Source organism: Massilia sp. Soil_C_3, from assembly GCF_057657035.1.
Genome location: NZ_JBDGJG010000003.1, coordinates 337,960 through 394,683, shown reverse-complemented (window position 1 = coordinate 394,683; position 56,724 = coordinate 337,960). Strand labels below are relative to the sequence as shown.

The window sequence follows — 56,724 nt, the reverse complement described above, 5'->3', positions numbered from 1 at the left end:
GCCTATCGCCTGGCGCTGGACGGCACCGCCCTGCTCTGGCGCGGCGACTTCCAGAATGCACGCCAGCTGCTGCAGGCGCTGGTGCGCCGCATCGAGCACAAGGGCGAACGCGGCCGCCGCGCCAAGCCCAAGGCGCCGGCCACGCCGACGGAAGCATTCCACCGCCACCGCCTGACCCAGCTCCAGCGCGCCCGCACGCTGGCCATGGTCCTGATCCCGTTCGAGGCCGACCATGGCATCCTGCTCCGGCGCGCGCCGGATGCGCGCCTGGCCTGCCTGGAAGCGTATGGTCCGGCCGCCGAACCCTACGTGGCCTCCCTGCGCGAGCTGCTGGGCGTGATCGGCGCCCATGAGTGGCGCCGCAAGGGCGTCATGATCCCTGCGCTCGACGACCGCATCCACCCCTGGTATGGCGTGTTTTCGCCGGTGCGCGGGGAATACGTCGAGCTGGTGGCGCAGGCGCCGCTGCCCGCGGGAGCCAGACTCGCCTTCGACATCGGCGCCGGCACCGGCGTGCTGTCCGCCGTGCTGGCGCGGCGCGGCATGCAGGTGGTCGCGACCGATATGGATGCGCGGGCGCTCGGCTGCGCGCGCGAGAACGTCGCGCGGCTCGGCCTGGCCGCGCAGGTCGAGGTGGTGCAGGCCGACCTGTTCCCCGAAGGTCGCGCGCCGCTGGTGGTCTGCAATCCGCCCTGGCTGCCAGGCAAACCGAGTTCGGCGATCGAATACGCGATCTACGATCCGGACAGCCGCATGCTGCGCGGCTTCCTCGGCGGACTGAAGGACCATCTGGAGTCCGGCGGCGAAGGCTGGCTGATTATGTCGGATTTCGCCGAACACCTGGGCTTGCGCAGCCGCGAGCAGCTGCTGGGCTGGATCGCGGATTCGGGGCTGGAAGTCGTGGCGCGCCACGATACGCGTCCAGTGCATCCACGCGCCAGCGATGCGGACGATCCGCTGCATGCGGCGCGTTCGAAGGAAGTGACGTCGCTGTGGCGCTTGCGCGCCGCTGACTGAGGCATTCTTATCAAAGCAGTCCTATAGCGGCAACTTGCGCACCTCGGCCTCGCCGGGAGCCAGCAAGTTGCCGTCCGCGCCCACCGGCGCCATGCGCCGCAGAGGCTTGCCGGTCTTCTTCTCGACCAGGTCCGAATGCGCTTCACCCGGCGCGAACAGTTCCAACTCTCCCCACTGCCTCAGCGCCACCACGACCGGGAATAGCCGCTGGCCGCGCTCGGTCAGCACGTATTCCTGGTAGGCGCCGCCCTTTGCGCTCGGCTGGGCAGCCAGGATGTCGGCTTCCATCAGCCGCCGCAAACGATCGGCAAGAATATTACGTGCGACACCCAGGTTGCGCTGGAAGTCAGTGAAGCGGCGCATCCCGTCGAAGGCGTCACGCACGATCAGGAGCGACCAGCGGTCGCCGATCAGGTCGACCGACCTGGCGACCGGGCAAGGCTCGGCATTGATGGCTTCTTTTTTCGTCATAGTGGTTGCATTTTAAAACCACATTGGCTACGCTTCAACTGGTTTTAATTTGCAACCAGTTGGAGAGTCATGCATGGCGCCGTGTTCACGCATTCCCACCCCGCTATTTGCCACCGCCGCCGGCATGAGCGTCGCCAATGTCTATTACGCCCAGCCGCTGCTGGACGCCGTCGCGCGCGACTTCGCGATTCCCGAGGCGGCCATCGGTGGCATCGTCACCGCCACTCAGTTGGGCTGCGGCCTGGCGCTGCTATTCGTCGTGCCGCTGGGCGACCTGCTCGAGCGCCGGCGCCTGATGCTGGCGCAAGCCCTGCTGCTGGCCGCGATCCTGGCCGCGGTCGCGACCGTGAACTCGGCGCCGCTGCTGTTGACGGCCATGCTGCTGACGGGCCTGCTCGGCACCGCCATGACCCAGGGCCTGATCGCCTACGCGGCCAGCAGCGTCGGCGAGCATGAGCGCGGCCGCGTGGTCGGCGCCACCCAGGGCGGCGTCTTCGTCGGCCTGCTGCTGGCGCGCGTGGTGGCGGGCGGCATCGGCGACGTGGCGGGCTGGCGCGCCGTATATATATGCTCGGCCGGCGCGATGCTGCTGCTCGCGGCGCTGCTGTGGCGCCGGTTGCCGAGACTGGAGCGCAGCGGGACCGACATGTCCTATCCCGCCCTGATCGCCTCGATGCTGGGCTTGCTGCGGCGGCACCGCGTGTTGCAGGTGCGCGGCGTGCTCGCCCTCCTGATGTTCGCAGCCTTCAATGTGTTCTGGAGTGCGCTGGTGCTGCCGCTGAGCGCAGCGCCCTATGCTTTCTCGCACACCGCCATCGGCGCTTTCGGCCTGGTCGGCGCGGCCGGTGCGCTGGCCGCCACCCATGCGGGCCTTCTGGCGGATCGGGGTCTCGAACGGCAGGTCACGCTGGGCGCGCTGCTCTTGCTGCTGCTGGCCTGGCTGCCACTGGCGCTGATGCCGGTCTCGCTGTGGGCGCTGGTCATCGGCATCGTGCTGCTCGACCTTGGCGGGCAGGCGATCCACGTCACCAACCAGGGCATGATCTTTCGTACTGGCAGCGAAGCGCATAGCCGGCTGGTCGGGGCCTATATGTTGTTCTATGCGGTGGGCAGTGGGCTGGGTGCGATGGCGTCGACCCTGGCCTACGCCTGCGCGGGCTGGACGGGAGTCTGCCTGCTGGGCAGTGGCATCAGCCTTGCCGCCTTGTTGTTCTGGATCGCGACCCAAAAGCTGGGTGCTGGTCGCGATTGTGGCGGCTAAGATTAACTTAGGCCCCCACCTTCGTGGGGGCGACTGTCGCCTTCGGTGGTCGAAATGCACTTAGGCCCCCACCTTCGTGGGGGCGACTGTCGCCTTTGGTGGTCGACATGCACTTAGGCCCCCACCTTCGTGGGGGCGACTGTCGCCTTCGGCGGTCGAAATGCACTTAGGCCCCCACCTTCGTGGGGGCGACTGTCGCCTTTGGCGGTCGAAATGCACTTAGGCCCCCACCTTCGTGGGGGCGACTGTCGCCTTTGGCGACAGTCGATTGCAAATATACGCTGAAGGCGCTATACTATCGTTCTCAGACGCGGGGTGGAGCAGTCTGGCAGCTCGTCGGGCTCATAACCCGAAGGTCACAGGTTCAAATCCTGTCCCCGCAACCAAATTCAATACAAAGCCCGACTCAACGAGCCGGGCTTTTGTTTTCTGCGGCAGAAAATGCAGAGGGCAGAGGATGAGAGACAAGAAAGACAACGCAACGTTCGACCTGCCCGGCTTCGAGCCGGCCGCGCCGCTCGTTTCGCTGCCTGGCTCCAGTCCCGAGCACCAATCGGTGCCCAAGCGCACCGGCCCTCGTCCGCGCCGCATCGCGCTCAAGCAAGAGCAGCTTCGCCTGCTCGACGAAACCGACACCACCGGCCTGCCCGTCTGGAAGCGCGACGACAAACTCGACCTGACCGGCCTGCCGGTCTGGGCGCCCGATTCCGAATAGCCCGGCCCTGCCGGCTGGAGGCTTAGCCATGCAATCCGACTCGTTCACCTCGCTGTCCCTCGAACCGCGTTTCCTCGCCAACCTGGCCACGCTCGGCTACCACCACATGACGCAAGTGCAGGCCGAGACCCTGCCGTCGGTGCTGGCCGGACGCGACCTGATCGCCCAGGCGAAGACCGGCAGCGGCAAGACCGCGGCCTTCGGCATCGGCATCCTGAACAAGCTCAATCCGGCCTGGTTCGCGGTGCAGGGCCTGGTGCTGTGCCCGACGCGCGAGCTGGCCGATCAGGTCGCGGGCGAATTGCGGCGCCTGGCGCGCGGCGTCGGCAACGTCAAGATCCTGACCCTGACCGGCGGCGTGTCGATGCGTCCGCAGATCGCTTCGCTCGAGCATGGCGCCCACATCGTGGTCGGCACCCCGGGCCGCATCCGCGACCACCTGGGCCGCGCCACGCTCGACCTGTCGAAGGTCCAGACCCTGGTGCTCGACGAAGCCGACCGCATGACCGACATGGGTTTCTATGACGAGATCGCGGGCATCGTGTCGGCCACGCCGGTGCATCGCCAGACCCTGCTGTTCTCGGCGACCTACCCGGACGACATCCGCTTCGCCACCGCCGGCTTCCTGCGCGACCCGCTCGAAGTGAAGGTCGAGGGCAAGCACAGCCTGGAGGCGATCGACCAGCGCTTCTACGAGATCGGCTTCGAAGGCCGCGAGGAAGCAGTCGGCCGCCTGCTCAAGGCGCATCGCCCGGTGTCGGCCCTCGCCTTCTGCAATACCAAGGCGCGCTGCCGCGAACTGGCCGACAGCCTGCAGGCGCAGGGCTTCTCGGCGCTGGCGCTGTACGGCGAACTGGAACAGCAGGAACGCGACGAGATCCTGGTGCTGTTCAGTAACCGCAGCTGCTCGGTGCTGGTGGCCACCGACGTCGCCGCGCGCGGCCTCGACATCGCCGACCTCGACACCGTGATCAACGTCGACGTCTCGCGCGATCCCGAAGTCCACGTGCACCGCGTCGGCCGCACCGGCCGCGCCGGCGCGAGCGGCATGGCGCACACGCTGGTGGCGCCGAACGAAAAGAAATGGGTGCGCCTGGTCGAGGAGTACCAGAACCAGGAAGCGATCTGGGAAACCCTCGACGCGCTGGGCGAACACCAGGAACCGGCCGCGCAGGCGCCGATGGTGACCCTGTGCGTGGCCGCCGGCAAGAAGGCCAAGCTGCGTCCGGGCGACCTGCTGGGCGCGCTGACCGGCGACGCCGGCCTGACCCGCGAGCAGGTCGGCAAGATCAATATCGGCGAGTTCAACAGCTATATCGCGCTGGAGCGCACCGTGGCGGAGGCCGCGGTGGCGCGCCTGGGTCAAGGCGATGCGCCGGGACCGGGCTTCGGCGCCATCAAGGGCCGCTGGTTCAAGATGCGCTTCGTGGAAGTCTGAGCCATTACGTCGCCCACGTGACAGGCACCGCGCACGGTTGAGCGGGACAGCGCCATCCTCGGCGCAATTCTGGCATTATTTGCAATAAATAAATAATCACCGGGCGCTCCTCCAGCGTCCGGCACGATGCCATGATGAGTTCCGACACCGCAACACAGCAGCTCGACGGCCGTACCGTCCGTGAAATCGTCGAGCACAACCACGAGATGGTCAGCGAAGCCTGGTGCCGCCGCATCGTGCGCCAGGTGCTGCAATCGCTCGAAGTGCAGTACGGCATGCGCATGCCGCACCGCCTGATCACGCCCGACACCCTGCTCATCCTCGATTCCGGCGATCCGATGCTGCTGCCCAGCTCGGACGAAGAACCGGATCCCGCCACGCTGCCCGAGATCGAGGCGCGCGACGTGCATGACCTGGCCGCCGTGGTGCACTATGCGGTGACGCTCGACCTCGTTCCCGCCACGCCGCTGCGCGGCCGCCCGCTCGGCGACTACAGCGAGTCCTTCATCGAAGCCATCGACCGTTGCCTGGCGCCCGATCCGGCACTGCGTCCACATACCATCGAACAGATGCGCGAGCTGCTGGGCATCGTGGTGCTCGCGCCACCATCCGCGGCATTGCTGCCGCCGGAGGAAGACGATGCCGCGCCCGTTCAAGCGGCAGCGCCCGCCGATATGCCACCGGCGCCGGGAGCCGCGTCCGCAGCGCCTGTGGCGCCGGTCCACGTGCCCCGGACCCGCTCCGCGCCCGACACTGCCGCGACGCCTGCCGCCACCGAACGCCCGCGGCGCTGGCTGTTGATCGGCATCGCCGCCCTGGTCGTGGCGGCGGCGCTGGCCGCCCTGTTCGCACTGCTGCGCCAGGCCGACTCCAGCGATGCGCTGGCCCTGTCCGTGCCGCCTGCGCTCGAAGACCCATATAACGCATCCGAGACGCCGCTGGTGGCGCTGCCCCAGGAACCCGCGGCCCGGCTGGAAGGCCCGGTGATCGACGAGAGCGCATCCGGCGCACCGGTCGCGCCGCCGCCCGCGCCGGATGCCGCGGTGCCGCCCACCGCGGTCCAGCTGGCGCCCAGGGGCACGCCGCCCGAGGCAGCCATCGCTGGCACCACCTATACCCTGGCAATCAAGCCCTGGGGCACGATCGTCGTCGACGGCGTCGAGCGCGGCGCCAGCCCACCGCTCAGGCGCATCACGCTGCCGCCGGGCGAGCACACGATCCGCATCGTCAACCCGAGCTTCCCGGAACACACCATCACCGTGAACTCGGTCGAAGGCCAGGCGGGCACGATCGAACTTGATTTCACCGAGGAGGCAGCACAGTGAGCATTGCAACCATGAGCCGGACGGCTACGCTGGCCGCACTGGCGCTGGCCCTTTCAGGCTGCACCCAGTTCGGCCCCATGTTCGGCGGCCAGGAGAAAGCCCGGCCGCATCCGCGCGCCGACGGCGCAAAGCCGCGCGTCCAACGCGCGCAACAGCCGAACCGCCCCGCCGCGCCGGCGCCCAACCGCGACGACGTCGCGCTGCGCGAAGGCATTGCGCTGTACGACAAGGGCGACTACGACGGCGCAATCCGGCGCCTGAACGGCAGCGACATGAACGGCGCCGGCCAGCGCGAGCGGCTGACCGCCCTCAAGTACACCGCCTTCAGCTATTGCGTGACGGGCCGCCAGGCGCTGTGCCGCCAGACTTTCGACCGCGCCTTCAAGCTCGATCCATCCTTCGATCTCGGCCCGGGCGAACATGGGCACCCGCAGTGGGGACCGGTGTTCGCGCAGGCGAAGCAGACGGTCAAACGCTAAACCCTAGACCCTGCTGCCGTTAAATTAAGCTTTCTGAGCTAGCCGTCAGACACGTCGTCCCCACGAAGGTGGGGACCCAATCTTGCAAGCGTTTCGACGACGTTTGCAGAACTTGGGTCCCCACCTTCGTGGGGACGACGCTTTATGCTAACTCAAGAAAACTTTTGCCTTAGCTTGACGGCATTAGCCTCAGACCCTGATGTGCGCCGCATAGGTCGGCGCCCTGCGCCGCCGGCCGGCCTGTTCGTAGGCATAGGCCATGGCGATCAGCGCCGGCTCGCTCCAGGCCTTGCCGACGAAGGACAGGCCGATCGGCAGCCCGTGCAGCAGGCCGGCCGGCACCGTGATGTGCGGATAGCCGGCTACCGCGGCTGGCGACGAAAAGCTGCTGCCGTAATGGTCGCCGTTGATGTAGTCGGTGAGCCAGGCCGGCCCGCCGGTGGGCGCCACCAGGGCGTCGAGCTTGCGGTCGCGCAGCACCTGCTCCAGTCCCTTGTCGCGCGCATAGCGCCGGTTGTTGGCCAGCGCCTTCACGTAGTCGCGCGCCTCCAGGCCGCCCTTGGACTGGGCCGCGATCAAGTGTTCCTGGCCGAAGTGCGGCATCTCCCGCTTGGCGTTGCGCACGTTGAAGTCGATGATGTCGGCCATGGTCTTGACCGGCGCATGCGGCGCATAGGCCGCCAGCCAGGCCTCGAGATCGGGCCGGAATTCGTGCAGCAGCACCGTCAGTTCGGTCTCGCCGTACTTGTCGCTATTGGGGATCGTGACGTCTTCCAGGATCGCGCCCTGCTCTCTCAGCAAGCTCAGCTCCATCTCGATCAGCGCGTTCACCCCTTCATTGGCGCCGAAGAAGTCGCGCGCCACGCCCAGGCGCTTGCCGCGCAGGCCGTCCTTGCGCAGGAAGCTCGCATAATTGATGCGCGGCGCCTTGGCGCTCGCGCTGTCTTGCGGATCGGGACCGGCCAGCGCCCCGAGCAAGAAGGCGGCGTCGGCCACGCTGCGCGTCATCGGGCCGGCCGTGTCCTGCGAGTGCGCGATCGGGATGATGCCGGCGCGGCTGACCAGGCCCAGGGTCGGCTTGATGCCGACGATGCCGCAACTGGCGCTGGGCGAGACGATCGAGCCATCGGTCTCGGTGCCCACCGCCAGCGTGGCCAGGCTGGCCGCCATGGCCGCCGCCGAGCCGGAGCTCGAACCGCTGGTGTTGCGGTCGAGCGCATACGGGTTGCGGGTCTGGCCGCCGCGCGCACTCCAGCCGCTGGTCGAGCGCACCGAGCGCATATTCGCCCATTCAGACAGATTGGTCTTGCCGAGGATGACGGCGCCGGCATTGCGCAGCCGCGCGACCAGGTGAGCGTCGCGGGCGGCGCGCACGCCGTCCAGCGCCAGCGAGCCGGCGGTGGTGCTCATCTTGTCGCCGGTGGCAATATTATCCTTCAATAGCACCGGGATGCCGTGCAGCGGGCCGCGCAGCTTGCCGGCCTTGCGTTCGCGGTCGCGCTCGCGGGCGATCTCGAGGGCGTCGGGGTTCAGCTCGATCACCGAACGCAGGTGCGGACCGGCGCGGTCGACAGCCTCGATGCGGGCCAGGTAGCGCGTGGCGAGCCCGTGCGCCGTCAGCTTGCCGGCGCGCATGGCCTGCTGCTGGAGCTGCACGCCGGCGTCGAGCATCGGGTCGGGCTTGAACTTCGCGGCGGCCTTCGTTGCGGGCGCGGCCAGCGCCAGGCCAGATGTTCCCACGGCCGCGCCGGCCGCCAAACCCAGTCGTACAAAATCCCTGCGCTCCATGCCCCGCCACTCCATACATTACAAAGCAATAGCATAGCAGCACGACGGCCTCGACCCCAGCACTTCTGTGATACGCAGAGCCACTTACAGATCACATCATCATATATTGGACAAACCCAGCCCCAGCCTTCACCCTGATGCCATCATTGTTTTTCACGCATTTTTCAAATTCTGCAGGAGCATCGCATGCCGACCTACCGTTCGCACACCACCACCCAGGGCCGCAATATGGCCGGAGCCCGCGCGCTGTGGCGCGCCACCGGCATGAAGGACGGCGACTTCGACAAGCCGATCATCGCCGTCGTCAATTCCTTCACCCAGTTCGTGCCCGGCCACGTGCACCTGAAAGACCTGGGCCAGCTGGTCGCGCGCGAGATCGAGGCGTCCGGCGGCGTGGCCAAGGAATTCAACACGATCGCGGTCGACGACGGCATCGCCATGGGCCACGGCGGCATGCTGTATTCGCTGCCCTCGCGCGACCTGATCGCCGACTCGGTCGAGTACATGGTCAATGCCCACTGCGCCGACGCCATGGTGTGCATCTCGAACTGCGACAAGATCACGCCCGGCATGCTGATGGCCGCGATGCGCCTGAACATCCCCACCGTGTTCGTCTCGGGAGGCCCGATGGAGGCTGGCAAGGTGGTCAAGGTGGTCAACAACGAGCGCAAGGTGATCAAGCTCGACCTGATCGACGCCATGATCAAGGCCGGCGACGCCAGCGTGTCGGACGCCGACGTGGCCGAAGTGGAACGCTCGGCCTGTCCGACCTGCGGCTCGTGTTCCGGCATGTTCACCGCCAACTCGATGAATTGCCTCACCGAGGCGCTCGGCCTTTCGTTGCCGGGCAACGGCACCATCGTCGCCACCCACGCCGACCGCAAGGAACTGTTCCTGCGCGCCGGACGCCTGATCGTCGACGCGGCCAAGCGCCACTACGAAGGCGACGATTACTCGGTACTGCCACGCTCGATCGCCACCAAGGCCGCGTTCGAGAACGCGATGGCCCTCGACGTCTCGATGGGCGGCTCGACCAATACCGTGCTGCATCTGCTGGCCGCCGCCCACGAGGCCGAAGTCGAGTTCACGATGGCCGACATCGACCGCATCTCGCGCCAGGTGCCCTGCCTGTGCAAAGTGGCGCCGATGACCGACAAATTCCACATCGAGGACGTGCACCGCGCCGGCGGCATCCCCGCCATCCTGGGCGAGCTGGCGCGCGCCGGCCTGCTCGACACCTCGCTGCCGACCGTGCACAGTCCCAGCATCGGCGCCGCGCTCGAGAAATACGACATCAAGGTGAGCGACGATGCCGATGTGCACCGCTGGTTCCGCGCAGCGCCGGGCGGCGTGCCGACCCAGGTGGCGTTCTCGCAATCCGAACGCTACGAACAGAACGACCTGGACCGGACGGGCGGCTGCATCCGCGACCGCGCGCACGCCTACTCGCAGGACGGCGGCCTGGCGGTTTTGTACGGGAACATCGCCGAGAAGGGCTGCATCGTCAAGACCGCCGGCGTGGACGAGAGCATCCTCAAGTTTTCGGGCAAGGCGCGCGTGTTCGAGAGCCAGGATGCGGCGGTGGAGGCGATCCTTGGCGACACCGTGCATGCGGGCGACGTCGTCATCATCCGCTACGAAGGCCCGAAAGGCGGACCGGGCATGCAAGAGATGCTGTACCCGACCTCGTACATCAAGTCGAAGGGCTTGGGCAAGGCCTGCGCGCTGTTCACCGACGGGCGCTTCTCGGGCGGTTCGTCGGGGCTGGTGATCGGCCACGCCTCGCCAGAGGCAGCCGAAGGCGGCGCCATCGGGCTGGTGGAAGAAGGCGATATGATCGACATCGATATCCCGGCGCGCACGATCAACCTGCGCGTGACGGCCGAGGAACTGGCGCACCGGCGGGCGGCGATGGAAGCACGCGGCCACGATGCCTGGCAACCGGTCGGGCGCGAGCGTTACGTATCGCAGGCGCTGCAGGCATATGCGGCGCTGACCACCTCGGCCGATCGCGGGGCGGTGCGGGATTTGTCGCAACTGCGACGCTGAGCACGAGGATGCGGATGCCGTGTCCGCATTCGTTTGCCCAAATACGTCATTCCCGCGGAGGCGGGAATCCAAGGCTGCGGCGCAGCCACTTCGGTTAGCGACTGTGGCCCGCTAAACTTGGGTCCCCGCCTGCGCGGGGAGTCATTCCTGCCAGTGGCAGGAATGACGTGCGCCCTAACGGGCGCAAAAAAAACGCTGCCGAGGCAGCGTTTTCCTTTGAACAGCCAGTGCTTAGTTACGCACGACTTTCTTGTATTCGTTGGTACGGGTGTCGATCTCGATCACGTCGTCCTGGCTCACGAACAGCGGCACCATGATGGTGTGCTGGTGGGCTTCGATGGCGTTTTCCAGCTTGGCTTCTTTCAGGACGTTGCCCGAAGTGTTGCCCTTGACTGCTGGCTCCGAGTAAATGATCTGGCGAGCGATGATGGTCGGCAGTTCGACCGAGATTGCCTTGCCGTCATAGAACACGGCTTCGCATTCCATACCGTCTTTCAGGTAGTGCAGCGCGTCGCCCAGGTTCTCTTCTTCGATCTCGAACTGTTCGTAATCGGCGTCCATGAACACGTACAGCGGGTCGGCGAAGTACGAGTAGGTGACCGGCTTCTTGTCCAGCACGACCACGTCGAACTTGTCGTCGCCGCGGAACACGTTTTCCAGCGGAGCGTTGGTCAGAAGATTCTTCATCTTCCACTTGTAGGTGAAGCCGGTGCGGCTCGAGCCGTTGACGTCGGAACGCAGCACGATGAATGGCTTTTCATCAACCATGATGATGTTGCCAACACGAATTTCTTTTGCGGGTTTCATAGGTATTTTACGTAAAAAGATAGTTGCATTAAATCATCGCGGGCTGGTGACTAAGAGCCTCGGAACCTGCGTTTGATCGTCGGAATCCGTTAGAAACTAACCGGGCATTATACTCGGTTTTCCTGCGCCTGCCCCAGCTCGCGCACGAAATCGAGCAGCTTCGTCGCCAAATCGCCATGGGCGGTGACCTGCTCGCCCCAGGCTTCGGCCTGCTCCGCGATACGCGGCAGCTCGGCTTCCAGCGCCGTCCAGGCTGCCGTCCAGTCACTGACTTCGCGCGCCCCGTTCCAGCCGAGCATGACGGCATCCAGCGCCGGCAATGCCTGCGCATAGGCCTGCAAGAAGGCGCGCAGCTTCTTGTGGTGCAGCTGCTCGTCCTGCGGATAGATATGCCAGACGAAGGGGCGCCCCGCCCATTGTGCGCGCACCCAGGAATCCTCGCCGCGCACGAAGTTCAGGTCGCAGGACCACAGCAGCAGGTCGTAGTCTTCCTGCGGCACGAAAGGCAGCACCTTTAGCGTCAGGGCTCCGCGGGTGGCGCCGGCGCCGGCCACCGCCGCGCCGCCGAGGAAGGCTTCGACCTGGGCGCGCGCTACACCCTCGGGCACCAGGCACAGGGTCGGCTGCGCCGCCTCGCGCCAGGTTCCGAACAGCGCATCCACTGGCGCCTCGGGGTAACAGAACAGCGACACCTTGCGCCGTGCCGCCTCTTCCGCCCCCACCCCAAAACGGGCGAGGAATGCGGCAGCCTGGGCCGGATCCTGCTGGAAGGCGCGGCGGCGCGCGTCGAGGCTGGCTTCGCGCAGCAGCCCTCCCGTGCGCTCGTTAAAGCCGGGAAAGTAGAAATGCTTGGTCAGCTTCAGCCGTGGATGCATCGACGGCAGCCGGTGGCAGCCCTCGACCCACTCCTCGGCGGTCAAGCCTTCGTAGTTGATCCATACCGGGCGCGGCGTGCGCGCCGCCATCGCCTCGATCCAGGAAGGCGGCAGCTCGCAGCCGAAGAACTCGATGACGACGTCGGGAATGTCCTCCACGCCATACACGTCGTCCTGGCCGCGCCAGTGGCGTACCGCGACGCCCTGCACCGCCTGCGCCGCGGCGCCCGGATCGACTTGCGGACAGATGCGGCGAAAGCTCGCCAGATCGTCCACCCACAGCGTGACCGCGACCCCATGCTCGTGGCGCAACTGGCGCGCCAGGCGCCAGCAGATGCCGATGTCGCCGTAGTTGTCGACGACCTTGCAAAAGATGGCCAGCGACGGCGCGAAAGCGTTCTGGAACATGGGTAAACAGTGGCCCGTGAGGCGGCGGTGGCAGGGGTCGCCATTCTAACGCCATCCGACAAAATATCCCTGAGCACAGTGCAATCCGCGAAGAAATTTGGGCGATTCTGGCGTGCGTCTGCGTTATCGCAATGACCAAAACGGAAGTGAGCATCGACCACCAGGAGCCAAAAACTTCGCCATCGACGCCCGGTCGAACAGCCTACCTGCAGGGAAGGCGGCCTCGATGGCAGCCCTTCCTGCCCTTCGCTTCGCGCCATCGGTCTTGCGAAGGCGCGAACAATGTGAACACGGCCGATCGCGGCAGGCGCCAACCCGCATCCTGCCTGCCGCGATACGGCCGACTACCTGGAGGAGTTACCATGAACGAGTATCAACAAGCAGGCTATCCACAGCAATTCGGACCACAACAGTTTGCACCGCAATCGCTGGGCAGCATGTTTGGCGCGCCATTGGGTGGCCTGATCGGCCGCGGCATCGGCGGCCTGTTCAACAATGCGGGCCTCGGCGGCCGCATCGGCGAAACGGCCGGCGGTCTCCTGGGTCGTTTTTCACCGTTGTCGGCCGATCCATCGGGCGGCCTCGGCCAGCAACAACTGGACCCGCAACAGCTGCAAGAGCTGCAGCAACTACAGCAACTACAGCAGCTCCAGCAGCTCCAGCAGATTCAGCAGATGCAACAGCAACAGCAACCGCAGCAGCAAGGCCAGTTGACCCCGCAAGGCGGCTTCTTCGGCAACCTGATCAGCACAATCGGCAAGCCGGCCGGCTCCCTCATCGGCAACCTGACCGGCAACCGCACCCTGGGCAATATCATCAGCGAAGGCTCCAGCTACGGGCGTTATGTGCCGTTCGGCGCTGACGCCCAAGCCCAGCAACAAGGCCAGCAAGCATCGTCGCCGCTGGTCCAGCTGCAGCAGCTGCAAGTGCTGCAACAGCAGCTGCAACAAACGCTGCAGCAAGTCCAGCAACAGCAAGCGGTGCTGCAGCAGCAAGTCGCCCAGCAAGGCGGCCAGCAAGGTGGGCAGATCGCGCCGCAAGGCTGGCTCAGCAATGCCATCACCCAATACGCTCGCCCGGTCGGCGGCTTCATCGGCGAGCAGCTCGGTAACCAGGGCCTGGGCGCCGCGATCGGCAACGTCGCCAGCCAGCTGGGCCGCTACGTGCCGCTCGGTGTTGATCCCTACAGCCAGCAGCAGTTCGGCCAGCAGCAACTGGGACAGCAATTCGGCGGCCAGCAACTGCCGTATGGTGGCCAGCAACTGCCTTATGGCGGCCAGCAAACCGTGCACTGAACAGCTGCGGACCACTTGATGCGCAACGCTTGACGCTTATTGCCTAACGACATTGCGCCGGCCTGCCACGGGTATCTACCTGTGGCAGGCCGGCATTCAGGAGCCCCCGCCATGCCGGCATCCCTGCCTCCCACGCTCGGCCGCTACATCGTGCGCGCCGCCAACGATGACAACGCACTTTCCAAGTTTCTCACGACCCTGGGCACTGAACCAGGCGTGCAATTGGTCGACATTATCGGGCCTTCTTCCGGGCCGCCGCACACGGCCGTCGTCGAGACCGACGCGCCGACCGCCGAGCGGCTGCGGCAACAGACTCTTCACCAGTTAACGATCGAACCGGACCAGCCGCTCTCTCTCTGACGGAGCGGTCCCGGGCAAAGGACATCCCATGCCAAAACATACGAAAGGCTCCGCCGGCGAAGCCCAGGAGACGCCCAACCCGACTCCTGACGGCGCAGGAGCCGAGCGCACCGCGGCTGCAACCGCGGCAGGCGCCACCGATGGCGCCACGGCCATCGCGCGCGGCCGTCTGGTCGCCGAGCGCAAGAAAAAATACCTGGTCGCGCCACGCGCGGCCCTCACCGGCGCCTTCGGCACCAGCAGCTGGGTCGCACCACTTGGCCTGGCGGCCGTCCAGCAGGCACTGCACACCCTGCCCGACATCGACGTGGTCGACACCATCGCCACCCGCGGCGGCATGGCGCCGGCCGGCTTCGGCCCCGCCGCCATGGGCGAACTGGCCGACGGCGTGATCGTGGCGCGCATGACCGACCAGAAGGCGGGCGAGCTGCTGCAGCGCGGCCAGGGCCAGCTGCTGGTCGAGCGCGACCAGCACCTGGAACTGCTCGACCCCATGCTGCGCCGCCCCGACCTCGTCAGCTCTCTGACGCCCTACCGGGGACCGCAGGCCGAGCTGCTGCTCGCCGTGGTCGGCAAGGACGGCGCGCCACTGCCCGATGTCGAGGTCTCGCTGTTCGGCGGTGCGCTGCCGAGCTCCGCGGTTACCGGCCCCGACGGAGTCGCCCATCTGCGCCTTTACGGAGAAGACGCGCACGCGATCAGCGGCCTGTACGTCAAGCCGCGCACCGATTACTGGAGCCACTACCAGCGCGACCCCGACCTGAGCCTGGACGAACCGAACGTCGTCATGCTGTGCCCGCTGGCCGATTGGCCCGCCCTGCAAGGCATGCCGCAGCAGAGCGCCATGGGCTGGGGCGCCCGCGCGATGCGCCTCGACCAGGTGCCCCAGCAATTCCGCGGCCGCGGCGTCAAGATTGCCGTCATCGATTCCGGCGCCGCCACCACGCACGGCAACCTCAAGCAGATCCATGCCGGCTTCGACGTCGTCAACAAACAGGTCGACCGCTCCACCTGGAACGTCGATACGCTCGGGCACGGCTCGCACTGCGCCGGGGTGATCGCCGCCGCCGATCCGGCCTGGGGCATACGCGGCTTCGCGCCCGAGGCCGAGATCCACGTCTGCAAACTATTCCCCGGCGGCCAGGTCAGCCAGTTGATCGATGCGCTCGAATACTGCATCGAACAGGGGATCGACGTCGTCAACATGAGCCTGGGCGGCGGATCGCCGTCCGAAGCGCTGGAGCGGCAGATCGTGCGCGCCAAGCAGGCCGGCGTCGCCTGCATCGCCGCGGCCGGCAACTCGTCCTCGGCCGTCCAGTACCCGGCTTCGTCGCCGCATGTATTGGCGGTGGCGGCGATCGGCAAGATCGGCGAGTTCCCGCCCGACAGCTACCATGCCGAAACCATCGGCCCGGACAGCGATATGCAGGGTTACTTCACGGCCAAGTTCAGCTGCTTCGGGCCGCAGGTCGACGTCTGCGCGCCGGGCGTGGCCGTGGTGTCGTCCGTTCCTCCCAATAACTTCGCGGCCTGGGACGGCACCTCGATGGCGGCGCCCCACATCACCGGCCTTGCCGCCCTGGTGCTGGCGCACCGTCCCGAGTTCCAGTCGATGTCGCTGCCACGTTCGCCAGAACGGGTCGAGCGCCTGTTCCAGGTCTTGCGGATGAGTGCGCGCCCCGTCACGCTGAGCGATCCGAACCGGATCGGCTACGGCTTGCCGGACGCCCTGGTGGCGCTGGGCCTGCCCGTGGCGCAGCCCGGCATGGCGTGGCAAGCTGCGGCCGCCAGTTTCGGCATTCCTGCCGGGATGTTCGCGATGCCGCCAGGCGACGGCGTCCGCCTGGGCATGGGACTGCCAGGCGGCGGCGGCATTGGCCAGGGTGGAACGATGCAATACCCGTTCGCGGGTTTGCGTCCATCGGGATGGTGATGCCGCTCAGAAGATGACGGCAACCGGGAAAGCGGACCTGCATGGACTGCGTCGCAGTGCCACACAAATGCAGCGCCCAAAGAAAAACCGGAGCCCCGCTTTCGCGGCCGGCTCCGGCTATCTGTATGGCGTCCCCACGGGGATTCGAACCCCGGTACTCACCGTGAAAGGGTGATGTCCTAGGCCTCTAGACGATGGGGACCTAAAACTGTATTGCGACTACTCTACTACTACTTTGCCCATATGGGCACACTTCTGCCGGCACAATAGAAAAACCGGAGCACCTCTCCGCAGATTTGCGTTGGTCTACTCCGGTTTTAAGCTGGCGTCCCCACGGGGATTCGAACCCCGGTACTCACCGTGAAAGGGTGATGTCCTAGGCCTCTAGACGATGGGGACCTAAAACTGCACAAAACTTAAACTACCGACTACCTTACCATGCGCCGCCGCTGGCGCGGCGCATTGCCATATTCTTGGCGTCCCCACGGGGATTCGAACCCCGGTACTCACCGTGAAAGGGTGATGTCCTAGGCCTCTAGACGATAGGGACCCTAGTAAATCCAATACTGCTTGCTGCTGTTTTCCATCGTGGTGGAGGTAAGCGGGATCGAACCGCTGACCTCTTGCATGCCATGCAAGCGCTCTCCCAGCTGAGCTATACCCCCTACGAGAAAACAACATTTTACTACACTGCTACTGCTTCGACTAGTGCCGCTTGCGCCGCCTTCGTCCGGTCATTCTTGCCAGTTACCTGGCGTCCCCACGGGGATTCGAACCCCGGTACTCACCGTGAAAGGGTGATGTCCTAGGCCTCTAGACGATGGGGACCGGGAACAACCGCTTACTGCTTTTACTGCTCTACTACCTTACTGCCACTTCAGAGTTGGTGGAGGTAAGCGGGATCGAACCGCTGACCTCTTGCATGCCATGCAAGCGCTCTCCCAGCTGAGCTATACCCCCGCAGTGCTGAAGTGCGAGCATTATATAGGACGACCTTGCATTTCGCAAAGTCCGTTTTTAGCGTTTGTGTACAGCGCCATTCAACGTTCTTTCTTGCGTAGGGTCGGCGGGTCTTCCCGCCGACGCGGCGATCGTTATCGGCTACGCTATCGCGCCGGATGATCTGGCTGCCAACCATCCGTTATCGGCTCCGCTATCGCGCCGGATGATCTGGCTGGCAACCATCACCGCGTCGGCGGCGAAGCGCGGGGCCGCCGAGGCCGACCCTACACCTTCTTGCAGCCCTTGTTACAGGCCCTTCTGCACGCGCGCCAGCACGACGTCGCGCCCGAACAGCTCCAGCACCGCATCAATTGCCGGCGTCTGCAGCTGGCCCGTCAACAGCAGGCGCAGCGGCATGGCCAGCTGCGGCATCTTGAGGCTGTGGGCGGCCAGCACTTCCTTCAGCATGGCCGCCAGCGCCGCCTTGTTCCACTCCACCGTGGCGCAGCGTTCGGCGAAGGTGGCCAGCGCGGCGCGTACCGCGTCGGTCAGGTGCAGGGACAGCAATTCCGGATCCGGTTGCGGATCGCGGTAGAACAGCATCGCCGCATCGGCCAGCTCGTTGATCGTGTTGACGCGCTCCTTCATCAGGCCCAGCACGGTCGGCAGCGCCGGGGCGCCATCGAAGCGCGCGCCGTCGCGTTCCAGCTTCGGCAGCGCCAGCTGCGCCAGGCGCTCGTTGTCGGTCTGCTTGATATAGTGGTTGTTCAGCCAGCCCAGCTTTTCGGGATTGAACTGGGCCGCCGATGCGGTCAGGTGTTCCAGGTTGAACCACTCGGTGAACTGCTGCATCGAGAAGATCTCGTCGTCGCCGTGGCTCCAGCCCAGGCGCGCCAGGTAGTTCAGCATCGCTTCCGGCAAATAACCCTGCTCCGGGTATTCCATCACACTCACCGCGCCGTGGCGCTTGGACAGCTTCTGGCCGTCGGCGCCCAGGATCATCGGCAGGTGGCCATACTGCGGCAGCTCGGCGCCGAGCGCGCGCAGGATGTTGATCTGGCGCGGGGTGTTGTTCACGTGATCGTCGCCGCGCAGCACGTGGGTGATCTTCATGTCCCAGTCGTCGACCGCGACGCAGAAGTTATAGGTCGGGGTGCCGTCCGGACGCGCGATGACCAGGTCGTCCAGCTCCTTGTTGCCGATCGTGATCGGGCCCTTGACCACATCGGTCCAGGTCACTTCGCCATCGAGTGGATTCTTGAAGCGCACCACCGGCTTGACGCCTTCCGGCACCGCCGGCAGGGTCTTGCCCTGCTCTGGACGCCAGGTGCCGTCGTAGCGCGGCTTTTCGCCGGCCGCGCGCATGCGCTCGCGCATCGCCTCGACTTCGTCCGGCGAGCAGTAGCACAGATAGGCGGTGCCGGCGTCCAGCATGCCCTTGACCACCTCGCGATAGCGGTCCATGCGCTGCATCTGGTAGAACGGGCCTTCGTCGTGGTCCAGGCCCAGCCACTTCATGCCGTCCAGGATCGCCTGCACCGCTTCCGGCGTCGAACGTTCGAGGTCGGTGTCTTCGATGCGCAGGATGAAGGTGCCGCCGAAATGGCGGGCATAGGCCCAGGAATACAGCGCGGTGCGCGCGCCGCCCAGGTGGAGGTAGCCGGTCGGGCTGGGAGCGAATCGGGTGCGAACGGTCATGGCAGAAAGCAATCAGGTAAAAGAGCGTATTCTACCCCGTCGCCCTGCGCCAGGCTGCATCGGTCAACCGCCCGCCGCCGGGTTCTGTGCCACCCTTTCCTGCGCCACCATTTCCTGCACAGCCCCGGCCGCCCCGCGCGCATCGAGATAGGCGGCCAGCTGGGCTACCGTCTGGTATTCATACAAAATCTCGGCATTGATCGCCATCCCGGTCTGGCGCTCGAGGGCCAAAGCCACCGGCATCGCCGACAGCGAATCCAGCCCCACCTCGGCGAAAGGCTGGTCGTCGCCCAGCGTCTCGACGCCGCCATCCAGGCCATACGACAGGCAGCGCCGCACCAGCGCGCGGGTATCGCCCGGCTCCGCCTCCGTCTCTCCCTTCGCCTGAGCCTGCGGCAGTGCCGGCGCCGGTTCCGCCGTGGGCGCCCACTCCGGCGCCAGCAAGGGGTCGCGCACGCGGTCCTCATCGGCAGCCTCCTGCTCCGGCGTGCCGATCGCCTCGGCATAGGCGGCGATGCGCGCCGCCAGGGTCGCGGGCGCCGCCGGCGCGCCGCCCTGCTTCAGTTGCGCCAGCAGCGCCGACCAGCGGCGCCGCGCCCAGGGGGCGGCCGGACCGTCGCCGCAGGCGGCCACCAGCAGGGTCCAGGCGCACAGTTCGCCGGCCGCGTAGCCTGGGCAGGCCGCACCGGCCCCCTGCAGCGCCGCGCGCGCCTGCTGCGCCACGTCGGGCGCGTCCAGCACGTCGGCGGCGAACGCCAGGCAAGCGCCGTCCAGCGCGCCGGCGCCCAGGTGCACGTACAGCGCCTCGGTCGGCCCTTCCAGGATGCGCATCACGCGCGCGTCGCGCATCAAGAGCGGCGCCAGGTTCGGTTCCAGGTAGCCGCGCCCGCCCAGCAACTGCATCAACATGTCGGCCGCCTCCCACAGCAGCTCGGAGGCCACGCATTTGCAGGCCATGCAGGCTTCCTGCGGCAGGGCGCGCGGCGCGCCGTGAGCGCCGCCTTGCCGGTCATGGGCGCTATGGGTGCCGCCTCGTTCGTCATACGCGCCGAGCGCACGTACCAGCGCCTCGAGCGCGCCGATCGCACAGGTCAGGTCGTCCAGGCGCGCCAGCGTCACCGGATGCTCGAGCAGGCGCCCTCCCGCCACCTCGCGCCGGCCGGCGTAGCGCAGCATCAGCTGGGCGCAGCGCTTCATGCCGCCCACGCACAGCGCGCCGATCCCGAGCCGGGCGAAGGCCATCGCGTCGCGCGCGACCTCCATCCCGGCGCCCGGCTGGCCCAGCACGTGGGTGTCGGGCACGAACACGTCGTCGAAGCGTAGCGCGTTCTGGACCATGGCGCGCATGCCCATGGTCAGCGCCTCGGCTTCCTGGGAGAGGCCTGGCGCGTCGTCCGGCAGCAGCAGCGCCACCGTCCCCAGCCCCATCCCCTCTTCGTCCAGCGCACGCGCCACCACCGTGATCCAGCCGGCCCAGTTGGCCAGGCCGATCAGGTGCTTGTCGCCGTTCAGGCGCCAGCCGCCGGCGCAGCGCTGGGCGCGGGTGCGCATCGCCAGCGGATTGGCGCCCGCCGCCGGCTCGGTCAGCGCGAACGCGGCCAGCTGGCGCCCGCCGGCCAGGTGCGGGGCCACGGCAGCGCGCAGGCGCTCGGGCGCGAAGCGCAGCACCGGCCGCAAGCCCAGGCCGTTGTGCACCCCGACCGCCGTCGCCAGGGTCAGGTCGATCGCGGCCAGCTGCTCCATCAGGCGCAGCAGGTCGCCGGTCGCCAGCGCCTTGCCGCCGAGGGCGACCGGCGCCTGCATGCCCAGAAAGCCATGATTGCCCAGGTCGAGCAGGACGTGCGGCGGCATCGTGCGGCGCTCGTCCATCAGGCGCGAGTCGAGCCGGCGCGGCGCCCAGCGCCGCAGCCAGTCGCGCATCTCGCCCGCCGTGCGTCGGCTTTGCTCGGCCGCGTCCAGGTCGCGCGCGTCGCTGCTGCGGCGGCGCGGATGCAGTTCACGGGCCGCATACACCACGTCCAGTTCCTCGCGCGCGGCCAGCGCGCGGCACAGCGCGCGCTGTACCTTGCCGCTGCTGGTGCGCGGAAAGGAGCCGGGCCGCACCAGCACCAGCAGCTCGACCGTGGTGCCGAAGCGGCTGGCCACGGCGCTGCGGATGCGCCCGACCAGCGCGTCGAGCTGGGCCAGGCTGGCGGCGTCGCTGCGCCCGCGGCGGGCGATGCGCACCAGACGGCGATCGGCTTCCAGCACGATCGCCAGCCGCTCCTGGCCGCCGTCATCGGCGCCGAACACCGCGCAGCGATTCGGCTCCAGGAAGCTGGCCACCTCTTCCACCAGCATCTCGACATCCTGCGGATAGATATTGCGGCCATTGACGATCACCAGGTCTTTCAGGCGCCCGGTGATGTACAGCTCGCCATCGCGCACGAAACCCAGGTCGCCGGTGCGCAGCCAGGGCCCGGCGCCGTCCGCCAGCCTGGCCTCGAACGCGGCTTGCGCCACGAAGGGCGCGTTGCGGTAGCCGCGCGCCACCGCCGCGCCGGCCAGCCAGATCTCGCCGACCCGGCCCGGGCCGGCCGGACGGCAGCTGTCCGGATCGACCGCCAGCAGCTCCACGCCCGGCGCCGGCGGGCCGCAGCTCACCAGCTCGCGCGCATCGGGGTCGCTGCGGTCGGCCTCGCGCACCTGGCCCGCCTCGAGCCGCGACTGGCTGAGGGCGAAGGTGCGCGGCGCCTGCCCGCGCGGGCCGCCCGCCGCCAGCAGGGTGTGCTCGGCCAGGCCATAGCAGGGGAAGATCGCGCCGGGACGCAGCCCGCACTCGGCGAAGGCCGCGAACAGGCGGCGCACGGTTGCCGCGCGCACCGGCTCGGCGCCGTTGTAGGCCACGGTCAGGCAGGACAGGTCGAGCCGGGCCTTGTCCTCGAGCGTGGTGCGGCGCGCGCACAGGTCCCAGGCGAAATCGGGCGCGCCGGCGCAGGTGGCGCGGTAGGCGTGGATCGCCTCCAGCCAGCGCCGCGGCTGGCGCAGGAAGGTCGCGGGCGCCATCAGGACCGAGCGAAAGCCCACGCTGACCGGCGTGACGATGCTGCCCACCAGGCCCATGTCGTGGAACGGCGGCAGCCAGCTCACCATCACGCTGTCGGCGTCGAAGCCGAAGGCGGCGCGGATCATCGCGACATTGGCCGCCAGGCTGGCATGGCCGACCTCGACCCCGCGCGGCGCCATGGTGGAGCCGGAGGTGTACTGGATGAAGGCCAGCGCATCGGGCGCAACCATGGGTAGTTGAGCCGGCACCCCTTGCAGCCCATCGGTGCACAGCAGGCGCGTACGTCCGCCATCCATCACAAAGGCCAGGCCGGGCGCGGCCTCGCGCATGGCCAGCACCAGCGCCGGATCGGCGTCGACCAGCAGCGCGCGCAGGTGCCGCCCGCCTTCGTTCCGGCGCGGCAGCGGGGCCGGCACCGCCACCAGGCCGGCGCGCAGGCAGGCGAAGAAGGCGGTCACGAAGGCCAGGCCGGGCGGATACAGGAGCAATGCCCGTTCGCCCGGCGCGGCCTCGCGCGCCAGCAAGCTGGCCAGCGCATCGACGCGCGCGGCCAGCTCGCCATTGCTGAGGGATTCCTCGCGCCCGTCCTCACGCAGGAACGTGAAGGCGAGGCGCTCGGGCGCGGTGCGCGCGTGACGCTCCAGCTGGAGCAGGACGAACGCCGCCTGCAGCGGCTCGCTCTCAGCCACGATAGCGCCCCTGGCAGGCCTGGCGCGCCGGGTTGCCGGCAAAGGCGCCGGCGCCGGCGCGGCCGCAGGCATTGGCGACCAGGCTGGCCCCGCGCCGCAACTGGGCCGGCGTGTGCTGGGCCATCAGCTGCAGCCGCAGCCGCGCCGCCCCGAGCGGCACGCCGGGAAACTCGACCGGGTTGACGAACACCGAATCGCGCGCCAGCAGCATGCCGGCCACGCGCGCCGCGCTTTCCAGGCCGGTCCACACCGGCACGATCGGCGACGGGCCGCCCAGGCAATGCAGGCCCGAGCAGGTCAGCAGCGCACGCAGCTCGACCGCGTTGCGCAGCAGGTCGGCGCGCAGCCCGTCGCCCTCGCTAGATGCGGCGATGCGCAGGCTTTCCAACGCCACCGCCGCCTGCATCGGCGACAGCGCGTTCGAGAACATATGCGGCCCGGCGTACAGCTGCAGCTGGCGCCGCGCCCCTTGGTGGGCGCAGGCGACGAAGCCGCCGTTGGTGGCGAAGGTCTTGGAAAAGCTGCCCATCACGATGTCGATCCGTCCCAGCATGCGCTGGCTGGCCACCACGCCGCCACCGCCCGGCCCCAGCGCGCCCAGGTCGTGCGCCACGTCGACCAGCAGGGTCGCGCCGTATTCGCGGCACAGGTGCTGCAGCAGCGGCAGGTCAGGGCTGTCCGCGTCCATGCTGAACAGGCCCTCGGTCACCACCAGGATGCCGTTGACGGCGTCCATCGCGCGGATCCGCGCCAGCAGCTCGCGCACATGGTCGCAGTCGAGGTGGCGGTGCACCAGCACGTTGCGGGTGGCGCAGGCCGCGCCCTGGCGCAGCGAGGCATGGGCCAGGGCGTCGATCACCACGTGATCGAGCGAGTGCACCAGGGCCGTGATCGCGCCGAAGGCTGCCGCCCAGCCGGTCGGGAACAGCACCAGCTGGTCCAGGCCCAGCAGCTCGCCGAGCGCGGTTTCCAGCGCCTGCGAATGGCGGGTATTTCCAAGCAAGACGGCCGAGCCGGCGCTATGTGGCCCGGCGTCGTGCAGCGCGCGCCGCGCCGCCTCGTGCACCGCCGGATGGGCTGCCAGCGACAGGTAATCCTGGGATGCGAAATTGATGCCGCGCGCGGACGGCGCCCCGTCTGCGGCCACGCTGGCCAGCGGGCCGGGAGGGCCTTCCAGCACCCGGCCGTAGGGCCAGACGCCGTGGCGGGCGCGCAGCGCCACCCAGGCGTCGAGCACGCCGCCGCGGCGCAGCAGGTTGGGCCCGCGCGGCTGGGCGAATTGGGCGACGTTGCCGTCCAGGGCGCCGGAAGCGCCAAGGGCCGCCGGGTCGCGCACGGGGTCGAAGGGAATCGATTCATTCTGCACGGCGTCCTCCGGCTACGGATTCAAGAATACGGGTTGGCGGGAGCATGGCATCGGCGCACTCGCGCGCCTGGCGCGCCAGCAGCGCTGCCACCAGCTCGGGCGACAGCGGCCGGTCGAACAGATAGCCCTGGGCGGCATCGACGCCCATCGCGCACAGGTCGCCCAGCTGTTGCGGCGTCTCGACCGATTCGGCGATCACGGAAAGGCCGAGACGGTGCGCCATCGCCACGATGCTGTCGGCGACGGCGTAGGCGCGCGCGCGGCCGCTGGCGGCGCCCAGGCGGCGCACGAACAGGCCATCCATCTTGAGGATGTCCACCGGCAGCTCGCACAGGTAGTTCAGGCTCGAGTAGCCGGTGCCGAAATCGTCGATCGAGACCAGCACGCCGGCGTGCCGCAACTGGCTGATCACGACGCAATTGGCGGCCAGGTCCTCGATCAGGATGCCTTCGGTGATCTCGAGGTCGAGGCAGGCGGGCGGCATCCCGGTCTCGGCCACGATGGCCAGCATGCGCCCGGCCAGGCCCGGCTCGCGCAGCTGGCGCGCCGACAGGTTGACCGCGGTTTTTATCTCCGGCAGGCCGGCGGCGTGCCAGGCGCGGTTCTGCAGGCAGGCGCAGCGCAGCACCCACTCGCCGATCGGGACGATCATCCCCGTCTCTTCGGCCAGGGGGATGAAGCGTCCCGGGTCGATCCGGCCGTACACCGGATGCTGCCAGCGCAGCAGCGCCTCGACCCCGATCACGCGCCGTTCGCGCAGCTCGACCTGCGGCTGGTATTCGATGAACAGCTGGCCCTGGGCCAGGGCATCGCGCAAGCCGTTCTTCAGGGCCAGGCGTTCGCTCTGCGTCGGCGGCGACACGCTGCCGCCGTCAGCGTTCGCAGCGCTTCCGGCATACACGCGCACGATGTTCTGGCCCCAACCCTTGGCGCTGCGCATCGCGAGGTCGGCGCGCTTGAGCAGCGCGTCGAGGTCGCAGTCCGGCGCCGGATAGAGCGCGATCCCGACCGCCAGCGTCACATAGCAATCGCGGCCGGCGACCGCCAGCGGCGCCGTGAAACGGTCCAGGATCTTGTCGGCCACCAGCAGGGCGTCGGCCTGGCCGCCCAGGTCTTCCAGCAAGGCCACGAATTCGTCGCCGCCCCAGCGCGCCACCGTGTCGCAGTCGCGCAGGCAGCGCCGGATCGCGCCGCCGGCCTGGTGCAGCAGGATATCGCCGGCATCAAAGCCGAGGGCGTCGTTGACTTCCTTGAAGCGGTTGATGTTCAGCAGCAGCAGCGCCACCACGCGGCCGTTGCGGCGCGCGCGGTCCATCGCATGGCGCAGCCGGTCGCGCAGCAGGCGCCGGTTCAAGAGGCCCGTGAGCTGGTCGCGCTGGAAGCCGTCCGTGCCGTCCGTCGGCGCACGGGCGTCGGTGACCGGTGCGGCCAGGCCTCTTGCCACTTCGGCCGGGCCATCGTCACCATGGCACAGCACCCGGTTGCGGCCACCCGACTTGGCCAGGTACAGGGCCTGGTCGGCGCGCACGATGGTTTGCGCCACCTTCTCACCCAGCCGGTACTCGGCCACGCCGACCGAGACCGTCAGCGTGATCGTGCGTTCGGCGTCGAGGCAGCGTAGGCCTTCGACCGCGCCGCGCACCCGTTCGGCCAGCGCGATCGCGCTCGCCGCCGGCGTCTCGGGCAGCATCAGGAGGAACTCTTCGCCGCCGTAACGCCCGAAGGCGTCGAGCGCACGCAGCTGGTCCTGCACCGTGCGGGCGAAGGCGCGCAGCACGGTGTCGCCGGCCGCGTGGCCATAGGTGTCGTTGATGCGCTTGAAGAAATCGATGTCGAACAGGCACAGGCAGAATTCGCTGCCATTGCGGTCGGCGCGCTCCTTTTCCTTTTCCACCAGGTCGAGCAGGAAGCGGCGGTTATGGATGCCGGTCAGCTCGTCGCGGATCGCCAGCTCGTTGATCGTGGCCAGTGCCTGGCGCAGGCGCGAAAAGCCGTCGTTCTTGGTCAGTTCGAACAGCAGCACGAACACCAGCACCACGACGTACAGGCCGAGGTCGCACACCAGGTGCAGCAGCGGCATATCGGTGCGCGGCGCCAGCGGCTGGGCCAGGCCCTTCGCCTCCAGCAGGTAGATCAGGGTGGCGCTGGCGCAGCTCATGGCCAGCCAGACGCCCGCGCAGCGCTTGCCGCCCAGGAACATCGCGACCACCGGCCCCGTGATCAGCCAGCTGACGGTGGGCGAGACGATCCCGCCCAGGTGCCAACTGAGCCAACTGAAATTGAAGAACAGCGCGCACAGGAACACTTCGCGCGCCGCCACCACGCTGCCGGTCAGGCGCAGCACGGGCGGGGCCGACAGCATCACCGCGCAGCACAGCAGGATCTCGACGGCGGCCGTCTCCAGGCCCAGCAGCCAATAGGCGAGCGCGTACAGCGGCCCGGCGGTGCCGGCCATCACCGCCGCATTCACGACATTGGCGCCGCGCGCCGCCTGGGTCGCATCCTGCTGCAGCGCGGCGGGGATGAAGCGCTGCGCAATGCCCAGGTAGCGCCCGCTCCACCGCTGTGTGCTGTCGTCGTCCATATGATTCCCGATACCTGTTTTGCACACTTGTGCCCTGGTCGCTCAAGGTCAGAGTGTAGGTAGGGAATTTCCTAACGACTTTATTTTCAAACAGATAGTTCGCAGGAAAAAGCTGACCGCTCGGCACGGTTTCGGAATGCGAAATGAATGACGCGCGCCAACAACAAGTGCTGGCGCGCGTCAGAGTGAAGCGCAATGCGAGGGGAGCGCGGGGCGTGGCGCCCCGCTGCCGGATCAGTCGTTCTTGACGACGATGCTCGGGAACTTGCTGCTCATGTCCTTCGCCTTTTCGGCGATCTTGATCGCGACCTTGCGCGCGATCTGCTTGTAGACGGCAGCCACCGCGCCGTCCGGGTCGGCGACCACGGTCGGACGGCCGGCGTCGGTCTGCTCACGGATCGCCATCGTCAGCGGCAGCGCGCCCAGGAAATCGATGCCGAAGTCGGCGCACATCTTCTCGCCGCCGCCATGGCCGAAGATCGCCTCGGTGTGGCCGCAGTTAGTGCAGGTATGGGTGCTCATGTTCTCGACCACGCCCAGGATCGGGATGCCGACCTTCTCGAACATCTTGAGGCCCTTGCGCGCGTCGAGCAGGGCGATGTCTTGCGGGGTGGTCACGATCACGGCGCCGGTGACCGGCACTTTCTGCGACAGGGTCAGCTGGATGTCGCCGGTGCCCGGCGGCATGTCGACGATCAGGTAATCGAGATCGCGCCAGTTGGTTTGCTCGAGCAGCTGCTGCAGGGCGCCGCTGGCCATCGGGCCGCGCCACACCATCGGCTCGTCCGGGTCGATCATGAAGCCGACCGACGACACCTGGATGCCGTGGTTTTCCAGCGGTTCCATGCTCTTGTTGTCATGGCTGACCGGCCGGCCAGAGACACCCAGCATCATCGGCTGCGACGGACCGTAGATGTCGGCATCCAGGATGCCGACGCTGGCGCCTTCGGCCGACAGGGCCAGGGCCAGGTTGACGGCCGTGGTCGATTTGCCAACACCGCCCTTGCCCGAGGCGACGGCGATGATGTTCTTGACGTTCGGCATGACTTTCATGCCGCGCTGCACGGTGTGCGACACGATCTTGCTGTAGGCGCGGATGGCGACGCCTTCGACGCCCGGCAGTTCCAGCACGGCGGCGGCGGCCATGCCGCGCAGCATTTCGACCTGGCTGGCGGCCGGGTAGCCCAGTTCCAGCTCGAAGCTGACCTGGCCGGCTTCGATCTTGATGTTCTTGACCGACTTGGTCGTGACGAAATCTTTTTGGGTGTTAGGATCGATGACTTCCGACAAAGCGGTCTTGACGTCGTTCTCAGTGATGCTCATGGTGCTCTCCGGATGATATTGGGGCGAAGTGTAGCGCAAAACGGCCTGCAAGCTGGGCGGAAGGGGCTGAAAGTCGGGAATACCCCCTGAGCGCGCAGGGCCATCCACTGGTAAAATGCTTCTTTTCATATAACCCGAGCGTTTCGACACCATGACCCGCAAGCTGTTCGTCACCACCGCACTGCCCTACGCCAATGCTGCCTTCCATATCGGCCACATGATGGAATACATCCAGGCCGACATCTGGGTCCGCTTCCAGCGAATGCAGCGCGAAGGTAACCAGCAAAACGGCCGGCCGAACGAGGTGCATTTCGTGTGCGCCGACGACACCCACGGCACGCCGATCATGATCGCGGCCGAGAAGGAAGGCATCACGCCGCAGGAATTCGTGGCCAAGATCGCCGCCGGACGCGCGCAATACCTGGACGGCTTCCACATCGCCTTCGACAACTGGTATTCGACCGATTCGCCGGAAAACGTCGAACTGTCGCAGGGCATCTACCGCAAGCTGCGCGATGCCGGCCTGATCGTCACCAAGACCGTCGACCGTTTCTACGACACCGCCAAGGGCATGTTCCTGGCCGACCGCAACATCAAGGGCGAATGCCCGGTCTGCCACGCCAAGGACCAGTACGGCGACAACTGCGAAGTGTGCGGCGCCGCCTACCAGCCGACCGAACTGATCAACCCGTTCTCGGTGTTCACCGGTTCGACCCCGGTGCTGAAACCCTCGGAGCAGTATTTCTTCAAGCTGTCCGACCCGCGCTGCTTCACCTTCCTGAAGGAATGGCTGAACACCCCGGGCCGCCTGCAGCCCGAGATGGTCAACAAGGTCTCGGAATGGCTGGGCGAAGAAGGCGAGAAACTGGCCGACTGGGACATCTCGCGCGACGCGCCCTACTTCGGCATCCCGATTCCGGATGCGCCGGGTAAATTCTTCTATGTGTGGCTGGACGCGCCGGTCGGCTACCTGGCCAGCCTCAAGAATTACTTCGAGAAGCAAGGCCAGGATTTCGACGCCTTCCTCAACGACCCGGAAGCCGAGCAGCTGCACTTCATCGGCAAGGATATCGTGTCGTTCCACCTGCTGTTCTGGCCGGCCATGCTCAATTTCTCGGGCCATCCGATCATCGACAAGCTGAAGGTCGCGGTGCACGGCCACCTGACCGTGAACAACGAAAAGATGTCCAAGTCGCGCGGCACCGGCATTTCGCCGCTGCGCTACCTGGAATTGGGCATGAACCCGGAATGGCTGCGCTACTACCTGGCCTTCAAGCTCAACGCCAAGGTCGAAGACCTGGACTTCAATGGCGACGACTTCGTGGCCCGCGTGAATAGCGACCTGATCGGCAAATACGTCAATATCGCCAGCCGCTGCGCCGGCTTCATCGCCAAGCGCTTCGACGGCAAGCTGGCCGACAGCCTGTCGCAGACCGCCCGCGACACCATCTGCAAGGCCCTGATGGCGGATGGCGCCGAGCGCCAGACCAGCATCGCCGCCGCCTTCGAGGCGCGCGAGTACGGCCGCGCCCTGCGCGAGATCATGGAAATCGCCGACGTCATCAACCAGTACGTCGACGAACACAAGCCATGGCTGCTGGCCAAGGACGAAGGCAAAACCGCCGAACTGCACGACGTGTGCACCACGGCCCTCATCTTGTTCCGCCAGCTGACCATCATGCTGGCGCCGGTGCTGCCGAACGTGGCCACGCGCGTGGCCGAATTCCTGGGCGATGCCGAACTCTGCTGGGCAGACACCCATGGCGCCGCCGTCTATGAAACCATGCTCGGCCGCACCATCGGCACCTATGCCCACCTGATGCAGCGCGTCGATGCCAAGATGGTCGAGAACCTGTTCGACAAGCCGGCCGTGGCCGCGGTTCCTGCCCCGGCGCCAAAGGCTGAGGCAGCGCAAGCCGCCGATGCCGCCGTGGACAGCGACATCGAAGCCCTGGCCCCGGAAATCTCGATCGACGACTTCACCAGGATCGACCTGCGCGTGGCGAAGATCGTCAACTGCGAACACGTCGAAGGCTCGAGCAAGCTGCTGCGCCTGACCCTGGACGTGGGCGAAGGCCGTCACCGCAATGTGTTCTCGGGCATCAAGTCGGCCTACCAGCCGGAAGACCTGATCGGCAAGCTGACCGTGCTGGTCGCCAACCTGGCGCCGCGCAAGATGAAATTCGGCATCTCTGAAGGCATGGTACTGTGCGCCTCGGCAGCCGACGAGAAAACGAACCCGGGCCTGTACCTGCTGGACCCGATGCCGGGCGCGACGCCAGGCATGCGTATCCGTTAAATCCGCATGGCAAGAGGCCATCCTCACACCGGCAACGCCGGTCGTAGAGGGGCCTCATGCAAGCCTCGGGAAGCATTCCCGAGGGTGTGGCGTGTGTGTACAATGCCATGTTTTAAATATGACAAAACGCCGCCACAAACTCTTTTGATAGGTAGCTAATAATATGACCGATTTGAATCCTCTCCGCCATATCCCAGAAGCCAATGTGTTCCGCAAGGGCGACGTCTTCGTCCTGTTCGGCGAACTGTTCGGCCGCGGCTATGTCAACGGCCTGATCGACCAGGCGCGCGCCGCCGGCATGACCATCGTCGGCGTCACCGTCGGCCGCCGCGACGACAGCGGCGCCCTGCGCCAGCTGAACGACGAAGAACTGGCCGAAGCGGAAGAGAAACTGGGTGGCCGCATCATCAACGTGCCGCTGATGGCCGGCTTCGACATGGACGCCCCGGAAGGCGAACAGAACCCGACCGAAATGCTGTCCGGGATCACCCTCAAGAACTGGCAGGAAGAAAAGCTGGACTGGGAACGCATCGAGCGTTGCCGCGCAGCAGGCGTGGCCCGCTTCACCGGCTCGGCCGCGACCGTCATGGCCGAGATCGACAAACTGGTGCCGCAAGGCGCCAACGTCTTCTTCGCCCACACGATGGCCGGCGGCATCCCGAAGATCAAGGCCTTCCTGGCCATTGCCAACCGTATCTATAAAGGCCGCGGCGAGCGCTTCATGTCCTCGCGCGCCCTGCTCGACAGCGACCTGGGCAAGCTGATCCTGATGAACTTCGACGAAGTCTCGGCCAACACGCTCAAGTACCTGATCGATGCGTCGAGCGCGATCCGCGAGCGTGTGACGCAAGCCGGCGGCGAAGTGCGCTACACCGCCTACGGCTACCACGGCACCGAGATCCTCATCGGGGACGAGTACCAGTGGCAGACCTACACCAACTACACCCAGGGCTACGCAAAGATGCGCCTGGAATCGATCGCCGAAGCGGCCTGGAACGACGGCACCTTCGCGACCGTGTTCAACTGCCCGGAAATCCGCACCAATTCGTCCGACATCTTCGTCGGCGTCGAGCTGTCGCTGTTCCCGCTGCTGCGCGCGCTGAAAAAAGAAGGCGGCGGCGCCTGGGCCGACGAGCAGTGGCGCATCTGCGAAGAGCTGCTGGGCGACGACACCTCGCTGCAACAGTTGCTCGACACCATCGAGGGGTACAATAACGATACAACCAGCGCCACCTTCCGCAATTTCGAAGCCTGGCCGATGGACAATACCCCGGCGCTGGCCGACGTCATGATCGGCACCTCGGAAGCCATCACCGCTCTGCACAAGGACAAGAAGGCGCTGATCACCGATCACCTGTCGAGCCTGGTGCTGGAAGGCGCCGGCCCGTTGATGTTCCATGGCGCGTCGGAAAAAATCGCGCCGGTTCTGTGGCTCAACCACGACATCATCGCCCGCCAGCTGAACGCCTTGCACAAGTAAGACTTGACGCCGGCGGCGCGTGGCAGAAGAATCTGCCCGTCGCCGGCACACAGCCGTCATTTATCTTAAGCGAATCATGATCTTCTCGAAAAAACACGTGATGTACGAATCCGAGCACACCAAGTTCATCTCGGAGCTCAAGAAGCAGAATCCGCACCTGGACGCAGGCCAGGTCGCCGGCCGCGCCCTCCTGTGGGACAAGGAACCGGTCTCGCTCGACGAGCAGGCCCGCGTCCAGGAATCGCGCCTGCGCCAGCAGGCCTACCCGTACCAGAACAAGGTCTGAGGCCGGGAGCGCGCGCATGATGCCCCAGGGGGCGGCCGAGGATATCCCTCTGGAAGCCGCCATGGACGACCAGCATGCCGCGCCATCCGCACCGGAAGACGCCGCGATCGCACGCCTGTACGGCGAGCCGCTGACGCGCCTGCCGAACGACCTGTACATCCCGCCCGACGCGCTCGAGATCTTCCTCGACGCCTTCGAAGGTCCGCTCGATCTGCTGCTGTACCTGATTCGCAAGCAGAACTTCAACATCCTCGACATCCCGATGGCGCAGGTAACCCTGCAGTACCTGGTGTACGTGGAACAAATCCGCAAGAGCAACCTCGAGTTGGCGGCGGAATACTTGTTGATGGCTGCGATGCTGATCGAGATCAAATCCCGCATGCTGCTGCCCAAGCGCCAGGACGACCTGGTCGAGGACGTTGGCGACCCGCGCGCCGAACTGGTGCGCCGCCTGCTGGACTATGAACAGATCAAGTCTGCTGCCGTCGCGCTGGGCAATGTACCCCAGGAAGGCCGGGACTTCGTGCGCCCGCAGCTGTTCGTTGAACAAGGCCTGAATACGGCCCTGCCGGACGTCGATCCGTGGGACTTGCAGCGCGCCTGGCTCGACGTGCTGCGCCGCGCCAAGCTGACCCAGCACCACCGGATCGGGCGCCAGGAACTGTCGGTGCGCGAGCATATGTCGGCCATCCTGCGCACCCTGCAATCGCAGCGTTTCGTCGAATTCGGCGACCTGTTCGCCGGGCAGCACACGGTGCCGATCGTGGTCGTACACTTTGTCGCCATGCTCGAACTGGCGAAAGAAACACTGATCGAAATTACCCAGGCCGAGCCTTTTGCGCCGATCTACGTGCGCCTGGCCTATTCGCCGGCTTGATGCCGCTTTATTCTCATTTGTTCACCCATGAAAATCATTTCTTCCATTGACGAATTGCGCGATCAGTTGCGCGGCCAGCTGCGCACCGCCTTCGTGCCGACAATGGGCAATCTGCATGAAGGCCACCTGTCGCTGATGCGCCTGGCGCGCCGTCACGGCGACCCGGTGGTCGCCTCGATCTTCGTCAATCGCCTGCAGTTCGGCCCGAACGAGGATTTCGACAAATACCCGCGCACTTTCCAGGAAGACGTGGCCAAGCTGGAAAAGGAAGGCGTCTATGTGCTGTTCGCGCCGACCGAGAAGGATTTGTATCCCGAGCCGCAGGAATACCGCGTGCGTCCACCGGACGACCTGGGCAATACGCTGGAAGGCGAATTCCGCCCCGGCTTCTTCGAGGGCGTGTGCACCGTCGTCACCAAGCTGTTCTCGTGCGTGCAGCCGCGCGTGGCCGTGTTCGGCAAAAAGGATTACCAGCAACTGATGATCGTGCGGAATATGGCGCGCCAGTTCGCCTTGCCGACCGAGATCATCGGCGCCGAGACCTTCCGCGCCGACGACGGCCTGGCCCTGTCCTCGCGCAACGGTTACCTGTCGGGCAGCGAGCGTGCCGAAGCCCCGGTGCTGTACCAGCAACTGAACGCGGTGGCCGACACCGTCCGCAGCGGTGAGCGCGACGTCGGCGGCGTCGAGGCGCGCGCGATGGCCTTTCTTGCCGAACGCGGCTGGAAACCGGACTACGTCTCGGTGCGCAAGCGCATCGACCTGCAGGCGCCGAATGGCGCCGACCTCGAACGCGGCGAGCCACTGGTAGTGCTGGCGGCGGCCAAGCTGGGCGCGACCCGCCTGATCGATAACCTGGAAATTTGATTCATGCCAATGCTGCACGATTGATTTCCCGTTTGCAACAAGATTGCAAACAGGGTTATACTTCCGTGCAGCAGCATTTTACAATCACGTCCAGGACCCCGCCGTGAACGTCTCCGATGCCGTCGCCATCGCCCGCAAGGGCCCGCCCAAGCCATCCGATCTATTGAGCCGCATTCCCGGCAATGCCGCGCCGCACCACATGTCGGATCCGTTCGACATCGGCGAAGCCTTGACCGCCCTGTCGCAGAGCGGCGATCCCGTCACCGTCTATTCCGGCATCCAGGACCCGATCTTGGTGCGGATCGAGTCGGTCGATGCGGAGTTACCGCATTTCGTGCTGGATTTTACTGGCAGTGAAATGCCGGTTACCCACCACGCCACCTTCGTCAGCGCGATCGGCGGCAATGCCAAGCTGCAATTCGAGCTGGAAAGCGACTGGGAGGGCTTGCCCGGCCAGCCGCACCTGGTGCCGGCGACCTTCCCCGAACACTGCCTGGTGCTGAACCGGCGTTCCGCGCGCCGGGTCGAGACGCCGGTCGGCGCCAACTACAGCGCCAGCTTCGGCCTGTCGGGCCGCCAGTACGAACTGCCCCTCTACGATTTTTCCCAGGGCGGCGTCGGCATGCGCGCCTCGCCCGAACAGTGTTTCGGGCTACATGTCGGCAAGAAATTGATCGGCGTGCGGCTCGAACTGGGACCGGCGCTGGTCGTCACGGCCGACCTCGAAGTGCGCCTGATGCGCCCCTTCCGCACCTTCCTGCTGGGCGAGCAGGTGCAGATCGGCTGCAGCTTCGTGAATATTTCGATGCAGTTGCAGCAGACGCTCGAGCGCTTCCTGACCAGCGGCCGCACCGAGCGCCGCGCCGCGACGGTCTAAGAGTTACCAGGGCCGGTCGTCAAGTCGAGGCTGACCACGCTTAGCGTGGCATCGTCTTCGCACTGACGGTCGACGAAGCCCAGGCGCCGGGCCAGCCGCCGCATCGGGGTGTTAGCGGCAAGCACGAAACCCTCCATGCGGCGCAATCCGCGCGCCGTGGCGTGCGCGATGAGTATTTCCAGCAGACGCCGCGCCAGGCCGAGTCCGTGCCAATCGTCGGCGACGGTGAGCGCGAACTCGCAGCTATCGCTGCCCGCCGCGCCCACATAGCGCGCGCCCGCGACGATGTCCTGCTCCGGGCCGCCCTCCCCGCTGACGGCGACCAGCGCCAGGTCATGGCGTGGATCCGGGCGGGTCGCCGCCGCCAGCATGGCGGGCGGCGGCTCGCGCAGCGGGATCATGAAGCGCGCATAGCGCGAATCCGCCGACAGCCGATGGAAGGCATCGCGCATCTCGTCTTCGTCCTCTGCCCGAATCTCGCGCAACAAGACCGTACGGCCGTCGCGCAGCCGTGCCAGGGCCGGCAGCCCCGCTCTGTCCGGTATGTCGTCTTGCATCTCAGAGCCGCTTCTTTTGCCGCGCCAGGGCCTGGATTTGCGCAATGGCGATCGCCAGTTCCGACTGCGCCTTGGCGTAATCGATCTTCGTGCCCCGGTTGCGCAACGCTTCCTCGGCCTGCTTGCGTGCTTCGTTCGCGCTGGCTTCGTCCAGGTCGCGTCCTCGGATGGCCGTGTCCGCCAGCACCGTGACCCCGTACGGCTGCACTTCGAGGATGCCGCCAGCGACGAACACCAGTTCTTCGTCATCCTGTCCCGGCACCTTGATGCGCACTGCCCCCGGCCGTATCCTTGTCATCAAGGGCGTATGCATGGGATAGATGCCCAGCTCGCCGCTTTCTCCGGGCAACGCGACGAACTCCGCATCGCCTTCGAACACCCCTTCCTCGGCCGAGACGACACTGACGTGGATGGTAGCTGGAGTTGCCATGATGATCTCGCTCAGACCGCCGCCGCGCCGGAGACGATCTCGGACAGTTCCTTCGTGATCGCCGCCTGGCGGGTCTTGTTGTAGACCAGCTTAAGGTCGTCGATGATGCTGGCCGCGTTGTCGCTGGCCGCCTTCATCGCCATCCTGCGCGCCGAATTCTCGGACGCGAAACTTTCGGCGACCGCCTGGTAGATCAGCGCCTCGACGTAGCGCACCAGCAGTTCGTCGATCACCTGGGCCGGGTCCGGCTCGTACAGGTAGTACCAGGCATGCGTGCCCCGTTCGGCCCGCACGTTCTCCGGCGCCAAAGGCGCCAGCTGCTCGATGACGGCTTGCTGGCTCATCGAATTGATGAACTTGGTGTAGCACAGGTGGATGGCGTCGATCTGGGCGTTCTGGTAGGCGTCGAGCAGGACTTTGGCCGGACCCAGCAGCCGTTCGAGGTGCGGCGTGTCGCCCAGCTGCACCGCGTGCGCGACCACCCGCGCCCCGATGCGGTTCATGAACGACAGGCCGCGGTTGCCGATGACGACCAGGTCGCTGCCGATGCCGCGGTCCTGGTGTTCATGCATGGCGTGCGTCACCGCGCGCAGGATATTGGTGTTCATGGCGCCGCACAAGCCCTTGTCGGTCGTGACCACGATGAAGCCGACCCGCTTTGCCTCGCTGTGCGTCAGAAGGAAGGGATGGATGTATTCGGGACTCGCTTCGGCCAGGTGCCCGGCGATGTTGCGGATCTTGCGCACGTAGGGCCGCGCGGCGCGCATTCGCTCCTGCGCCTTGCGCATCTTGGAGGTGGCGACCATCTCCATCGCCTTGGTGATCTTGCGCGTGCTTTCCACACTCTTGATCTTGTCGCGTATTTCCCTGCCCCCAGCCATGATGTGCTCCTTCTTATCCGGTGAACCGGCATCAGGACCGGAGTCCCGACGACAGCAATTGCCCGGCTTGCTCGAACACGCTTGTTTCCGGCAGCAGGCTGGTCCGTGCGAAGCGCACCAGCGAAAATGCGCGCACCCGCGGCGGCAGGGTCGGCAGGCGGGCGATCCGGAATTCGAGGTCGTTCATCGGCGTGCCAGTTGACGTACCCGGCTCGATCACGACGTTCATCCGGTCCAGGGTCAGTCGCCTGGTCGACACCGAGAGATGCCGGTCAGGCTGGGCGAACACCCCGCGCACGTGTTCGAGTTCGCGCTCCAGCGCGTCTTCGCGCAGCCCCAGTTCGGACAGGTCGCGCGCGTTCTCCTCGACCTGGGCTTGCAGCCGCGCAAATTCGCCAGAGTCGCTCGCGACGTCGCCGCCGATCACGCCGCGGATGCCCTGGCCCTGGCGCTCCAGCAATTGCAGCCGCGTCTTGAGCAGCGCACGCTCGCGCTCGAGCACGGCGCGCCGCGACTTGTCCGCGGCGCTACGCGCCAGTCCGGCCAGCGCGAGTTCGTCCAGCAGGCGCCGCACGATCTCATCCCGGAGTTCGGCATCGTCGCGCCCGCACATCCTGACCTGGTGGTCGCTGAAACTCAGCGTCGTCTGCGGCACGTCGCGGCGCATCGTCTCCCCTTCCATCCTGGCGCCCAGGATGTGACGTTCGGCCAGTTCCATCCCCAGCACCGCATATGCGTCCGGCGCATCGCTGTTTTTGGCGAAACAGGCCCGCAGCTCGGCCGAACGGCTGATCCGCGACGCGACGTCGGCGGGTGCGCCGAACCAGGCGTGGATGTAGGGGTCGCCATCCCAGGCGGCGGCGCTGGCATCGCGCGCCGCCGGCACCGCATCGACCAGCGCGCGCACATGGGCGAACGAGGTCGCCACCGCAGGGGCAAGACGCTTCCGGCAACCGCGCGCCAGGCCGAGCTGCGGATGCAGCGCCAGCCGGCGTTCGATCGCCGCGTTCACGCCGGCCTTGTCCTTCGCCGTGGCCCTGTCACCCTCGTGCCTGATCCTGTCGAGCAAACCCATCGCCGGTCCTCGCTACTGCGCTAGTTATAGCGTTCGTTGACGATATGCACATGTATCTTCCGGTTCTTCCAGAACATATCCTGGACGCGCGGCAGCAAGCTGCTCAGCGCTTCCGGCGGCGCATCCCTGAACGTCAGCAATACCGCGGGCCGCGAACCGTTGCCGGGCAGGTGCTCGATCTCATCGAAAGGCGGAAACCCATACTTGACCAGGAAGGCCTTGATGTCCTCGTCGCTGGTCCCCGCTTCCACGTTTCCCATCAATAAATCAGCCATGGCAATCCTCCTTCAGGCCATGATGTGCACGCCGCCATCGATGTACATGGTTTCGCCGGACAGCCGCCTGGCATACGGCGTGGCCAGGAAGGCGCACGTGAAACCGACGTCCATGATGTCGACCAGCTCGCCGAGCGGCGCGCGCTCGGCTGCGTCTGCAAGCAGCAGGTCGAAGTCCTTCAGGCCGGAGCCCGCGCGCGTCTTGAGCGGCCCCGGCGACAGGGCGTGCACCCGGATATGCCTGGGCCCGAGTTCATAGGCAAGATAGCGCGCGCACGCTTCCAGCGCCGCCTTGACCGGTCCCATCAGGTTGTAGTTGGCGACCACCTTGTTGGCGCCGTAATAGCTCATCGTGAACATGCTGCCGCCGTCCTTCATCAGGCGGGCGGCCTGGCGCGCCATGCGCACGAAGGAGTGGCAGGAGATGTCCATCGCCTGGCCGAAGCCCTCGGCGCTGCTGTCGAGCAGCCCGCCCCGCAGGTCTTCTTTCGGCGCCCACGCGATCGAATGCACGAACAGGTCAAGCTGTCCCCATTGCCGTTCGATCTCGCCGAACACGGCCTTGATGTCCTCTGCCCTGGTGACGTCGAGCGGCATGAAGACCGGCGCGCCGAGCTCGCGCGCCAGCGGCTCGACATAGGTCCTGGTCTTCTCGCCGGTATAGGTGATGGCGAGCTCGGCGCCGAGTTCGCGGAACGCCCTGGCGCATCCGTAGGCGATCGAATGCTCGTTGGCGATCCCGGAGACCAGGGCCTTCTTGCCCTCCAATATCGGGCGGTGGCGTTCATTCGTCATGATGAAGCTCCTTCGATTACGTTGATTCCTTCGATCCGCATCTGCGCCACCTTGCTGGCCACCACCAGCTCGGCCTCGGTCGCCGCGAGCACCTGCTCCACCCCGACGCCGGGCGCCGTTTCCAGCAGGGTGGCGCGTCCGCCTTCAAAGCCGATCACCGCCAGTTCCGTCACCAGCAAGTCGATCGTGCGTAATGACGTCAGCGGCAACGAGCATTGCCGCACGATCTTCGGCTTGCCCCTGGCGGTATGCTGCATGGCGACGATCACGCGTCTGGCGCCGGTGACGAGGTCCATGGCGCCGCCCATGCCGGGCACCATTTTGCCGGGAATCATCCAGTTGGCCAGCAGGCCCTGCTGATCGACCTGCAAGCCGCCCAGCACCGTCAGGTCCAGGTGGCCGCCCCGGATCAGGCCGAACGAGAGCGCGCTGTCGAAGGTCGCCGCGCCGGGCAAGGCCGTGACCGGCTGGCCGGCGGCATCGGTCAGATAGGCCTGCTCCAGGCCTTCCTGCGGAATCGGCCCCGTACCGACCAGGCCGTTCTCGGACTGGAAGTAGATGTGCATCCCGGGCGGAACGTAGTTGGCGACCAGGGTCGGAATGCCGACGCCGAGGTTCGCCAGCATCCCCGGGCGCAATTCCTGGGCGATGCGTCTGGCGATCAGGGTGGGAGCGTCCATGGAACGGCTTTCCTCGTCAGTCACCTGTGGGCCACCAGGTAATCGACCAGCACCGCCGGCGTCATCAGATGGTCAGGCGAGATCATCCCTACCGGGACGATATTGGCGGCATCGACGATCACGGTCCTGGCCGCCATCGCGATCACGGGATTGAAATTGCGGGCGGTCAGGGCGTAGACCAGATTGCCCTCGTAATCGGCGAGGAAGGATTCGACCAGCGCGAAATCGGCGCCAAGCGCCGTCTCCAGCAGATAAGGTGCGCCGTCGACCTCGATCTTGCGCTTGCCCTCTTCGACCGCGGTGCCGACGCCGGTCGGCGTCAGCACGCCGCCCAAGCCATGGCCGGCGGCGCGCAGCCGCTCGATCAGGGTGCCCTGCGGCACCAGTTCGACCTCGATGTCGCCGGCGATCATCTTTTGCTGGGTTTCCGGATTGAGCCCGATATGGCTGACGATCGCCTTGCGCACGGCCCCGGCCGTGACCAGCTTGCCGATGCCGCGGCCCGGGGTCGCGGTGTCGTTCGCGATCACGGTCAGCTCGCGTTTGCCCTGGCGCGCCAGTTCGTCGACCACCCGCTCCGGCGTGCCAACGCCCATGAAGCCGCCGATCATGAGGCTGGCCCCGTCCGGGATCATGGCGACCGAGTCCTCCAGGCTGACCGTTTTCATGCGGCCGTCCTCACTGCGTCCCTGCTCACTACAGCCCTCGTGTGCCGCGCGATCATCAGCTCTTCATTCGTCGGAATCACCCAGGCCGAGACCTTGCTGCGCGCCGTGCTGATGCGCGGCCCTCCCGCGGCATTGGCGGCCGGCTCGAGTTCGACGCCGAGCCAGCGCGCCGCACGGCAGACCCGTTCGCGGATCAGCGCCGAATGCTCGCCGATGCCGGCCGTAAACACCAGGGCGTCGGCGCCCTCGGTGGCGGCCGCCAGCGAGCCGAGTTCGCGGCCGATGCGGTAGACGAACAGGTCGACCGCGAAGCGCGCCCGCGCATCGTCGCTGTCCAGCAGGGTTCGCATATCGCTCGAGATGCCCGACACGCCGAGCAGGCCCGACTGCTTGTAGATCAGGTCTTCGATGGCGCGCGCATCCATCTTGAGGTAATCCAACAGGAACAGCACCACGCCCGGATCCAGGTTGCCGCAGCGGGTACCCATCGGCAAGCCGTCGACGGCGGTGAATCCCATGGTGCTGGCCACGCTTTTGCCTCCCGCCAGCGCACACAGGCTCGAACCGTTGCCCAGGTGCGCCACCAGGGTGGCGCGGGCGGCGCCCAGCTCCGGATAGGCCGGCAGCACCGAAGCGATGTATTCGTAGGAGAGTCCATGGAAGCCGTAGCGCCGCCCCCCCAGTCTGGTGATGTTGTCCGGCAGCGCGTAGGCCTGCGCCACCTCGGGTTGCGCGCGGTGGAAGGCAGTATCGAAGCAGGCCACTTGCGGCAAGTCCGGCCGCGCATCAAGCAGGGTGCGGATCGGCGCCAGGTTGTGCGGCTGGTGCAGGGGCGCGAGCGGGCTCAAGCGGTCGAGCGCCTCGATCACGGCCAGCGTCACGAGCGCCGCGTCGGTGAACTGCACGCCGCCATGCACGACGCGGTGGCCGACGGCCACCAGCCGGTGGTCCGCGCGGTGGCTGCGCAGGAAGTCGCCGATATAGTCGGTCGCCTCCTGGTGGCCGAGCGCGGCGTCGGGCTCCCAGCGCCGCTCGCCGATCGGCGCGCCGTCGGCATCTTTCGCGCTGAATTTCGCGGCGCTGACTTTCCCCCCGATACTCAGTCCCTCGACCTGGCCGTAAAGGACGAGCTCGGGTTCGTCCCGGCTGGCGTCGAAGGCGCGAAACTTGATGCTCGACGAGCCGGCATTGAGCACGAGAATGAGGTCGGCCATGGCGTCACCTCACCGGCTGGCCGCTCTCGCGGCGCGCCTTGGCCACCAAGGTGGCCACCGCGCACGAGGCCAGCCGGGTGACCATCGAATCGGCGCGGCTGGTGAGAATGATCGGCACCCGCGCCCCGAGGACGATGCCGGCCGCATCGGCGCCGGCCAGGAAGGACAGGCTCTTGGCCAGCATATTGCCGGCCTCGAGATCGGGCACCAGCAGCACATTGGCGCGCCCGGCGACGGGCGAATCGATCTTCTTGATCTTCGCCGCATCCGGATCGATCGCATTGTCCAGCGCCAGCGGGCCGTCGACCAGGGCGCCGCTGATCTGGTGGCGGTCGACCATCTTGCACAGTGCGGCAGCCTCGACCGTGGAAGGCACTTTCGGGTTGACCGTTTCCATCGCCGACAGCACCGCCACCCGCACCTCCCTGAATTGCAGGGCATGCGCCAGATCGATCGCGTTCTGCAGGATATCCATCTTTTCTTCCAAGGTCGGCGCGATGTTCACGGCGGCGTCGCTGATGACCAGGGCGTCGGGATAACCCGGCACGTCCATGACGAAACAATGGCTGACGCGGCGCGCGGTGCGCAGTCCGGTCTCGCGCTTGACCACCGCCCCCATCAGCTCGTCGGTATGCAGGCTGCCCTTCATCAAGGCTTCGGCCTTGCCCTCGCGCACCAGCTCGACGGCGGCCGCCGCCGCGGCATGGCTGTGGGCCGCCTCGACGATCGTCACGTCGCCGAGGCGCAGGCTGTTCTCCTGCGCCACCGCCTCGATCCGTGCGCGCGGTCCGACCAGGACCGGCGCGATCAGGCCGATCCGCGCGGCTTCCAGCGCGCCGGAGAGCGAGCTGGTGTCGCAGGGGTGGGCAACGGCGGTCGGCAACGGCGGCAGGTCCCGGCAATAGTCGATCAGCCGCTGGTATTTCTCGTGTTTCGGTTCCATCTCGGGTCCTTTCAATGGAGGCGCGCGGAGGCCGGCGCATCGGGGACTTGCGGGAACGCTGGCCGCTGGCCCGGTTCGCCACTGAGCAGCGCGTGCAGCCGCTCCACCATGGCCAGCTGGGCGCTCGTTGCCGGCGTCGCCTGCACACGCTCATCCGCCATCAGCTCGTCGACCAGATGCAGCAGCCGCTCGCGGTCGCCGCGATCGCGCAACAGGATCGGCAAGGTGGCGACGGCCTTCTCGGGCTCATACCGGGCAATGATGTCCTGCTCGCCGCGCAGGCGGCGCCATTGGTCGAGCGGCACGTCGGGCAGGTAGTCGGCATAGGCCTGCGCCAGCTCCTTGCGCTTGACGAGGCGCGACAGCGGCAGCAGTTCTCCCTGCTGGGCGCGCAGGCTGGCCAGGCGGGCGAAGGCCTCGGCGTAGCCGCCCTCGGCGATCGAGGCCAGCGCTTCCTGGACGAAGGGCAGCGCGCGCGCATCGAGCGTCTCCGATTCCGCCTGCGCCGGCTTGCGGTCCGCAAGGTAGAGCGAATACATATTCGCGTAGATGCTGAAGAAGCCCGCTTCGGTGGCGGCGTCGCGCAAGCCCCGATACAGGTCCAGCGACGCACTGACCAGCTCGGCGCCCGCGCTTTCCAGGCGCCGCCACGGGTCGTGCTCATCCAGCGGCTGGCGCTGCTCCCTGACCGCCTGCGCCGCCGGTTCGAGCCACGCCATCCAGGGATTGCGGCTCGACAGCGCCCAGTTCTGGACACGCAAGGGATGGAACACGCGCAGCATCCGCGCACTCAGGTCGTTGGACATGGCTTTCACGAACGGCTGCACGAATAGTTCGTAGCCACGCTGGTTGAAGTCGGACAGCGCCGCCACCGCCTCGAACGGCTGCTCGTCGACGCGGTTGAAGCGGTTGAACTGTGTGCTGACGTCCTCGAGCCGGCGTTCGTGGAAGGTAACCTCGTAGCGGGGTTTTCCTTCGGCGCTGCCGTCCTTGACTTCGTTGATCTGCATGCCATACAGGCCCGGCGGCAGGATCTCGACTTCATTGAGCACCGAGACCAGCTGCGTGTATTCCTTCTTCGCCACCTTGCCGGACACGAAGATGCCGAGATGGCCGACGTTCTGGTGCAGCAGGCCCACGATCACCTGGCCGCGCGCCTTGATTTCCTCGGTGCTGCCATAGATGTCGGCCACCCAGTTGAAGGCCTGCTCGGGCGGGGTGATGTTGTCGCCCATCGACGCGAACAGGATGATCGGCATCTCGATGGCGCGCAGGTCGAAGGCCTGGCCGGTGTTGCCCTTGACGTCGCCGGACCACAGCTTGTTACCGACGAACAGGTTGCGGGTGATGAATTCGATCTCTTCGCTGTTCAGCAGGTAATAGGTGCCCCACCAGCGCTCGAAGTCCAGGTAGCGCGCCGGTTCGGTGTCGGCATGCTGGTAGACCTTGTAATACTTGTCCCACAGCGAATTGGCCGGGTTCAGGTTCTCGAAATTCTGTACCAGGTGGGCGCCGTCGAAGATGCCGTTGCCGAGGTCGGCGGCGAAGGAGGAGAGCCAGGTGCCGCCCAGCATCCCGCCGGCATAGCGCATCGGATTGTCGCCCTCGCCTTCGTTCCAGGCCCCGCTCACATACGACATCGGCGCCCCGTTGATCAGGAGCGGCCCGGTATCGTCGGGGCTGGAGGCGGCCAGCATCATCGCCGCCCAGCCGCCCTGGCAGTTGCCGATGATGGCCGGTTTCTCGCTGGCCGGGTGCAGCGCGCGCACGTGTTTCACGAATTGCCCCTCGGCGCTGCACACGTCCAGCATCGTCTGCCCGGGTTCGGGGTCGCGGAAGAAGCTGACGAAGTACACCGGATGGCCGGCGCGCATCGCCACGCCGGCCTGCGAATCGTCCTTGAAGCCGCCAATGCCGGGGCCATGGCCCGCGCGCGGATCGATGATCAGATAGGGGCGCTTCGCGGGGTCGGTCGTGACGCCGGCCGGGGGAACGATCCGCAGCAGCGCATAGTTCACCGGCCGCGCGAAGCCGCGGCCGTCGAGGATGGTTTCGTAGTCGAAATGCAGGACCGGCGCCGATCCTTTCGCCGCGCGCTCGAGGAAGTTGTCGCCGCGCTGGCGCAAGGTGTCCCAGAACAGGATCGAACGCTGGAAGGCATCGACCGCATAATGCTGGTACGACCAGGGATTGAGTCCGGTCATCCAGGCTGCAGGTTTATCCAGAACCCTGGCGTCCGGGACCTTGTCGCCCACCGCCCCGCTCACCGCCGCGCCGGCGCGTTGGCTGAACTGCGCCAGCGCGGTCTTCATGCGCTTTTGATGGATGAGACCGATCTTGGTGCCGATCTCATGGCTCCGTGCAAGGTGCTTGGTGTCCATGAACGAACCTCAAAAGGAGGAAATCCGTTGCTCGGGAAAGGAATATGCGTGCCGCTTAATCCGCTGCAGCTTCCATTCTCGGCTTATCTGATCAAGTCACAATCAGACCATGGTCCCACTTCAGGCCTCGACCGCCACACTCTGCGCCCAGGCGAGCGCCGACAGGTGGGCCTGGTTGACTTCGGATGGCGTGATCGCGAGCGTATCGGCCAGCGACGCCACCAGGTTCGAATTGAGCTCGCAGGCTTCGGCCAGCGCCAGGTAGGGCCCATACGGCCCTTCGCGCCGCGTCAGCGCCTGCACCACCCCGTCGGGCAGCTGGATGGTTTCGAGCACCTGCTGCATGCTCAGCCCCAGCAGCCGGTCGAGCAGCGAGAACATGCCGGCCACGAACAGGTTCTCGGCCTCGCTCTTACCCAGGTATTTTTGCCCCAGCAGCTCGGCCAGGCGGCCGCGCACCACGGCGGTCTCCATCAGCACCGGCGAATAGCCGCTCGCGCTGGCCGTGGCCAGCAGCAGCACCAGCCAGCGGTACAGCGGCGCATAGCCCAGCAGCGAAATCGCCTGGCGCAGCGACTGCACTTCGCGCCCGGCGCCGAAGCCCGCGGTATTGATGTAGCGCAGCAGCTTATAGGTCAGGGCGGGGTCGCGTTTGAGCACGCTTTCGAGCTTGGGCACGTCCTCGTTGTTCTGCACCAGCTGCATCAGTTGCAGGATGATGCTCTGGGTCGGGTTCATGCCCTTGACCGGGTTGCCCGGCCGCGGCGTCAGGTGCAGCTTGCCGACGAAGGCGTCGAGCCCGAGCGCGGCGCAGGCGTCGAAGTCGGCCCAGGTGCCCACCGGCCGCCCCACCATGCGCAGCGCCGAATGCTTGGCGGCGGCATAGCTGCGGGCCTGGTCGGCCACGTTGGCGCCGGTGAAGCGCACCTCGAGGTAGGAGGCATACGGCGACAGGTTGCGCCCCAGCAGATTGATGTCGCAGCCGCGGATCGCCACGCCGACGCCGCCCGCGCGCACGGCTTGCACGGCCGAGCGCACGTCGAGGTCGGTCAGCTGGCGGATGTCGAAGGTGAGCACGGTGCGTTCCGGCGGCAGCGCGTGCAGGGCGTCGAGCGACAGCATGCCCGGCACCGCGTCGAGGAACAGGATCTTGTCGCGCAGCAGCCAGCCATGGTCGTCATGGTTGACGTGCTCGGCGACGAAACCGACCAGCCCTTCCAGGTCCTGGTCGGTGGGAATGCGTCCGTCGTGCTGCTGCCACGACAGCTCATAGCCGAGAACGCGCTGCTTTGGATCAAGCAGCGGTTCGCGGACGATGAAGTTGGTGCGATGCATGAAGGCGCCGTAAATGAGTGACCGGCGAAATGCGCGGCGCCGGCCTAGAACCCGAGGCTGTCGAGCAGATCGTCGACCTGGCCCTGGTCGGCCACGACTTCGGTGCCGGTCGGCTTGATTTGCGGGCCGTTCAAGAGGCCGTTGTCGAGCTCGCGCTTGATCTCGCTCGGGGCGAAATCGATCAGCACCTGCACCAGCTGCTTCTCGAGGTTCTGCGCGATGCCCGTGATGCGGCCGATCACCTGGCCGGTCAGGTCCTGGAAGTCCTGGGCCATCATGATGTTCATCAACTCGCTGCGGGTGGCGACTGCCCCCGCCGCCGACTCGTTCATGCCGGAAATCGTGCGCTGTGCCATCTCGCGCCATTCGGCCTCGGTCGCGCCCTTGTCCAGCAGCCCCTGCCAGCCTTTCTTGAGCTCGGCCGAGCGGGTCTCGATCGCATCTTGCAGAGGGCCGGCCGCATCGGTCGCGTCCAGCACCTTCTTGGCAGCCTGCTCCGACAGGCGCGCCACGTAATCGAGGCGGTCGCGCGCATCGGGGATGTCGCTCGCCGCCTTTTCGATCAGCTTGTCGAGCCCCAGCCCGCGCAGGTTTTCGTGCAGCGCACGGGTCATCAGGCCGACGCGCTTGAGCACCTCTTCATGCGAAGAGGCCGCGCCGGCCTCGTGCGCCGAGTTCATCTCACCCATTTCAGGCTCCGGCTTTATCCAGTTTCTCGAAGATCTTGTTCAGCTTCTCGTCGAGGGTCGCCGCCGTGAACGGCTTGACCACATAGCCGCTGGCGCCGGCCTGGGCGGCGGCGATGATGTTCTCTTTCTTCGCTTCCGCGGTCACCATCAGCACCGGCAGCTTGGCCAGCGCGGGATCGGCACGGATGTTTTGCAGCATGGTCAGGCCGTCCATATTCGGCATGTTCCAGTCCGACACCACGAAGTCGAACGATTCGCTGCGCAGCTTGGCCAGCGCCATGACGCCGTCTTCTGCCTCGTCGACGTTGGCATAACCCAGTTCTTTCAACAGATTTCGCACGATGCGGCGCATCGTCGAGAAATCGTCAACAACCAGGAAACGCATCTTTGGATCAGCCATGAATAACTCCGTTTGAATCTTATACTGTGGTTTGTTGGGTGAGCTGCCCTGGTGGGCGAGATAACAGGCTCAAGAATAGCATTTTTGTTGCCTTACGGCGATAAAATAGCCCCTAAAGCATGTCTCCAGCTCTAATTCGGATCAAACACGCAACGCCCGGCCGCCCTGCGCCGCCAGATGTTCGAGCACCATGCGCGGCAATGCCTGCAAGGGACCGACGTCGTGGGCGGCGCCCAGCGCGATCGCTTCGCGCGGCATGCCGAACACGACGCAGCTGGCTTCGTCCTGCGCAAAGTTGTGGGCGCCGGCCTGTCGCATCTCGAGCATGCCGGCCGCGCCGTCCTTGCCCATGCCGGTCAGGATAACACCAACGGCGTTTTTACCGGCCGCCTGCGCGGCGGAGCGGAACAGCACGTCGACCGAGGGACGGTGGCGGTTGACCGGCGGACTCTGCTCGATGCGGGTCATGTAGTTGGCGCCCGAGCGCGTCAGCAGCAGGTGCGAATGGCCCGGCGCGATATAGGCGTGGCCGGGCAGCACCCGCTCGTTGCCGGCGGACTCGACCACGCTGATCTTGCACAGCGAATCCAGGCGCTTGGCGAAGGAGCTCGTAAATCCCTCCGGCATGTGCTGGGCGATCAGGATGCCCGGGCAGTCGGACGGCATCTGCATCAGGAATTCGCGGATCGCTTCGGTGCCGCCGGTCGAGGCCCCGATGATGATCAGCTTTTCGGAAGAAATCAGGGGGCTCCTCAGGGCCGACAGCGGCGCGCTGGCAACCTGCGGCGTGCGCGAACGCGGCGCGATGCGGGCGCGTGCGGCGGCGCGGATCTTGTCGGCGATCATGTCGGCATACTCGCGCATGCCGGTCTGGATCGAGATCTTCGGCTTGGTCACGAAGTCTACCGCACCCAGTTCGAGCGCGCGCATCGTGATTTCCGAGCCGCGCTCGGTCAGCGACGACACCATCAGCACCGGCATCGGGCGCAGGCGCATCAGCTTTTCCAGGAAGTCGAGGCCGTCCATCTTGGGCATCTCGACGTCCAGGGTCAAGACATCGGGATTATGCTTTTTGATTAATTCGCGCGCGACCAGCGGATCGGGCGCGGTGGCGACCACTTCGAGGTCGGGCTGGGAATTGACGATCTCGCTCATCACGCTGCGGATCAGCGCGGAGTCGTCGACGATCAGCACCTTGGTCTTCATGACTTTCCCTTTCAACTCCATATAGCAATAAGCAGGTCAGAACAGGTCGATGGCGCCACCGACGGGTTCGACCTTGAGTCGCTTGGCGTAGTCGAGTTCGCGCTTCGCCAGCGTATCGTTCTGGGTTTGCATCAATTTCTTGACCAGCACCTTGCCCGTGCGCGGGAAGAAGAACACCTTGCGCGGATAGATGTCGTTCAGGTCTTCGGCCAGCACCGGGATGCGTTCGGTCTTGAGGAACTGCATCACGAAGGCGGCGTTGCGCTCGCCGACGTTCATCGCGGTAAAGCCGCGCAGCACGGCGCCGCCGCCGAACACTTTTGCTTCCAGGTGTTCGCGGCGGGCCCCGGCCTTGAGCAGGTCATTGATCAGGATCTCCATCGCAAACGAGCCGTAGCGCATCGAGGCCGACACCGGGTTGTTGCCCGCGTCCGCCCCGCCATCGGGCAGCATGAAGTGATTCATGCCGCCCAGGCCGGTCAGGCGGTCGCGGATGCAGGCCGAGACGCACGAGCCGAGCACGGTCGCGATCAGCATGTCCTTATTGGTATAGAAATACTCACCCGGCAGGATCTTGGCCGCGTCGACATTGAAGGTGCGGTCGTGATAGAGGTTGGTGGCGAACTGGTTGTTCATGGTCGTCCCACGCTTCAGGCACTGCGCCCATCGAGTTCATACACCGTCTTGCCGCGCAGGCGCAGCGCGTCCGACACGTACAGGAAGTTCTCGGAGTGGCCCGCGAACAGCAGCGCGTGCGGCTTCATCAGCGGCACGAAGCGGCTCAGGATCTTGCGCTGGGTCGGCTTGTCGAAATAAATCATCACATTGCGGCAGAAGATGGCGTCGAACTGCCCTTCCAGCGGCCAGCCGTCGGCCAGCAGGTTCAGCTGCTTGAAGGTGACGAGGTTGCGCAGCTCGGGGCGCACGCGCGCCATGCCTTCGTGGGCGCCCTTCCCTTTCAGGAAGAAGCGGCGCAAGCGCTCCGGCGACGTCTTGTCGAGCCGCTCCATCGGGTACACGCCATTCGAGGCGGTGGTCAGCACATTGGTGTCGATGTCGGTGGCGACGATCTGCACCGGCGGCGTGAGCGTATTGAAGGCCTCGCAGGCCGTCATCGCGATCGAGTACGGCTCTTCGCCGGTCGACGCCGCCGAGCACCAGATCGTGAGCGGGCGCGTGTCCTTCTTGCGCACCGCGGTCAGATGATCGAGCAATAGCGGGAAGTGATGCGCCTCGCGGAAGAACGAGGTCAGGTTGGTCGTCAGCGCATTGGTGAACGACTCCCACTCGCGGTCCATGCGGCCCGTCTCCAGGTCGTCCAGGTAGGTGGCGAACGACTGGATGCCGGTCGCGCGCAGGCGCCGCGCCAGGCGGCTGTAGACCATTTCCTGCTTGCTGTCGGCCAGCGAAATGCCGGCGCGCTGGTGGATCAGCGCGCGTACCCGTTCGAAGTCACGGCGCGTGAAATCGAATTCCTTGACCGTCTCTGTTTTCTGCTGCGGCACGTGTGTTGCCTTCTGAATGCTGGTTGGTCCGCGCCACGATTGACGCGGTCCGATGTGGATGCTGCGTGCCGCTGCTTTATTATGCAGCCAGCTTGTCGATCAGGCCCATCTCGCCCGAGGACATCAGCTTGTCGATGTCGACCAGGATCAGCATGCGCTCGTCGACCGTGCCCAGGCCAATCATGTAGTCGGAATTAAAGGCGGTGCCCATCTCTGGCGCCGGCTTGATCTGGTCTGGCGTCAGGGTGGTCACGTCGGACACGCTGTCGACCACCATGCCCATGATGCGGCCACCGATGTTCAGGATGATCACGACGGTGAACTGGTCGTACACCGGAGTGCCCAGGTTGAACTTGATGCGCATGTCGACCACCGGGATGATGATGCCACGCAGGTTGATCACGCCCTTGATGAATTCAGGTGCGTTGGCGATGCGGGTGACCGCTTCGTAGCCGCGGATTTCCTGCACTTTCAGGATGTCGATGCCGTATTCTTCCGAGCCGAGGGTAAAGGCCAGGAATTCGTTGCCGGCGCCGTCGTTCGCGGTCCCGTCAGCCGAGGTGGTGTTTGCCAGGTTGGACATGGGATTTCCTTCTTATTGAGTAAAAATTGATGGAACGACGGGATCGTCGGCCAACTGACGCGACGAGCGCACCAGCGCCGCCACGTCGAGGATCAGGGCGACGCCGCCGTCGCCCATGATGGTTGCGCCGGAGATCCCGGCCACTTTGCGGTAATTCGCTTCCAGGTTCTTGACCACCACCTGCTGCTGGCCCACCAGTTCGTCCACGAACAGCGCCGCCTTCTTGCCCTCGGTCTCGAGGATGACGACGATGCCGTCGCTCGGCTCGCGGTGGCGCGGCTCGATGTCGAACATCTGGTGCAGCGGGATCAGGGGCAGGTATTCGCCGCGCACCTTCAGCACGCGCCCGCGCCCGGCGATGTCGCGCACGTCTTCGGGCGCCGGCTGCAGCGACTCGACCACGAAGGACAGCGGCAGGATATAGACTTCTTCGCCGCTCCTGATCGACATGCCGTCCAGGATCGCCAGCGTCAGGGGCAGCGAAATCGAGATCGTGGTGCCGAAACCGGCCGCCGAACGGATGTCGACCGTGCCGCCCATGGCGGTGATGTTGCGCTTGACGACGTCCATGCCGACCCCGCGGCCGGAGACGTCGGTGACCACTTCGGCGGTCGAGAAGCCCGGCGCGAAGATCAGCTGCCAGACTTCCGAATCGCTCATGGTGTCGGAGACGGCCAGGCCGTTCGAGGCCGCCTTGGCCAGGATCTTCTCGCGATTCAGGCCGCCGCCGTCGTCCGCCACTTCGATCACGATGTGGCCGCCCTGGTGGCCGGCCGACAGGAACAACCGCCCCGCTTCCGATTTGCCCGCAGCTAAGCGCGCGGCCGGCATCTCGACGCCGTGGTCGATCGAATTGCGCACCAGGTGGGTCAAGGGATCGACGATGCGCTCGATCAGGCCTTTATCCAGTTCGGTAGCGGCGCCGTGGGTGATGAAATCGACTTTCTTGCCGAGTTTGCCGGCCAGGTCGCGCACCATGCGCGGGAAGCGCGAGAACACGAAGTCCATTGGCATCATGCGGATCGACATCACGGCCTCTTGCAGCTCGCGCGTGTTGCGGCCCAGCTGACTCACCGACGACAGCAGGCGTTCGTGCAGGATCGGGTCGAGCACGGTGCTGCGCTGTTCGAGCATGGCGTTGGTGATCACCAGTTCTCCGATCAGGTTGATCAGCTGGTCGACCTTCTCGACCGAGACCCGGATCGACGACGATTCGGACTGAGCGTCCTTCTTGGCCGCCTTCTTCTCGGCGCTCAGTTCGGCCAGGTGCTCGACCACGTTCTGGGCCTGCAACGACATCGCAGCCACCGGCTCGGGCGCACTGGCCACGATGCCGGCCGCGGCGCGGATCTGCTCGATCGGCTGGAAGAAACCGTAACCGAGATCGTCGTCCGACAGCTCGCCGCCGGCAGGTGCGACGTCGTCGTCCGGGCCGAAGAAACCGTAGCCCTGCGCATCCTCGATGCGCTTGCGCTCGGCCGCCTCGATCGCGCGCTGCTCGGGCGTGAGCGCCGGCGCCTCGAAGATCCTCAGGTCGTCCGGGTCGAGCACGAAGGAGCAGATCGCGATGATGTCGTCCAGGCTCTCGTGGGTGGTGATGACCAGCGCCGTGCGCCCGCCCTCGAGCGGCGCCACCGAGACGCGGCCCATCAGCCCCAGTTCGTCGACCAGGGCATTGATGTCGCGCTGGGCGACTTCGGGCAGCTCGATCTTGTAGCGGTGCGCGCCTTCGGTAGAGTGTTCGGTGCGCGCCTGGGCCGTCAGGTAGGACGGCGCCACCACCGGCGCGGCCGGCACCAGGCCCTCGGCCAGGTCGTGCAAGGCCATGCGCACATTGGCGATGGCTTCATTGTCCACGGTCGCGCCATGGCGGTGGCCGTCGAGCTGCATCTTGAGCCCGTCCTTGGCCGCCAGGAAGGCGTCCACGTGGTTCGAGGTCAGCGCCATCTCGCCCTTGCGGATACGGTCCAGCAGCGACTCCAGCACGTGGGTCACGTCGCACATATCCGTCAGGCCGAAGGTCGATGCGCCGCCCTTGACCGAGTGGGCGGTGCGGAAGATCGCGTTCAGGTCTTCCGCATCGGGCGCGGCGACGTCGACGCCCAGCAGCAGGCGTTCCATTTCGGCGAGCAGTTCCTCTGCTTCGTCGAAAAAGACCTGGTAGAACTGGCTGATGTCGATGGTCATAAGACTGTCCGCTCGAATGAAAGCAGGGTCAGGGCGTGGCGCATGGCGTCAGCCGATCACTTTTTTGACCACCTCGATCAGGCGCTGCGGATCGAAGGGCTTGACCAGCCAGCCGTTGGCGCCGGCGGCGCGGCCTTTGTTCTTCATCTCGTCCGACGACTCGGTGGTGAGCATCAGGATCGGGGTCTTGGCGTAGCCAGGCAGCGTGCGCAGGGTCTTGATCAGCTGCAGGCCGTCCATCTTGGGCATGTTCTGGTCGGTCAGCACCAGGTCGACGTTCTGCTGCTTGGCCTTTTCCAGGCCGTCCTGGCCGTCCACGGCCTCCACCACGTTGTAGCCAGCGGCCTTCAGGCTGAACGCCACCATCTGGCGCAGCGAACTGGAATCGTCGACCGCGAGAATCGTTTTTGCCATTCTTTTTGCTCCTGCTATTTTGTATCCGGCTTCGCGCCGGTTGAATTGTTCGGTTGATGCGCTCGGAGCAAAGCTCAGAACAGCTCGACGTCGCCGCTTTCCAGGTGCTTCTGCTCGACCGAGCGGCGCAGCATGCTGCGCAGTTCGAGCGACTGGATCGCCAGCGCCATGCTGACCTTGCCGAGCCGCTCGACGATCTCGTCGCTGTCGGTCTCGGGCGCAATATCGGCGCCATGCTCGCTGAGCGTGCCCAAAAAGTCGCGCAAGCCCGCCACGCGTCGCAGTGTACGTTCAATCAGTTGCGCCGTCATGTCCTGGAACTGCATGCTGGTAATCGCCGTGTTCACGTGCGCGCCCACTTCGCCCGACATCGACGACAGCAGAATCCGGTCTTCCGGCGTCGGCGCACCGCCTTCCAGCAGCCGCTCGATCGCTTCCTGGCGCGCGCCGACCGCCGTGTGCACCGCCATGAAGCTGGCGGTGAGCTTGTCGATCGCTTCTTCGAGCAGCAGTTCGGTCTGCAGCAGGTCGGTCTCGACCTCGGTCAGGTGGCGCCGCCCGTGCATGGACACGCCCGACAGCAGGCGCTTCACATGCGATCCCAATATTTTTTTTCTTGTCATTTCACTCTCTCCAGTCCTGCCGGGCCTATTTTTTTACTGCTTCCAGCGTGGCGGTGGCCGCGCTTGCCGCGTCTTCCGCCGGCACGTCCAGCGTCGCCGCGTCGCGCCGCACCGCGTCTTCGGTGCGCTTGTTCATGACGATGATGCTGATGCGGCGGTTGACCGGATTGAACGGGTCCTTCGCATCGAGGTGGGCGGCCGAGGCCAGGCCCACCACGCGCAGCACCTTGTCGTCCTGCAGGCCGCCCAGCACCATCTCGCGGCGCGAGGCATTGGCGCGGTCGGCCGACAATTCCCAGTTGCTGTAGCCGGCATCGCTGTAGTACGGCGTCGAATCGGTATGGCCCGAGATGCCGAGCTTGTTCGGCACCTCGTTGAGCACCATGCCGATAATGTGCAGGATTTCCTTGGTATACGGCTGCAGCTCGGCCTTGGCCAGCGCGAACATCGGGCGGTTCTTCTCGTCCACGATCTGGATGCGCAGGCCTTCGCTGGTGATGTCGAGCAGCAGCTGGTTCTGGTACTTCTTGAGCAGCGGGTTGACCTCGATGGCCGACTCGATACGCGACTTGAGCATTTGCAGTCGCTGTCCTTCTTCGCGCGCCAGCGCAGCCTTGGCCGCCTGCAGGTCATAGGTCTTCTTCTCGGGCACCGACTCGCCGCGCTTGACCTGGCCCGCGGCGCGGGTCAGGTCTTCGCCGCCGCCCTTGATGACCGACGACGAGTCGCCCGCACCGGAGCCGCCCGCCATCGCCACCTTCAGCGGCGTCTTGAAGTATTCCGAAATGCCGACCAGGTCGCCCTTGGCGGTCGAGCCCAGCAGCCACATGAGCAGGAAGAACGCCATCATCGCGGTCACGAAGTCGGCGTAGGCGATCTTCCAGGCGCCGCCGTGGTGGCCGCCGGCCACCTTCTTGATGCGCTTGACGACGATGGGCCGCGCGTTGTCGTCAGCCATGCGCGCCTCCCTTCATGCAGCCGGGGGTGAAGTCAAATGCGGTCATCGCGGCTTATTTCTTCTTCTTGATGTGCTCTTCGAGCTCGGCGAACGTCGGGCGCTCGGTCGAGTACAGCACCTTGCGGCCGAATTCGACGGCCAGCGCCGGCGCATAGCCGTTCAGGCTCGCCAGCAGCGTGACTTTCACGCACTGGAACATCTTGGTCGATTCTTCGAGCTTCTGTTCCAGCACGGTGGCCAGCGGCGAGACGAAGGCGTAGGCCAGCAGGATGCCCAGGAAGGTGCCGACCAGCGCCTTCGCGATCAGGATCCCCAGCTCGGCCGGCGGCAGGCCGACCGACTCCATGGTGTGCACCACGCCCATCACCGCCGCCACGATACCGAACGCCGGCAGGCCGTCGCCGATCTTGGCGATCACGTGGGCCGGAATCGCGCCTTCGTGGTGGTGGGTCTCGATCTCGTTGTCCATCAGGTTTTCGATCTGCATCGCGTCCATATTCCCCGACACCATCAGGCGCAGGTAGTCGGTCATGAATTCGATGATGTGGTGGTCGGCCACCACCGCCGGGTATTTGGAGAATAGCGGCGACGAATCCGGCGCTTCGATATCGCCCTCGATCGACATCAGGCCTTCCTTGCGCACTTTCGACAGCACGTCGAATTGCAGGGCCATGAGCTCCATATACATGTCCTTCGTATACTTGGAGCCCTTGAAGATGCTCGGGAAGGCCTTCAGCGTGGCCTTGATCGCCTTGCCGTTGTTACCGACAAAGAAAGCGCCAAAGGCGGCGCCGCCGATCATCAACAGCTCGATCGGCTGCCACAACGACGCCAGGTGGCCGCCGGCGAGCGCAAACCCGCCGAACACGCAGGCGCAAACGATGATGTAACCAACAATCACTAACAAGGGATTTTGCTCCAGAAAAGCCTGTTTCGACCTCGTCCTGAGGACCCGAAACCGGTAATTTCAGAAAAAGTTTATTCAGGGAACTACTCTAGCTGGAGAATGGCCCACGAGCAAGAAAAACTCCCTGAATACTCACCATTTGTCGCCTAAAAGTCCCACATATACAGCGCTGGGCCGCCTATGGCTGGATGGATAACGCGGCTCGGTGGCCGGTCTTCGATGACGAATTCGTAACTGAAAAGCGTCGAACCGGGCCGCATCTCGCGCGCGGCCTTGCGCCACAGCGCGCTCATCGCGGCGGGCGACAGATACGCGAACACGGCGTCGTAGTCGCCGAGGTCGAGTCTTTCGTAATCGCCGCGGATGAAGCGCGCACGGCTACGGCTGGCCAGCACCCGCACATGGCTGGCCAGCCATGGCAGCGGCGCCAGTTCGATCCCCTCGATGCGCGACTCCGGCCGGCGCCGCTGCAGCTCGAGCACCAGGCCGCCGATGCCGCTGCCGATGTCGATCACGCGCAGCGGCCGCTCTTGCGGCAGCGCGGCCGCCACCGCCCCCCACACCTTGCGCCCGGACGGGTAGTAAGGCACCTGGGTGCGGTAGGTCGACCAGTACAGTAATAACAGGAACAGGAAGACGGCGAGAAACGCGGCCGGCGGGATCGCCAGCTGGCTGGCGCCCAGCAGCGCCAGCGGAAAACCGAACTGGATCGCACGCCACCAGCTGGCCAGGCCGCGCCACCAGGACAGCAGCGCGGCCAGCACGCCCTGCACCAGGGCGACGTGCCAATACGACAAGACCAGGCCGTTGCTGGCGAGGAGGTAGACGATGGCGAGCGTGAGTGGAAAGGCGGCGACCTGGATCAGGAGCGCCCGGACCGCGGGAAAGCGGAACAGACGTGGCGCCAAGTCAGGCGCCGGCGGCGGCGTCGTCGGCAGCGTCGGCCGCATCGGCAACGGCGCGCTCGGCCGCTTCACGGGCATCCTTGGCCTTGCGGGTCTTGCCGGCGCGCGAAGGCATGTGGCACAGGCCGCACAGATAGTCGGCGTTCAGGTCGAGGGCGTTGACGATGAATTTGCCCTGGCAGCGGCTGCACGGGGCCAGCAGCAGCATGCCGCTCTGGAAGAAACGCACCAGGGTCCAGGCGCGCGTGAGCGACAGCAGCGGTTCTTCGCCCGGCGCCGGCGGCATTTGTTCGAGGTAGAGTTTATAGGCCTTCATGACGGCCTGGATGCCGGAGGCACCGGCATGCTCCACCAGGAACTGGTGGATGTTCATGAACAGCGAGGAGTGGATGTTCGGTTGCCAGGTCAGGAACCAGTCGGTGGAGAACGGGAGCATGCCCTTGGGTGGAGAGACACCCTTGAGCTCCTTGTACAGTTTGAGCAAACGTTCGCGCGACAGCGAGACCTCGGTCTCCAGCAACTGCAGGCGTGCGCCCAGGTTGATCAGTTCGATCGCGA

50 protein-coding genes and 7 tRNA genes (2 of these 57 cut by a window edge) are annotated in these 56,724 nt (G+C 66.1%); 17 read left to right on the top strand and 40 right to left on the bottom strand.

Translation table 11 applies throughout. The features are described from left to right. Positions 1–1,017 carry the 3' portion of a methyltransferase gene (locus AC3A6F_RS07505; RefSeq protein WP_487679401.1) on the top strand. The gene continues 123 nt to the left of window position 1, outside the view, so 1,017 of the gene's 1,140 nt are visible here — the last part of the coding sequence; the start codon falls outside the window, past its left edge; its stop codon occupies positions 1,015–1,017. Between the two features lie 21 nt (positions 1,018–1,038). On the opposite strand, the gene AC3A6F_RS07500 is transcribed toward AC3A6F_RS07505, so the two are convergent. Continuing rightward, on the bottom strand, positions 1,039–1,488 hold the full coding sequence (locus AC3A6F_RS07500) for a winged helix-turn-helix transcriptional regulator (RefSeq protein ID WP_487679399.1): 450 nt from the start codon (positions 1,486–1,488) through the stop codon (positions 1,039–1,041). A gap of 73 nt (positions 1,489–1,561) precedes the next feature. Here AC3A6F_RS07500 and AC3A6F_RS07495 point away from each other — a divergent pair, with 73 nt between their 5' ends. From AC3A6F_RS07495 to AC3A6F_RS07470, 6 genes are all read left to right on the top strand, one after another. After that, positions 1,562–2,749 (top strand): MFS transporter, encoded by a 1,188-nt coding sequence (locus AC3A6F_RS07495; protein ID WP_487679397.1) that lies wholly within the window; start codon positions 1,562–1,564, stop codon positions 2,747–2,749. A gap of 309 nt (positions 2,750–3,058) precedes the next feature. Continuing rightward, positions 3,059–3,135: transfer RNA gene (locus AC3A6F_RS07490), tRNA-Met, on the top strand. 71 nt (positions 3,136–3,206) lie between these two features. Then, positions 3,207–3,464 (top strand): hypothetical protein, encoded by a 258-nt coding sequence (locus AC3A6F_RS07485; RefSeq protein ID WP_320475142.1) that lies wholly within the window; start codon positions 3,207–3,209, stop codon positions 3,462–3,464. A gap of 28 nt (positions 3,465–3,492) precedes the next feature. Beyond that, positions 3,493–4,902: an ATP-dependent RNA helicase DbpA gene (gene dbpA / locus AC3A6F_RS07480; protein WP_487679395.1), complete on the top strand. Its 1,410-nt coding sequence runs from the start codon at positions 3,493–3,495 to the stop codon at positions 4,900–4,902. A gap of 131 nt (positions 4,903–5,033) precedes the next feature. Continuing rightward, the gene (locus AC3A6F_RS07475) at positions 5,034–6,227 is read left to right on the top strand and encodes a serine/threonine-protein kinase (protein WP_487679393.1); all 1,194 of its coding nucleotides are present in this window, start codon (positions 5,034–5,036) and stop codon (positions 6,225–6,227) included. A gap of 11 nt (positions 6,228–6,238) precedes the next feature. After that, positions 6,239–6,706, top strand: coding sequence for a TssQ family T6SS-associated lipoprotein (locus tag AC3A6F_RS07470; RefSeq protein WP_487679391.1), 468 nt, complete (start codon positions 6,239–6,241; stop codon positions 6,704–6,706). 189 nt (positions 6,707–6,895) lie between these two features. Here the strand turns inward: AC3A6F_RS07470 and AC3A6F_RS07465 are convergent, their stop codons facing one another. Then, positions 6,896–8,494 (bottom strand): amidase, encoded by a 1,599-nt coding sequence (locus AC3A6F_RS07465; protein ID WP_487679389.1) that lies wholly within the window; start codon positions 8,492–8,494, stop codon positions 6,896–6,898. A gap of 186 nt (positions 8,495–8,680) precedes the next feature. Between AC3A6F_RS07465 and ilvD the strand changes: the two genes are divergently transcribed. Continuing rightward, entirely contained in the window at positions 8,681–10,543 is a 1,863-nt protein-coding gene (gene ilvD, locus AC3A6F_RS07460; protein ID WP_487679387.1) for a dihydroxy-acid dehydratase, read from the top strand. Positions 10,544–10,774: 231 nt separating this feature from the next. On the opposite strand, the gene AC3A6F_RS07455 is transcribed toward ilvD, so the two are convergent. Both AC3A6F_RS07455 and earP read right to left on the bottom strand, forming a co-directional pair. Continuing rightward, entirely contained in the window at positions 10,775–11,350 is a 576-nt protein-coding gene (locus AC3A6F_RS07455; protein WP_123072262.1) for an elongation factor P, read from the bottom strand. A 107-nt stretch (positions 11,351–11,457) separates the two neighbouring features. Next, a complete protein-coding gene (earP, locus tag AC3A6F_RS07450; protein ID WP_487679385.1) occupies positions 11,458–12,633 on the bottom strand; it encodes an elongation factor P maturation arginine rhamnosyltransferase EarP in 1,176 nt (391 codons plus the stop codon). A gap of 362 nt (positions 12,634–12,995) precedes the next feature. Between earP and AC3A6F_RS07445 the strand changes: the two genes are divergently transcribed. The 3 genes from AC3A6F_RS07445 to AC3A6F_RS07435 all read left to right on the top strand — a co-directional run bounded on the left by AC3A6F_RS07445 (position 12,996) and on the right by AC3A6F_RS07435 (position 16,221). Further along, positions 12,996–13,928 carry a hypothetical protein gene (locus AC3A6F_RS07445; protein WP_487679383.1) on the top strand — a complete coding sequence of 311 codons (933 nt, stop codon included), beginning with the start codon at positions 12,996–12,998 and terminating at the stop codon, positions 13,926–13,928. Positions 13,929–14,039: 111 nt separating this feature from the next. Then, entirely contained in the window at positions 14,040–14,288 is a 249-nt protein-coding gene (locus AC3A6F_RS07440) for a hypothetical protein (protein WP_487679381.1), read from the top strand. A 28-nt stretch (positions 14,289–14,316) separates the two neighbouring features. Next, on the top strand, positions 14,317–16,221 hold the full coding sequence (locus tag AC3A6F_RS07435; RefSeq protein WP_487679379.1) for a S8 family serine peptidase: 1,905 nt from the start codon (positions 14,317–14,319) through the stop codon (positions 16,219–16,221). Positions 16,222–16,347: 126 nt separating this feature from the next. On the opposite strand, the gene AC3A6F_RS07430 is transcribed toward AC3A6F_RS07435, so the two are convergent. The 11 genes from AC3A6F_RS07430 to apbC all read right to left on the bottom strand — a co-directional run bounded on the left by AC3A6F_RS07430 (position 16,348) and on the right by apbC (position 27,869). Further along, positions 16,348–16,423, bottom strand: a tRNA-Glu gene (locus tag AC3A6F_RS07430). Positions 16,424–16,544: 121 nt separating this feature from the next. Then, positions 16,545–16,620 (bottom strand) — tRNA-Glu (locus tag AC3A6F_RS07425). Positions 16,621–16,695: 75 nt separating this feature from the next. Next, a tRNA-Glu gene (locus tag AC3A6F_RS07420) sits at positions 16,696–16,771 on the bottom strand. Between the two features lie 39 nt (positions 16,772–16,810). Then, positions 16,811–16,886 (bottom strand) — tRNA-Ala (locus tag AC3A6F_RS07415). Positions 16,887–16,973: 87 nt separating this feature from the next. Next, a tRNA-Glu gene (locus AC3A6F_RS07410) sits at positions 16,974–17,049 on the bottom strand. A 56-nt stretch (positions 17,050–17,105) separates the two neighbouring features. Then, positions 17,106–17,181: transfer RNA gene (locus AC3A6F_RS07405), tRNA-Ala, on the bottom strand. Between the two features lie 288 nt (positions 17,182–17,469). Continuing rightward, entirely contained in the window at positions 17,470–18,861 is a 1,392-nt protein-coding gene (gene gltX / locus AC3A6F_RS07400) for a glutamate--tRNA ligase (protein ID WP_487679377.1), read from the bottom strand. A gap of 63 nt (positions 18,862–18,924) precedes the next feature. Then, positions 18,925–22,596 (bottom strand): AMP-binding protein, encoded by a 3,672-nt coding sequence (locus AC3A6F_RS07395; RefSeq protein WP_487679375.1) that lies wholly within the window; start codon positions 22,594–22,596, stop codon positions 18,925–18,927. Continuing rightward, entirely contained in the window at positions 22,589–23,962 is a 1,374-nt protein-coding gene (locus AC3A6F_RS07390; protein ID WP_487679373.1) for an aminotransferase class I/II-fold pyridoxal phosphate-dependent enzyme, read from the bottom strand. Before AC3A6F_RS07390 ends, AC3A6F_RS07395 begins: the two co-directional genes overlap by 8 nt. Continuing rightward, positions 23,952–26,546, bottom strand: coding sequence for a diguanylate cyclase (locus tag AC3A6F_RS07385; protein ID WP_487679372.1), 2,595 nt, complete (start codon positions 26,544–26,546; stop codon positions 23,952–23,954). Before AC3A6F_RS07385 ends, AC3A6F_RS07390 begins: the two co-directional genes overlap by 11 nt. A gap of 234 nt (positions 26,547–26,780) precedes the next feature. After that, complete coding sequence (gene apbC, locus AC3A6F_RS07380) at positions 26,781–27,869, bottom strand: iron-sulfur cluster carrier protein ApbC (protein WP_487679370.1); 1,089 nt, start codon at positions 27,867–27,869, stop codon at positions 26,781–26,783. 151 nt (positions 27,870–28,020) lie between these two features. Between apbC and metG the strand changes: the two genes are divergently transcribed. The 6 genes from metG to AC3A6F_RS07350 all read left to right on the top strand — a co-directional run bounded on the left by metG (position 28,021) and on the right by AC3A6F_RS07350 (position 34,555). Next, on the top strand, positions 28,021–30,168 hold the full coding sequence (gene metG, locus AC3A6F_RS07375; protein ID WP_487679368.1) for a methionine--tRNA ligase: 2,148 nt from the start codon (positions 28,021–28,023) through the stop codon (positions 30,166–30,168). Positions 30,169–30,331: 163 nt separating this feature from the next. Continuing rightward, on the top strand, positions 30,332–31,648 hold the full coding sequence (locus tag AC3A6F_RS07370; RefSeq protein WP_487679366.1) for an enoyl ACP reductase FabMG family protein: 1,317 nt from the start codon (positions 30,332–30,334) through the stop codon (positions 31,646–31,648). A gap of 76 nt (positions 31,649–31,724) precedes the next feature. Further along, complete coding sequence (locus AC3A6F_RS07365; protein WP_487679364.1) at positions 31,725–31,934, top strand: DUF3460 family protein; 210 nt, start codon at positions 31,725–31,727, stop codon at positions 31,932–31,934. Between the two features lie 16 nt (positions 31,935–31,950). Further along, positions 31,951–32,811 carry a segregation and condensation protein A gene (locus AC3A6F_RS07360; RefSeq protein WP_487679362.1) on the top strand — a complete coding sequence of 287 codons (861 nt, stop codon included), beginning with the start codon at positions 31,951–31,953 and terminating at the stop codon, positions 32,809–32,811. A gap of 27 nt (positions 32,812–32,838) precedes the next feature. Next, the gene (panC, locus tag AC3A6F_RS07355; RefSeq protein ID WP_487679360.1) at positions 32,839–33,678 is read left to right on the top strand and encodes a pantoate--beta-alanine ligase; all 840 of its coding nucleotides are present in this window, start codon (positions 32,839–32,841) and stop codon (positions 33,676–33,678) included. A 103-nt stretch (positions 33,679–33,781) separates the two neighbouring features. Continuing rightward, positions 33,782–34,555, top strand: coding sequence for a flagellar brake protein (locus AC3A6F_RS07350; RefSeq protein WP_487679358.1), 774 nt, complete (start codon positions 33,782–33,784; stop codon positions 34,553–34,555). On the opposite strand, the gene AC3A6F_RS07345 is transcribed toward AC3A6F_RS07350, so the two are convergent. From AC3A6F_RS07345 to flhC, 25 genes are all read right to left on the bottom strand, one after another. Further along, positions 34,552–35,112 (bottom strand): N-acetyltransferase family protein, encoded by a 561-nt coding sequence (locus AC3A6F_RS07345; protein ID WP_487679356.1) that lies wholly within the window; start codon positions 35,110–35,112, stop codon positions 34,552–34,554. The two genes, AC3A6F_RS07350 and AC3A6F_RS07345, sit on opposite strands and share 4 nt — an antisense overlap. Position 35,113: 1 nt before the next feature. Continuing rightward, a complete protein-coding gene (locus tag AC3A6F_RS07340; RefSeq protein ID WP_487679354.1) occupies positions 35,114–35,542 on the bottom strand; it encodes a F0F1 ATP synthase subunit epsilon in 429 nt (142 codons plus the stop codon). Between the two features lie 11 nt (positions 35,543–35,553). Next, positions 35,554–36,423, bottom strand: coding sequence for a F0F1 ATP synthase subunit gamma (gene atpG / locus AC3A6F_RS07335; protein WP_487679353.1), 870 nt, complete (start codon positions 36,421–36,423; stop codon positions 35,554–35,556). 31 nt (positions 36,424–36,454) lie between these two features. Then, on the bottom strand, positions 36,455–37,498 hold the full coding sequence (locus AC3A6F_RS07330) for a hypothetical protein (protein WP_487679351.1): 1,044 nt from the start codon (positions 37,496–37,498) through the stop codon (positions 36,455–36,457). 20 nt (positions 37,499–37,518) lie between these two features. Next, the gene (locus AC3A6F_RS07325) at positions 37,519–37,773 is read right to left on the bottom strand and encodes an RNA-binding protein (RefSeq protein WP_487679349.1); all 255 of its coding nucleotides are present in this window, start codon (positions 37,771–37,773) and stop codon (positions 37,519–37,521) included. A 12-nt stretch (positions 37,774–37,785) separates the two neighbouring features. Next, positions 37,786–38,568 carry an enoyl-ACP reductase FabI gene (fabI, locus tag AC3A6F_RS07320; protein ID WP_487679347.1) on the bottom strand — a complete coding sequence of 261 codons (783 nt, stop codon included), beginning with the start codon at positions 38,566–38,568 and terminating at the stop codon, positions 37,786–37,788. Continuing rightward, positions 38,565–39,248 carry a 3-oxoacid CoA-transferase subunit B gene (locus AC3A6F_RS07315; RefSeq protein ID WP_487679345.1) on the bottom strand — a complete coding sequence of 228 codons (684 nt, stop codon included), beginning with the start codon at positions 39,246–39,248 and terminating at the stop codon, positions 38,565–38,567. The genes fabI and AC3A6F_RS07315 overlap by 4 nt, the downstream gene beginning before the upstream one ends. A gap of 20 nt (positions 39,249–39,268) precedes the next feature. After that, positions 39,269–39,916: a CoA transferase subunit A gene (locus tag AC3A6F_RS07310; protein WP_487679343.1), complete on the bottom strand. Its 648-nt coding sequence runs from the start codon at positions 39,914–39,916 to the stop codon at positions 39,269–39,271. Next, positions 39,913–41,130, bottom strand: a complete 1,218-nt coding sequence (locus AC3A6F_RS07305) for an acetate/propionate family kinase (RefSeq protein WP_487679341.1) — start codon at positions 41,128–41,130, stop codon at positions 39,913–39,915. The genes AC3A6F_RS07310 and AC3A6F_RS07305 overlap by 4 nt, the downstream gene beginning before the upstream one ends. 4 nt (positions 41,131–41,134) lie before the next feature. Beyond that, positions 41,135–42,073 carry a phosphate acetyltransferase gene (locus AC3A6F_RS07300; protein WP_487679339.1) on the bottom strand — a complete coding sequence of 313 codons (939 nt, stop codon included), beginning with the start codon at positions 42,071–42,073 and terminating at the stop codon, positions 41,135–41,137. Between the two features lie 11 nt (positions 42,074–42,084). Further along, a complete protein-coding gene (locus tag AC3A6F_RS07295) occupies positions 42,085–44,454 on the bottom strand; it encodes a DUF3141 domain-containing protein (protein ID WP_487679337.1) in 2,370 nt (789 codons plus the stop codon). A 120-nt stretch (positions 44,455–44,574) separates the two neighbouring features. Continuing rightward, on the bottom strand, positions 44,575–45,789 hold the full coding sequence (locus AC3A6F_RS07290) for an EAL and HDOD domain-containing protein (protein WP_487679335.1): 1,215 nt from the start codon (positions 45,787–45,789) through the stop codon (positions 44,575–44,577). A gap of 44 nt (positions 45,790–45,833) precedes the next feature. After that, positions 45,834–46,478 carry a protein phosphatase CheZ gene (gene cheZ, locus AC3A6F_RS07285; protein ID WP_487679333.1) on the bottom strand — a complete coding sequence of 215 codons (645 nt, stop codon included), beginning with the start codon at positions 46,476–46,478 and terminating at the stop codon, positions 45,834–45,836. A 1-nt stretch (position 46,479) separates the two neighbouring features. Continuing rightward, positions 46,480–46,878, bottom strand: coding sequence for a chemotaxis response regulator CheY (gene cheY / locus AC3A6F_RS07280; protein ID WP_005666673.1), 399 nt, complete (start codon positions 46,876–46,878; stop codon positions 46,480–46,482). A 141-nt stretch (positions 46,879–47,019) separates the two neighbouring features. Then, the gene (locus AC3A6F_RS07275; protein WP_320475178.1) at positions 47,020–48,084 is read right to left on the bottom strand and encodes a protein-glutamate methylesterase/protein-glutamine glutaminase; all 1,065 of its coding nucleotides are present in this window, start codon (positions 48,082–48,084) and stop codon (positions 47,020–47,022) included. 36 nt (positions 48,085–48,120) lie between these two features. Continuing rightward, positions 48,121–48,720 carry a chemoreceptor glutamine deamidase CheD gene (gene cheD / locus AC3A6F_RS07270; RefSeq protein ID WP_487679332.1) on the bottom strand — a complete coding sequence of 200 codons (600 nt, stop codon included), beginning with the start codon at positions 48,718–48,720 and terminating at the stop codon, positions 48,121–48,123. A 14-nt stretch (positions 48,721–48,734) separates the two neighbouring features. After that, positions 48,735–49,589, bottom strand: coding sequence for a CheR family methyltransferase (locus tag AC3A6F_RS07265; protein WP_487679330.1), 855 nt, complete (start codon positions 49,587–49,589; stop codon positions 48,735–48,737). Between the two features lie 79 nt (positions 49,590–49,668). Beyond that, positions 49,669–50,172 carry a chemotaxis protein CheW gene (locus AC3A6F_RS07260; protein WP_071362121.1) on the bottom strand — a complete coding sequence of 168 codons (504 nt, stop codon included), beginning with the start codon at positions 50,170–50,172 and terminating at the stop codon, positions 49,669–49,671. Positions 50,173–50,184: 12 nt separating this feature from the next. Next, positions 50,185–52,359, bottom strand: a complete 2,175-nt coding sequence (gene cheA / locus AC3A6F_RS07255; protein ID WP_487679328.1) for a chemotaxis protein CheA — start codon at positions 52,357–52,359, stop codon at positions 50,185–50,187. A gap of 48 nt (positions 52,360–52,407) precedes the next feature. Further along, on the bottom strand, positions 52,408–52,773 hold the full coding sequence (locus AC3A6F_RS07250) for a response regulator (RefSeq protein WP_487679326.1): 366 nt from the start codon (positions 52,771–52,773) through the stop codon (positions 52,408–52,410). Positions 52,774–52,847: 74 nt separating this feature from the next. Continuing rightward, positions 52,848–53,396, bottom strand: a complete 549-nt coding sequence (locus tag AC3A6F_RS07245; RefSeq protein ID WP_487679324.1) for a chemotaxis protein — start codon at positions 53,394–53,396, stop codon at positions 52,848–52,850. Between the two features lie 25 nt (positions 53,397–53,421). Continuing rightward, positions 53,422–54,354 (bottom strand): flagellar motor protein MotB, encoded by a 933-nt coding sequence (gene motB / locus AC3A6F_RS07240; RefSeq protein ID WP_487679322.1) that lies wholly within the window; start codon positions 54,352–54,354, stop codon positions 53,422–53,424. A 52-nt stretch (positions 54,355–54,406) separates the two neighbouring features. Continuing rightward, on the bottom strand, positions 54,407–55,261 hold the full coding sequence (motA, locus tag AC3A6F_RS07235; protein WP_320475184.1) for a flagellar motor stator protein MotA: 855 nt from the start codon (positions 55,259–55,261) through the stop codon (positions 54,407–54,409). A gap of 146 nt (positions 55,262–55,407) precedes the next feature. Continuing rightward, positions 55,408–56,211 (bottom strand): class I SAM-dependent methyltransferase, encoded by an 804-nt coding sequence (locus tag AC3A6F_RS07230; RefSeq protein ID WP_487679661.1) that lies wholly within the window; start codon positions 56,209–56,211, stop codon positions 55,408–55,410. Continuing rightward, positions 56,171–56,724 carry the 3' portion of a flagellar transcriptional regulator FlhC gene (flhC, locus tag AC3A6F_RS07225; protein ID WP_487679319.1) on the bottom strand. It continues 43 nt past the right edge of the window, so only the last 554 of its 597 coding nucleotides appear in the window; its start codon lies off the right edge, out of view — the gene reads right to left on this strand; the stop codon is at positions 56,171–56,173. The genes AC3A6F_RS07230 and flhC overlap by 41 nt, the downstream gene beginning before the upstream one ends.

Coding starts and splice junctions, on each gene's coding strand:
- AC3A6F_RS07500 (WP_487679399.1), bottom strand. CDS start 1,488: ATGACGAAAAAAGAAGCCATCAATGCCGAGCCTTGCCCGGTCGCCAGG.
- AC3A6F_RS07495 (WP_487679397.1), top strand. CDS start 1,562: ATGGCGCCGTGTTCACGCATTCCCACCCCGCTATTTGCCACCGCCGCC.
- AC3A6F_RS07485 (WP_320475142.1), top strand. CDS start 3,207: ATGAGAGACAAGAAAGACAACGCAACGTTCGACCTGCCCGGCTTCGAG.
- dbpA (WP_487679395.1), top strand. CDS start 3,493: ATGCAATCCGACTCGTTCACCTCGCTGTCCCTCGAACCGCGTTTCCTC.
- AC3A6F_RS07475 (WP_487679393.1), top strand. CDS start 5,034: ATGATGAGTTCCGACACCGCAACACAGCAGCTCGACGGCCGTACCGTC.
- AC3A6F_RS07470 (WP_487679391.1), top strand. CDS start 6,239: ATGAGCCGGACGGCTACGCTGGCCGCACTGGCGCTGGCCCTTTCAGGC.
- AC3A6F_RS07465 (WP_487679389.1), bottom strand. CDS start 8,494: ATGGAGCGCAGGGATTTTGTACGACTGGGTTTGGCGGCCGGCGCGGCC.
- ilvD (WP_487679387.1), top strand. CDS start 8,681: ATGCCGACCTACCGTTCGCACACCACCACCCAGGGCCGCAATATGGCC.
- AC3A6F_RS07455 (WP_123072262.1), bottom strand. CDS start 11,350: ATGAAACCCGCAAAAGAAATTCGTGTTGGCAACATCATCATGGTTGAT.
- earP (WP_487679385.1), bottom strand. CDS start 12,633: ATGTTCCAGAACGCTTTCGCGCCGTCGCTGGCCATCTTTTGCAAGGTC.
- AC3A6F_RS07445 (WP_487679383.1), top strand. CDS start 12,996: ATGAACGAGTATCAACAAGCAGGCTATCCACAGCAATTCGGACCACAA.
- AC3A6F_RS07440 (WP_487679381.1), top strand. CDS start 14,040: ATGCCGGCATCCCTGCCTCCCACGCTCGGCCGCTACATCGTGCGCGCC.
- AC3A6F_RS07435 (WP_487679379.1), top strand. CDS start 14,317: ATGCCAAAACATACGAAAGGCTCCGCCGGCGAAGCCCAGGAGACGCCC.
- gltX (WP_487679377.1), bottom strand. CDS start 18,861: ATGACCGTTCGCACCCGATTCGCTCCCAGCCCGACCGGCTACCTCCAC.
- AC3A6F_RS07385 (WP_487679372.1), bottom strand. CDS start 26,546: ATGGACGACGACAGCACACAGCGGTGGAGCGGGCGCTACCTGGGCATT.
- apbC (WP_487679370.1), bottom strand. CDS start 27,869: ATGAGCATCACTGAGAACGACGTCAAGACCGCTTTGTCGGAAGTCATC.
- metG (WP_487679368.1), top strand. CDS start 28,021: ATGACCCGCAAGCTGTTCGTCACCACCGCACTGCCCTACGCCAATGCT.
- AC3A6F_RS07370 (WP_487679366.1), top strand. CDS start 30,332: ATGACCGATTTGAATCCTCTCCGCCATATCCCAGAAGCCAATGTGTTC.
- AC3A6F_RS07365 (WP_487679364.1), top strand. CDS start 31,725: ATGATCTTCTCGAAAAAACACGTGATGTACGAATCCGAGCACACCAAG.
- AC3A6F_RS07360 (WP_487679362.1), top strand. CDS start 31,951: ATGATGCCCCAGGGGGCGGCCGAGGATATCCCTCTGGAAGCCGCCATG.
- panC (WP_487679360.1), top strand. CDS start 32,839: ATGAAAATCATTTCTTCCATTGACGAATTGCGCGATCAGTTGCGCGGC.
- AC3A6F_RS07345 (WP_487679356.1), bottom strand. CDS start 35,112: ATGCAAGACGACATACCGGACAGAGCGGGGCTGCCGGCCCTGGCACGG.
- AC3A6F_RS07340 (WP_487679354.1), bottom strand. CDS start 35,542: ATGGCAACTCCAGCTACCATCCACGTCAGTGTCGTCTCGGCCGAGGAA.
- atpG (WP_487679353.1), bottom strand. CDS start 36,423: ATGGCTGGGGGCAGGGAAATACGCGACAAGATCAAGAGTGTGGAAAGC.
- AC3A6F_RS07330 (WP_487679351.1), bottom strand. CDS start 37,498: ATGGGTTTGCTCGACAGGATCAGGCACGAGGGTGACAGGGCCACGGCG.
- AC3A6F_RS07325 (WP_487679349.1), bottom strand. CDS start 37,773: ATGGCTGATTTATTGATGGGAAACGTGGAAGCGGGGACCAGCGACGAG.
- fabI (WP_487679347.1), bottom strand. CDS start 38,568: ATGACGAATGAACGCCACCGCCCGATATTGGAGGGCAAGAAGGCCCTG.
- AC3A6F_RS07315 (WP_487679345.1), bottom strand. CDS start 39,248: ATGGACGCTCCCACCCTGATCGCCAGACGCATCGCCCAGGAATTGCGC.
- AC3A6F_RS07310 (WP_487679343.1), bottom strand. CDS start 39,916: ATGAAAACGGTCAGCCTGGAGGACTCGGTCGCCATGATCCCGGACGGG.
- AC3A6F_RS07305 (WP_487679341.1), bottom strand. CDS start 41,130: ATGGCCGACCTCATTCTCGTGCTCAATGCCGGCTCGTCGAGCATCAAG.
- AC3A6F_RS07300 (WP_487679339.1), bottom strand. CDS start 42,073: ATGGAACCGAAACACGAGAAATACCAGCGGCTGATCGACTATTGCCGG.
- AC3A6F_RS07295 (WP_487679337.1), bottom strand. CDS start 44,454: ATGGACACCAAGCACCTTGCACGGAGCCATGAGATCGGCACCAAGATC.
- AC3A6F_RS07290 (WP_487679335.1), bottom strand. CDS start 45,789: ATGCATCGCACCAACTTCATCGTCCGCGAACCGCTGCTTGATCCAAAG.
- cheZ (WP_487679333.1), bottom strand. CDS start 46,478: ATGGGTGAGATGAACTCGGCGCACGAGGCCGGCGCGGCCTCTTCGCAT.
- cheY (WP_005666673.1), bottom strand. CDS start 46,878: ATGGCTGATCCAAAGATGCGTTTCCTGGTTGTTGACGATTTCTCGACG.
- AC3A6F_RS07275 (WP_320475178.1), bottom strand. CDS start 48,084: ATGAAGACCAAGGTGCTGATCGTCGACGACTCCGCGCTGATCCGCAGC.
- cheD (WP_487679332.1), bottom strand. CDS start 48,720: ATGAACAACCAGTTCGCCACCAACCTCTATCACGACCGCACCTTCAAT.
- AC3A6F_RS07260 (WP_071362121.1), bottom strand. CDS start 50,172: ATGTCCAACCTGGCAAACACCACCTCGGCTGACGGGACCGCGAACGAC.
- cheA (WP_487679328.1), bottom strand. CDS start 52,359: ATGACCATCGACATCAGCCAGTTCTACCAGGTCTTTTTCGACGAAGCA.
- AC3A6F_RS07250 (WP_487679326.1), bottom strand. CDS start 52,773: ATGGCAAAAACGATTCTCGCGGTCGACGATTCCAGTTCGCTGCGCCAG.
- AC3A6F_RS07245 (WP_487679324.1), bottom strand. CDS start 53,396: ATGACAAGAAAAAAAATATTGGGATCGCATGTGAAGCGCCTGCTGTCG.
- motB (WP_487679322.1), bottom strand. CDS start 54,354: ATGGCTGACGACAACGCGCGGCCCATCGTCGTCAAGCGCATCAAGAAG.
- AC3A6F_RS07230 (WP_487679661.1), bottom strand. CDS start 56,211: ATGCGGCCGACGCTGCCGACGACGCCGCCGCCGGCGCCTGACTTGGCG.